Origin of the sequence: Microbacterium sp. zg.B48, assembly GCF_024623505.1 — a bacterium.
Lineage (GTDB): Bacteria > Actinomycetota > Actinomycetes > Actinomycetales > Microbacteriaceae > Microbacterium.
On record NZ_JANJFE010000006.1, the window covers coordinates 114,067 to 170,897 of the forward strand.

A 56,831-nucleotide genomic window follows, 5' to 3' on the forward strand; every position below is an offset into this window, starting at 1 on the left:
TCATCATGCCGGGCATGATGTTCATCGGAAACCTCACCTATGTCGGCATCGCCGTACTGGGTGGCCTGATGGTGGCCAACGGCCAGCTGCGCCTCGGTGACGTCCAGGCGTTCATCCAGTACTCGCAGCAGTTCACCCAGCCGCTGTCCCAGCTGGGCGGCATGGCCGCCGTCATCCAGTCCGGAACCGCATCGGCCGAACGGGTGTTCAACCTGCTGGACGCGGACGAGCAGGAGCCCGACGCCCCGGATGCGCCCGAACCGGTGCACGGAGAGGGTGTCATCGAGTTCCAGAACGTGCGCTTCGCGTACAACCCGGAGCACCCGCTCATCACGGACCTGTCCTTCCGCGTCGAACCCGGCCAGACCGTGGCGATCGTCGGTCCGACCGGTGCCGGCAAGACGACGCTGGTCAACCTCATCATGCGGTTCTACGAGCTCGACGGCGGGCGCATCCTGCTGGACGGGCAGGACATCGCACAGCTCACCCGGGACGACGTGCGCTCCCGCACCGGCATGGTGCTGCAGGATCCCTGGCTGTTCGCCGGGACGATCCGCGAGAACATCCGCTACGGCCGTGAATCGGCGACCGACGAAGAGATCGTCCAGGCGGCGACGGCGACCCGCGTGGACCGCTTCGTGCATTCGCTCCCGGACGGGTATGACACCGTCCTGGATGAGGAGGCCTCGAACGTCTCCGCCGGCGAGAAGCAGCTGATCACCATCGCGCGGGCCTTCGTCGCCCAGCCGTCGGTGCTGATCCTGGACGAGGCAACCTCCTCGGTGGACACCCGGACGGAGCTGCTGCTGCAGCACGCGATGGCGGTGCTGCGCGAGGGGCGCACGTCGTTCGTGATCGCACACCGGCTCTCCACCATCCGCGACGCCGACCTGATCCTGGTGATGGAGCACGGCGACATCGTGGAGAAGGGCACGCACGAGGAGCTCATCGCCGCCCAGGGAGCGTACTGGCGGCTCTACCAGTCGCAGTTCCAGCAGGCGGCGACCGACCTGGACGCCCAGCCGGACCAGACCGGCGGCGTGCCCGTCACCGGCGACGCCATCCGTGCGCTGCCGGTGACGACGGATGCCGCGGAGGAGGGCGCCGCGGAGATCACGTCGCCGTAGCCGGGCACCCGGTCGGCTCAGCCGAGCAGTTTGGCCCTGGCGGTCGTGAATTCCTGGTCGGTCCGCGGCTACAGCCCCTGCACCGCGAGCAGGCGGCCGGACGCGATGGCGGAGGTGAACTCGGCGAAGTCGGCCTCGTTCTGATCGGCGTAGGCCTCGGTGAAATCGGCGATCGACTCGTCGAAGACATCGGATCGGCCGAGGTAGCCGGCGATCTCGACCCGGTCGCCGGACCGGCCGTGCGCGCGGGCGAGGGTTTCCCCGCAGATTCGCGCGTACAGCAGTGTGCCCCGCGGGACGGCCTTCTCGGCATCCATCGCGCCCTTCCAATCGTGCAGCTGCCGCACGTAGAAGTCCCGCTCGATCCCGCCCTCGCCCCTCACCGTCTGCCAGCCCAGGAACATGTCGCCGGAGGCCTGCATGGTGCGCTGACCGCGCACGACCCGTTCGCCCTGGTTCTCGTACTCGCACGGCTCGAGGAACCGCTCCAGCACCGACGCCTGCGCCTCCTTGGCCTGCAGGAACAGCGGGTCGGATTCGTCCCGTCCGCGCAGCAGCACGATCCACGCGCGGGTGCCGACGCTGCCGACTCCGACCACCTTGCGGGCCATGTGCACGTAGGTGTATTCCGAGAGCGGATGCCGAGCCGCCGGGGGGAGCGTGCCCTGATACGACCGGAGGATCTCGCGCGCGGCCGCCTCCGGGTCGTCGATGTCGGTGTCCTCCAGCAGATCCTCCACCGGAACGATCAGCGGCGGATCCGCGGTGATCCGCATCCGCCCGTCCTCCGTGGTCACCAGCTTCGCGAACGCCTGCATCCGGTCCTTGCCGAGGGCCTTCGCCGCGACGGCATCGAACCTCTTCAGCTGCCGCTTCTCTGCGCGCTCCGCGCTCTGCTCCTCTCGCAGCCAGCGTTGCAACGCCTCCACGTCCAGATGGTCGTACCACGCGTCCAGGACGGTCGCCTCGGCGGCGGCCAGCATCCGCTCGCGGTATCCGCGCGCCGCCGCGAGGAGGATCGCGCGCCGTTCATCGTCCGCGAAGCCGCGGTGCCGCCCGGCGATCTCGAAGCTCGCCACGAGGCGCTTCAGGTCCCACTCGAACGGACCGGGATGGGTCTCGTCGAAGTCGTTGATGTCGAAGACGAGTCTCCGCTCGGCGGAGGCGAACAGTCCGAAGTTGGACAGGTGCGCGTCCCCGCAGAGCTGGACGATGAGCCCGCTGCTCGGAGTGCGAGCCAGGTCCGCCGCCATCAGGAGGGCCGCGCCCCGGTAGAACGTGAAGGGCGAGACGCTCATCCGCCCGTGGCGCACGGGCACGAGGTCTGCGACGCGGGAGGCGGCCTGATCTTCCAGGAGGGACACCGGGTCAGCGCGATCTTCCGGGGCACCCCAGATGCCGTGGCTGGATCGGGGGGCACGCACGCGCGCTGCCGAGCCGTACGAACGTCTTCCCTCGAAGTCGGTCGGCGGCGGCGGCGGTGTCGTCGTCGGCATGGACTGACCATCATCGGACATCCGCGTCCCCCTCGCCGTGTCCGCCCGCATGCGGGCGCTCTCGGTGTGTGGTGCCCAGTCTGGCACTCCGGTCCACCGGGCAGAACGGTGTGCGTGCGACCGGCTAGTTCAGGCCGAACAGATCGAGCGGGTGGGTGAGCCGCCACCACGCGCTCGGCGGTTCGATGTCGGCAGCCAGTTCGAGTGCCGTGCCCGTCGAATCCAGCGGGCCGCGCACCGCGAGCGTGCCCACGGCGGCGCCCTTCTCGCGTGCGTCGCCCAGCGCGAAGTCGGTGGTGACGGCGCCGACACCGCCGTTCCACAGGATCACGCTCGCGTCGTCGTCCGTCACGATGGCGACGTTCTGACCCCACTCGGTGGTGACATGGCCGACGACCGTGCCCTTGGTCACCGACGGGACCGGCTGCAGAGCCAGCTCGACCTCGGAGTACAGGGTCCGCGACACGGCCAGCCGGACCTCGCCGTCCGGCTGCCCCAGGACCGCACTGTAGACGCGCACCGTCGTCTCGCCCACGACGATGTCCTTCGCCGAGAGCAGGCTGAAGGAGTCCAGCGAGCCCGTCTTGATCCCGACCACCCCGGCATCGGCCAGCAGCGCGTTGGTGTTGGTCACCAGTCCGGCGCCGGGCAACTCGACGGCCGGCTTGGCGACGATCTCGGCGATCACCGGATGCGCCATCGCGCGCTGGGCCAGCGCGATCAGCGCGTCCGGGCTGGCCGAATTGCGCGGGTCCAGCCCGGTCGGCTCCACGACGGTGACGCCGGGGACGCCGTGCGCGGCCAGCCAGGTGTTCGCGGCGCGCGCGAACACCGCGTCGTTGGGCCACAGCGCGCCGGCCAGTCGGTCGGCGTAGTTGTTGGCCGAGCCGATGAGCATGCCTTCGAGCATCTGGTATTCGGTGAGCGAGCCGCCCACCGGCACATCCAGCGCGGACTCGCCGTTCTCGCGGTAGCCCCAGTACGCGTTGCTGTCCCGCGCTGTGAAGCGGAATTCCGGGCCCTGCTCGCCGACCGCCAGCGGCATCTGGTCGAGCACCAGCAACGCTGTCACGACCTTCGTGATGCTCGCAATCGGGGCAGTCTCGACGGTGGAGGTGGCAAGGCCCTCGATGCCGGCGACGGCGACCGACGCGCTGCCCTCGGCGGGCCAGCTCAGCGCCGCGGCGGGCGCGGCGAGGGGTTGCACGTCCATCGCCTCCACCGTCGGCGCTACGGCGTGCAGCGGCCACAACAGCGTGGTGGCGGAGTATGCGCCCAGCACGAGTGCGATGATCGCGATGGGGAGCAGTACGCCGGCCCGCCAGAGCGAGCGGCGCGGCGCGTCTGCGAGCAGATCGGGTTCGACGACGACATACGGGGATGCCGGTACCTCGAGCGTGCGAGCGGCAGGAGGCGTCAGCACGAGCGTCCGCTCGTCCACCCACTCCAGTGCGGTCGGCCTGGCCGTCCGGGACGGGGCGGTCTGGCGCAGCGCGGCCTTCGTCGTCGGCCCGATCGGCGATCCCGCCGCGACGGCGGTCGAGGCGCCGACCGCGGGCGCCGGAGTGGACGAGGACGGCGGGCCGGCCGCCGTCACCTGGGCCAGCGCGCCCGACACGGCGACGGTCGGGGGCGCGGCGGTCTCGGATGAGCCGTCGGCGTACCGGGCGTCACCGCGCTGCAGGCGCACGGAACGTCGCGTCGGTGCGGCGGCGTCGTCCGGAGTCACTCGCCTAAATTACCCCGTGTCGCGCCAGGCTATATACTCGGTGCGTCAACACGGGAGTCCGGTGTGCCGGGCTGAGAGGAAGCGAACACGCTTCGACCGTCGAACCTGATCTGGGTAATGCCAGCGCAGGAAGGAGATCTGCCTTGAGTACCACCACGTCCGCATCTCGCCCCGCACGCCGGGGTTTCTCGGGAATCGTCTGGCGGTGGCGGGTCGTCGACATCGTCGTCGCCAGCGTCATCGCCGTCGCCTGCTCCCTGGTGTTCCTGCTCTGGAACGTGGGCTACGAAGCGCCCAGCGCCCTGCTCAAGCCCCTGCTGCCCGGGCTGCAGGGACTCCTGGCCGGGCCCTGGCTGGTCGCCGGCGTGCTCGGCGCGCTGATCATCCGCAAACCCGGCGCGGCCCTGTACACCGAACTGGTCGCTTCGGTCATCTCCGCGCTCATCGGAAACCAGTGGGGGCCGCTGACGATCGCCTCCGGGCTGGTGCAGGGCCTGGGCGCCGAACTGGTGTTCCTGCTCTTCGCCTACGCGGTATGGCGGCTGCCGGTGGCGGTCCTCGCCGGCGCGGGCGCCGGACTGGCGTGCGGCATCAATGACCGCATCCTCTGGTACGCCGGTGCCGACACGACTTTCACGATCGTGTACATCGTCGCAACCACCGTTTCGGGCGCGCTCATCGCCGGTGCCGGCTCGTGGTTCATCGCCCGCGGGCTCGCGGCAACCGGTGCTCTCGGCCGATTCGCCTCGGGCCGGGACACGACGCGGCGGGTCTGACGTGGCACTGCTCACGTGACGGCGGGGGCGGACGGCGGCCTTCCCACGGCGATCGAGGCGCGCGGGTGGGGCTGGCGCTACGCGACGCGCCTGCGGTGGGCACTGCGCGATATCTCGTTCCGGATCGAGCCGGGAGAGCATGTCCTGCTGCTGGGCGCATCCGGCTCCGGCAAGTCGACGCTGCTGCACGCGCTGGCCGGGGTGCTCGGCGGCGACGATGAGGGCGAGCACACCGGGGAACTGACGGTGGCGGGTGCGCCGGCGAGCCGGGCGCGGGGTGCCGCGGGCATGGTCCTGCAGGATCCGGACACCCAGGCGATCCTCGCGCGGGTGGGGGATGATGTCGCGTTCGGCTGCGAGAACCTCGGTGTCCCGCGCTCGCAGATCTGGCCGCGGGTGCGCGCGGCCATGGACGCGGTGGGGCTGGATGTGCCGCTGGATCGGTCGACGTCGGCGCTGTCGGGCGGACAGAAGCAGCGGCTCGCGCTGGCCGGTGTCCTCGCCATGCAGCCCGGTGTCATCCTGTTGGACGAGCCGACCGCCAACCTGGATCCGGCCGGCGTCGTCGAGGTGCGCGATGCGGTCGAGCGCGCGCTGGCGGCGACCGGCGCAACTCTCGTCGTGGTCGAGCACCGGCTGGACGTGTGGCTGCCGCTCGTCGATCGGGTCCTGGTCCTGGGCGCGTCAGCGTCCGGTGAGCAGGGGATCCTCGCGGACGGCACCCCCGATGCGGTCCTGCGCGCGCGGGGCGACGAGCTCGCCGCGGGCGGGGTCTGGGTTCCCGGCATCCCCCCGGCCTTCCCGCCGCCTCCCGCGCGGCGAGCGGGATCCACGCTCCTGACGGCGGAGTCGCTGGCGGTCTCCCGGGTGCGCGGCACCAGGGTGGCCGGACCTGTCGACCTGGAGGTCAGGGCCGGTGAGGTGCTCGGAATCGTCGGCCCCAACGGCGCAGGAAAGTCCACCCTCGGGTTGACGCTCGCGGGGCTCATCCCTGCCGAGTCCGGGCGGGTGGCGGCATCCGCACGTCTGTCCGCAGGGGTGCCGGGCGACCCCATCGCGTGGCCCTCTCGCGCGCTGCTGACCCGGATCGGGACCGTCTTCCAAGACCCCGAGCACCAGCTGCTGACCACCACCGTCCGGGCCGAGCTGGAGGTCGGTCCTCGCGCGCTCGCACTGCCTGCGGCCGAGATCGCCGCGCGGGTGGACGAGCTGCTCGAACGGCTGCGCTTGGCCCCGCTCGCGGATGCGAATCCGTACACGCTGTCGGGGGGAGAGAAGCGGCGGCTCACGGTCGCCGCGATGCTGGCGACGCGTCCGCGGGTCCTGGTCCTGGATGAGCCCACTTTCGGGCAGGATGCCGCGACCTGGGCCGAGCTCGTCGACATCATCGCGCGCCTGCGCGATGGCTCGGACGGGGACGAGGGTGCCGCCGTGGTCGCGATCACGCATGATCAGACCGTGCTGGAAGCCCTGCATGCGCGGCGGTTCACGGTGGGCGGTGCCGGGTGGCGGTGACCGACCGGCCGGCCCGGTCCGGGCCGATCGCCGGCCTCAACCCCGTCGCCAAGCTCGGCGCGGCGCTGCTGATCGCGGTGCCGCTCGTGCTGACCATCGACCCGGTCTCGGCCGCGGTCGCGCTGCTGCTGGAGCTGCCGCTGCTGCTGGCGGCCGGGCTGCGTCCGCGGGAGTTCTGGCTGCGGACCATCCCGATCTGGGTCGCCGCGCCGCTGGCGGCGGTCACGATCGCCCTGTACGGCGCGTCCAGCGGCGAGGTTTACCTCGAATGGTTCGTGGTCCGCATCAGCGAAGGCTCCCTGATGCTCGCCCTGGCCACGTTCTTCCGTGTGCTGGCGATCGGTCTGCCCGCCGTCGTTCTGTTCGTCACGGTGGATCCGACGGACTTGGCGGACGGCCTCTCCCAGCTGCTGAAGCTCCCGGCGCGGTTCGTGCTGGGGGCTCTGGCCGGTATGCGCCTGCTGGGCCTGCTCACCGACGATTGGCGCGCGCTCGCCCTGGCCCGGCGTGCCCGCGGCGTCGCCGACAGCGGAAGGGTGCGCAGGGTCGTGGGAATGGCGTTCGCGCTGTTCGTCCTCTCGATCCGGCGGGGCTCGACGTTGGCCACGGCGATGGAGGCCCGCGGCTTCGGCGGGAGCGAGTCGCGCACCTGGGCGCGGGAGTCGCGATTCGGCTGGCGCGAATGGATGCTGCTGGCCGTCGGAGCCGCGATCTCGGCGACCGCGGTGGCGGTGGCAGTGCTGACCGGGTCGTGGAATTTCATCCTCGGTCCGGTGTAGCCGCCTCAGGTCGCGTCCCACAGCTCCCGGTAGTACGCGAGGCGGGCCGGATCCGGTGCGACGCCGTACGCCTCGATGAGCGCGTCCTCCCACCCGGGACCGTAGTTCCACACCGTGCTCATCGCCGCCACGGCGATGTCGGCCCAGCGGTCGCCCACCCCCAGCGCACCGAGATCCACGTGCGCCGTCCACCGCCCATCGTCTCCGACGAGTGTGTTCGGGCAGCAGGCGTCGCCGTGGCAGACGACGAGCCGGTCCACCGGCGGCGGGTGGTGGAGCGCGTCGGGCACCCGGATGCCGCGCACGGCGGCGTTCGCGATTCGCGCGGGCACATCCCACACGAAGGGGCAGAGCCGGACCGGCAGAGCGTCGTGGAACGCCCGGAGCCCCGCCCCCACCGCGGCCACGGCGGTCGCGGGATCGGCGAGCCACCGCGGCGTCACCGCCGAGAGCCCGGGCAGTGCCACCGTCACCATCCACTCCTGGGTCGCGTCGCCGCCGAGCTCGAGTACTCGCGGCACCGATGTATACGCCGACGCCCACCTCAGTCGCGCCGCTTCCTCGCGGAACGAGGTCTCCGCATTGCGGGGGCCGAACTTGATGACCCGGTCATCGTCGGTGCGGAAGGTCACTCCGCCGATCTCGTTCCGCCACAGGGGCACCAGCCCGGCGCCGCGGGCGAGGATCCGCACGCGGGCGGGCGGCGGGAGCTGCGCGCCGGTGGCCGCACCCGGATCAACGCCACGGGGATCGCCCGCCCAGAACGGTCGCTGAGGCATGCACCCATCCTGCCCCGCCGACCGCCCGGCCGGGGCGGCGTCGATGCTGATCCGCTGCACTGCGCGGCCGGGGGACCTGCGGGTAGCCTGAGACGCGCGATCGCCGTTTCCGGCGGTGACCGCGAATGGAACTCGGTTCCACCTATGCTGGGACGCAATGCCGTCCGCGGCGCGCCGCGGGTTCGAAGGAGAGCACATGGACATCACGGGCGCCTCCGCCCTCGTGACCGGCGGTGCGAGCGGGCTCGGGCTCGCGACCGCCCGCCGGTTGGCCGCAGCCGGCGCAGCGGTGACGATCCTCGACCTGCCCTCGTCCGCTGGCGCGGACGTGGCCGCAGAACTCGGCGGCGCATTCGCGCCGGCCGATGTGACCAGCCCCGAAGAGGTGGCCGCGGCCGTGAGCGTGGCCGCCGCCGGAGGTCCGCTGCGGGTTCTGGTCAACTGCGCCGGGATCGCCCCGCCCGCGAAGGTCCTCGACCGGGAGGGGACACCGACGCCACTGGACGCCTTCGAGCGCATCGTCCGCGTCAACCTGATCGGCACGTACAACGTGATCGCCCAGGCATCCGCTGTCATGTCGCGCACGGAGCCCTTCGCCGCGGGCGGCGACTCGGCGCTCGCAGCAGACCGCGGCGTCATCGTCAACACCGCGAGCGTGGCCGCCTTCGACGGCCAGATCGGGCAGCCGGCCTACTCGGCCAGCAAGGGCGGCGTGCACGCGATGACGCTGCCGATAGCTCGGGAACTCGCCCGCTACGGCATCCGCGTGGTGACGATCGCTCCGGGGATCATGGAGACCCCGATGCTCGCGTCGCTGCCGCAGGCCGCCCAGGACTCGCTCGGCGCGCAGGTGCCGTACCCGGCGCGGCTGGGACGGCCCGACGAATACGCGCGACTGGTGCTTGCGATCGTGGAGAACGACTACCTCAACGGCGAGACCATCCGCCTGGACGGTGCGATCCGCATGGCACCCAGATGATCTGCACGGCACCCAGCTAAGGAGCCCACATGTCCGAACCCATCCTGTTCTCCGTCGATGACGGTCTCGGCCGCATCACCCTCAACCGCCCGGCGCGGCTCAACGCCTTCGACGAGGCGACCGCGCGGGCGTGGGAGCGGATCACCGCAGAGGTCGTCGACCGTGACGACGTCGGGGCGATCCTGCTGGATGCCGAGGGACCCTCCTTCTGCGCGGGCGGCGACGTTCTGTCGATGGCCGCCGGCGGCTTCTCGGCGGACGGCATCGCCGAGCTGGCCGGCGTGATCAACCGCGGCATCCTGTCGCTGACCGAATCCTCCAAGCCCGTCGTCGCGGCCGCTCAGGGCACCACCGCCGGCGGCGGCCTGGGCATCCTGCTCGCCTCCGACTACGCGGTCGTCGGGGAGGACTCCCGGATCGGGAGTCTGTACGCGAACATGGGGCTCACCCCCGATCTGTCCGTCACCGCCCAGCTGGGTCGCGCGGTCGGACAGCGCCGCGCCCTGCAGCTCGTGCTGCAGGATCGGCTGCTGAGCGCCGCCGAAGCGGTGGAGTGGGGTCTGGTGGCCGAAGCCGTCGCCCCCGACCAGGTGCGGCCGCGCGCCGAGGCCGTCGCGCGCTTCTGGCTTGCCGGCGCCGGCGCGGCATACGGGCAGGCCAAGCGCCTGGTCCGCACCGCACCCGAACGCACGGTGGTCGCGCAGCTCGAGGACGAGGCCCGCACGATCGGGGCCGCCCTGGCGACGCCGGATGCCCAGGCCCGCGTCGCGGCTTTCGCCGCGGCATCCCGCACCTCCGCCCCCCGCCCCTGACCTGACCTGCGTGTCCCACTTTCTGTTGCCCGGGGGCCGGGCAGCCGACAACAAGTGGGACATGCAACCCAGACCCCGGCATCACCGGGCGTCGAGCCTCCGCCCCTGACCGAAGGACGACCGATGACAGACAAGCCCCTGGCCGGCAAGACGATCCTGATGTCCGGCGGCAGCCGCGGCATCGGTCTGGCGATCGCCCTGCGCGCCGCCGCGGACGGCGCGAACATCGCGCTGCTGGCCAAGACCGACTCCCCGCACCCGAAGCTCGAGGGCACCGTCCACACGGCGGCGGAGCAGATCCGTGCGGCCGGGGGCAACGCGCTGCCGATCGTCGGCGACGTGCGCAACGACGATGACATCACCGAGGCGGTGCTGAAGACCCAGGGGGAGTTCGGCGGGATCGACATCGTGGTGAACAACGCCAGCGTGATCGACCTGTCGCGTTCGCTCGATCTGACCGCGAAGAAGTACGACCTCATGCAGGACGTGAACGTGCGCGGCACCTTCATGCTGTCGCAGGCGGCGGTGCCGATCCTGCGCGCCGCCGAGAACCCGCACATCCTCTCGCTGTCCCCGCCGCTGAACCTGGACCCGAAGTGGCTCGGCGCGCACACCGGCTACACGCTGGCCAAGTACGGCATGACGATGGTGACCCTCGGATTCGCCGCCGAGTTCGCCACGGACGGGATCGCCGCCAACACGCTCTGGCCGCGGACGACCATCGCCACCGCCGCCGTGCAGAACCTGCTCGGCGGCGAGCAGGTCATGGCCGCGAGCCGCACGCCCCGGATCTACGCGGATGCCGCGTACGAGGTGCTCACCCGCCCGGCGCGCGAGTACACCGGACAGACCCTCATCGTCGAGGATGTGCTCACGGATGCCGGGATAACCGACTTCGCGCTGTACGCGGCCGTGCCGGGAACCCCCGACGAGCGCCTGTTCCCGGACATCTTCCTGTAGCCCCGCGCGCCCGCTGCCGCCGGCGAGACCGGATACCTGCCGCGAGACAGGGGTGAACGCGCTGGGTTTCGCGGCGCCCATCCGCTCTCGCGGAGCCGGGCCGGGCGACGTAGGGTGTCGGCATGGGAGTGCGGTCCCTGTTTCCGATCCTGAACTCGCGCGACCTGCCCCGGCTCGTGAGGTTCTACCAGGACGCCCTCGGCGCGACCGTCGAGTACCGCTTCGCCAGCGGCGCCGAGGACGACTACGTCTCGCTGCGGCTCGGCAGCGAAGCGCTGGGCATCGGGCGCGTGCCGGACGCGCCGACCTCGGGGGACCGGGTGGCGCTGTGGTTCTACGTCGACGATGTGGACGCGGTGCACGCGGAGTGGGCGCGCCACGGCGGAACGACGGTGCAGCCGCCGAGCGACATGCCCTGGGGTGAGCGGGTCGCTCAGGTGCGCGACCTCGACGGCAACCTCGTGAACCTGGGCGCGCAGCCCTCCACCCGGTAGCCGCCCGGTGCGCGTCGGCGCTCGTTGTCGGTGAGCAGGATGCCGCCGACGACCGGGGGCGTCGCCGGCGCCCGCCAGGTGTTGCGCAGGTGCGTCCCCTACCCTGGAAGGATGACCGCCACGCCCGAGACCCCCATTCGTCAGGTGCGTCCGGCGACGGCGGCCGGCGCGGCGCCGCAGGTGCGGCCCAAGACCGAAGGCTGGTCGCAGAAGAAGGACGCCACCGGACGTCCGCTCCTGCAGTTCGCCAGCCCCAAGCGCGGCAAGCCCCCGGTGCACCTGGCAGACCTGACGCCCGAGCAGCGCGTCGTCAAAGTGCAGGAGCTGGGGATGCCGGGCTTTCGCGCCAAGCAGCTAGAGACCCACTACTTCACGCACTGGACGCACGACCCGGCCGCGATGAGCGACCTGCCCGCTGCGGGTCGCGAAGAGTTCGTCCACGGGATGCTGCCCCCGCTGCTGACGGAGGTGCGACGTCTCGAGACCGACCGCGGTGACACCATCAAGTTCCTGTGGAAGCTGCACGACGGCGCCCTCGTCGAGTCGGTGCTGATGCGCTACCCCGGCCGGATCACGCTGTGCGTCTCGTCGCAGGCGGGCTGCGGCATGAACTGCCCGTTCTGCGCGACCGGACAGGCCGGCCTGACGCGCAACATGTCTGCGGCCGAGATCGTCGAGCAGATCGTCCGCGCCAACCGGCTCATCGCGGACGGGGGACTGGGCGGCAAGAAGAAGGACGACCACTCCGCCGAGCGGGTCAGCAACATCGTGTTCATGGGGATGGGCGAGCCGCTGGCCAACTACGCCCGCGTCATGCAGGCGGTGCGCGTCATGACCGACAAGAAGCACGGGCTCGGGATGAGCGCGCGGGGCATCACCGTGTCGACCGTCGGACTCGTGCCGGCGATCGACAAGCTCGCGAACGAGGACATCCCGGTGACGTTCGCGCTGTCGCTGCACGCCCCCGATGACAAGCTGCGCGACGAGCTGATTCCGGTCAATTCCCGCTGGAAGGTCGATGAGGCCCTGGACGCGGCCCGCAACTACTTCGACAAGACCGGACGTCGCGTGTCGATCGAGTACGCGCTGATCAAGGACATGAACGACCACGCCTGGCGCGCCGATCTGCTCGCGGACAAGCTGAACGCGCGCGGCCGGGGGTGGGTGCACGTGAACCCGATCCCGCTGAACCCGACGCCGGGCTCGATCTGGACCGCCTCCGAGGTCAGCGTTCAGAACGAGTTCGTCCGCCGGCTCAACGACGCCGGCATCCCGACGACGCTGCGCGACACGCGCGGCAAGGAGATCGACGGAGCGTGCGGCCAGCTGGTGGCCACCACCGAGGACGCGGCCGCCGCCGCGGCGACGCCGGCCGAGGACTGACCCGCAGCAGGGAGCGCCGCGCCGCCGCTACCGTTGAGGGATGGTCAACTATCGATATCTCGGCAACAGCGGATTCAAGATCTCGGAGATCACCTACGGCAATTGGGTGACCCACGCATCGCAGGTGGACGACACCGACGCGATCGCGACCGTCCACGCCGCACTGGATGCGGGGATCACGACGTTCGACACCGCCGACACGTATGCGAACACCGGCGCCGAGACGGTGCTGGGCAAGGCGCTCGCCGGGCAGCGCCGGGAATCGCTGGAGATCTTCACGAAGGTCTACTGGCCCACCGGGCCGAAGGGTCCCAACGACGGCGGGCTCTCCCGCAAGCACATCGTCGAGGCCATCAACGGCTCCCTGTCCCGGCTGGGCACGGACTACGTCGACCTGTATCAGGCGCACCGCTTCGACTACGAGACGCCGCTGGAGGAGACGTTCCAGGCCTTCGCCGATCTCGTCCGGCAGGGGAAGGTCCTGTACATCGGCGTCTCGGAGTGGACCGCCGAGCAGCTGCGCGCGGGTCACGCGCTGGCCAAGAGCTACGGCATCCAGCTCATCTCCAACCAGCCGCAGTACTCGATGCTGTGGCGCGTCATCGAGGGCAAGGTGGTCCCGGCCGCGGAGGAACTCGGGATCTCGCAGATCGTCTGGTCGCCGATGGCGCAGGGCGTGCTGAGCGGCAAGTACCTTCCCGGCGAACCCGCGCCGGAGGGCTCGCGCGCGACGGATCAGAACGGTTCCCGCTTCATCCAGCGCTTCCTCCAGGATGACGTGCTGACGGCCGTGCAGCGACTGCGGCCGATCGCGGACGAGGTCGGACTGACGATGCCGCAGCTGGCGATCGCGTGGGTGCTGCAGAACCCGAACGTCGCCGCCGCACTCGTCGGGGCGTCGCGACCGGAGCAGATCGCCTCGAACGTGGCCGCGTCGGGCGTGACCCTGGATGCCGACACCATGGCCGCCATCGACGCGGCCGTGGCGGGCGTGGCGGTCACCGACCCCGAGGAGACCTATTCCGTCTCGCCGAAGTCGCGCGACTGACCCGGGCGATCCGATGGCAGTGACCAGCGCCGGCATCCTCCTCTACCGGCTGGTGGAGGGGACGCCGCAGGTGCTCATCGCGCACATGGGCGGGCCCTACTGGGCATCGAAGGATGCCGGAGCGTGGTCCATCCCGAAGGGCGAATACGACGCCGACTCCGAAGCTGCGCTGGATGCCGCGTTGCGCGAGTTCGCCGAGGAGCTCGGCGTTCCCGCGCCCGACGTGCCGTACGCGGAGCTGGGCACGTTCCCGTACTCCTCGGGCAAGCGGGTGACGGTCTTCGTCGCCGACGGCGCGGGGCTCCCGCTCGAGGACCTTCGGTTCGGGGAGTTCGAGCTGGAGTGGCCTCCGCGCTCGGGGCGGAGGCAGTCCTTCCCCGAGGTGGACCGCGTCGAGTGGACAGGGTGGGATAACGCGCGGGAGCGGCTGGTCAAGGGGCAGCGCCCGGCGCTGGACGCCCTGGAGAGGCAGCTCGCCGACGCGGGCGCCTAGCGGTCCGCGGCGTCGTGTCGGCGCGCGTCGACCGGCCGGATCCCCGCCGCGGCGACGGCGTCCGCGAGCGCCTCCCCGAACAGGCGGACGTCCTCCCGGCTGGTGTAGAAGTGCGGTGACACCCGGACGAGCCCTCGCTTGTGGACCACGTCGATCCCGCGATCCTGCAGCTGCGTGACCAGTCCTTCGGCGTCGTCGACGCCGAAGCTGATGATCCCGGCCCGGGCAGCGGCATCCGTCACCGGAGTGAACGCCTGTGCGGACACCGTGGCGTCCACCATGGCCGTCAGGTCGGCGACCTTGCCGTGCACGGACTCCCAGCCGAGGGAGTCCAGATACTGCAGCGTCGAGTCCAGCACGTACAGGCCGGGGTAGTTCGGGTCGGAGTACTCGAAGCTGCGGCTCGGGGGCGCATTGCGGTAGCCGCGATAGGCGGGGGTGAGCTGGTCGCGTGCGCGATCCGCGAAGACACCGATGCTCAGTCCGAATCCGGACAGCATCCACTTGAACACGGCGGCGCCGTAGACATCCACCCAGGTGAGGTCGACATCGATCGCGCCGAGCGCCTCTATCCCGTCCACGACCAGCAGCGCGCCGACTTCCCGGCACGCCCGGCCCAGCCGCTCCAGGTCCAGCCGGGAGCCGGTCACGGCGTGCACGTGGGTCACGGCGAGGACTCGCGTGCGGGCGCCGATGCGCTCGAGCAGGCGGTCCTCGCGCAGCCGCTCATCGTCGATCTCGACCCGGTGCAGCGTGCCGCCGGCCGCTTCGGCCGTGGTCCAGGGCAGCACCACCGAGGGGAAGTCGTCGGCGGCGACGACGACCTCATCGCCCGGGCGCCACGCGACGCTGTTGGCGGCAAGGTTCATGACGTCGCTGGTGTTGCGCAGGAAGGTCACATCCTCGGACGGCACCCGCAGCAGCCGTCCGACGCGGACGCGCGCCAGCTCGGCGCGGCGGACCCATTCGGGCTGCGCCGAGGCGCCCCAGGCGGCCAGGTGCGTGTAGTACTCGGCGGCCGCGGCGGGCGCACCAGGCCACGGCAGTCCCGCCCCGGCGGAGTTGAGGTACACCCGTCCGGCGCGGTAGGGGAAGTCGGCCTTGGCGCGCACCTCCCACTCGTCGAGGGTCAGCACAGGAGGGTGTCAGCTCCTGCCCGGGATGGAGGCCACGGCTTTGATCTCCACCTTCGCGCCGGGAACGGCCAGCCCGGTCACCGACACGGTGGCGCTGGCCGGACGGGCGCTGCCGAAGAACTCGGCAGCGATCGGGGCGATCTTCGCGCGGTCGTCCATGTCGATGAGGAACGTGGTGATCGACACGACGTCCTGCGGCGTCGCGCCGGCCGCCTCGAGCACGGTGCGCATGTTGGCCAGCACCTGCCGCATCTGCTCGGCGACGTCATCGCCGCCGACGACGACCAGGTCGTTGTCGGTGGGGCCGCATCCGGAGAGGAACAGAAGATCCCCGTGCGCCACGGCATCCGTATAGTGACCGATCGGCGGGTGCAGCTTCTCGGCGCGGATCTCTTTCCTCATGGGTCTCTCCTTGACGGCTCTGGCGGTGCGACGGTTCCGGTCCGGGGTCCGGCCGACGTTACCCGAACGCCCGGATGCCGAACACGTCTCTGCCTTGGGGCGGAAGACCGGTCGATCGGCAGGCGGGGATTTCGTATCGTCGGTCGGATGTCGGCAATGAGCACGGACGAGTGGCTGCAGCGAGTGCGACGGGACTTCCCGTACCGGCCGGACTGGGTGTACCTGCAGTCGGCGGGCACCGGCCTGGCCTTTCCCGGGGCCGCCGCAGCGGCCGGCCAGTACTATCTCGACGTCGCCGGACTGGGCTGTGACGCGCAGTCGCTGTGGCAGCGTCCGGTCTCCAGCGCGCGGGAGCGCATGGCGCGGCTGCTGTCCGTTCCCGCCGACGAAGTCGGGTTCTTCCGCAACACCAGCGAGGTGATCAACATCGCCGCGCACAGCGTCGCCTGGCAGCCCGGCGACACCATCGTCGGGATGGCCGACGAGTACCCGTGCAACGTCCTCCCGTGGGAGGCGGCCCAGGCGCAGGGCGTCACCGTCGTGCGGATCCAGCCCGACCCGGAGCTGGACCGCGAGCAGCAGCTGCTGGACGCGCTCACGCCGCGCACCCGTGTGCTCAGCGTCTCGCACGTGCACCCCTGGACGGGCACCAAGGTGGACCTGACCCGGCTGGGCAGGGCCTGTCGCGAGGTTGATGCGCTGCTGATCGTGGACGGAATCCAGGCGCTCGGAGCCACGCCGGTCGACCTCTCCTACGTCGACGTGTACGGCGCCGGGATGTTCAAGTGGATGCTCTCCGGCTTCGGCACCGCGGTGGGCGTGTTCCGGGAGCGTGCCCGCAGCATGCTGACCCCGATCTTCCGCAGCTACGCCAATCCGGCCCCGAGCACGTCCTTCGCCTACGCCGCACCGAACGTGCCCGGGCTGTACGTGCTGGACGCGACGCTGGAGTATCTCGAGGACCTGGGCTGGGACCGCATCCACGAACAGGTCGAGGATCTCACCGGGCGGACCTTCGGCGCGCTGCGCGGGCTGGGCATCCGCCCGGTCACACCCGAGCACGCGCGGGCCGGGATCGTCGGATTCGATGTGCCGGACTCGACCCGCGTCGCGGCGGAGATGGCCCTGCGCAACGTCTCGGTCTCGGACAAGGAGGGGCGCGTGCTGGTGTCCCCCTACTTCTACAACACGCCCGCCCACATCGACCGGTTCGCCGAGGCGCTGGCCGACACGCTCCGGGTGATCGCCCGCGAGACAGGATGGTCGCCGCGAGACTGAGTGCGTCTGCACGGGTGTGGTGGCGATTTTCCGGTCTCGCGGGCCATGCGGCGAGCGTCGCCTGCGGGTGTGCCGCGGGACCACTGCGGTACACGTTTGTATACCGGGTGACAGGCCGGATCGCCAACCTGGCCACCTTGCGGCCTCTGTGTATACAATACGGAGGTGTCGATCGTAAAAGAGATGCGCGTGAAGGCCAGCGACCGCGCCTACGCGGCGCTCCTCGACGAGATCCAGCGCGGCGCGCTGCCGCCCGGAACGGTGATCGCCGAGGTGGAGCAGGCCGCGCGGCTCGGGGTCAGCCGCACCCCGCTACGCGAAGCGCTCGGGCGCCTGGCCGCCGCCGGACTGGTCGCCCAGCAGTCTCCGCGGGTCCTGGTCGTCACCGATCTCGGCGCCAGCGACATCCGCGAGCTCTTCCAGGTGCGCCGGGCGCTCGAAGAGACCGCGTCCCGGCTCGCCGCCGAGACGGCGTGCGAGCGGCAGGACGTCTCGGACACCTTCGCAGCGCTCGCCGCGGACTTCACCGCTGCGGCGTCGCGACTCGACGACGACGCCGCGCTGGATGCGTACTACGCGCGCATCGCGGACTACGACGCGGCGCTGGACGCGGCTGTCGGAAACGATTACCTCACCGGGGCGCTGCGCACCATCCGCACGCATCTCGTTCGGGTGCGCCGGCTCGCGCGGGACAATCCCGGCCGGCTGGAGGAATCCGTTGCCGAGCACCGGCTCATCGCGAGTGCGATCGCCGCCGGCGACGCAGAGCTGGCCGCGCACGCCACGCACGTTCACCTGCACAACGCGCTGACCAACATCCTCAGCTCCCTCCCGGACCCTGCCGCAACCACGCGCGGCGACTCGACCCGGCGGGAGCCGAATCCCCCCCGCCTCAGGAAAGGCCCATCATGACGATCGACCACCATCTCCGCGTCCACCGCAGCGACGAGGAGCTCGCCCGAGAGGGACAGCTGGCCTGGCGCATCGCGGAGGTCGCCGCCGACCCCGTCGAGGTCGAGCCCGAGGTCGTGGACATGATCATCAACCGCGTCATCGACAACGCGGCCGTCGCCGCGGCATCCCTCACGCGTGCCCCGGTCAGCGCGGCCCGTCAGCAGGCGCTCGACCATGCCGTCTCGATCAGCGGCAAGGGCGCGACCGTCTTCGGCTGCAGCATCGAACGCCGCACGAGCCCGGAGTGGGCGGCGTGGGCGAACGGGGTGGCGGTGCGCGAACTGGACTACCACGACACGTTCCTCGCCGCCGAGTACTCGCACCCGGGCGACAACATCCCGCCGATCGTGGCCGTCGCCCAGCACGTCGGGTCCGCCGGCGCGGCGCTGGTCCGTGCGATCGCGACCGGGTACGAGATCCAGGTCGACCTGGTCAAGGCGATCTCGCTGCACAAGCACAAGATCGACCACGTCGCGCACCTCGGCCCGTCCGCCGCGGCGGGCATCGGCACGCTGCTCGGACTGCCGGTGGAGACGATCTATCAGGCGGTCGGCCAAGCCCTGCACACCACCACCGCCACCCGCCAGTCCCGCAAGGGCGAGATCTCCACCTGGAAGGCGTACGCCCCGGCGTTCGCGGGCAAGATGGCCGTCGAGGCGGTCGACCGCGCGATGCGCGGCGAGACCTCGCCCAGCCCGATCTACGAGGGCGAGGACGGCGTGATCGCGTGGCTGCTGGACGGGCCGGATGCCGCGTACGAGGTACCCCTCCCGGCGGACGGCGAGCCCAAGCGCGGCATCCTGGACTCCTACACGAAGGAGCATTCGGCCGAGTATCAGGCTCAGGCGTGGATCGACCTGGCCCGCAGACTGGGCAGCGAGCACCCGTCCCTGCGCGAGGGCAAGGGCCCGGACGGCCAGGAGATCGAGTCGGTCGTGCTGCACACGAGCCACCACACGCATTACGTCATCGGTTCCGGCGCGAACGACCCGCAGAAGTACGACCCGACCGCATCCCGCGAGACGCTCGATCACTCGATCCCGTACATCTTCGCGGTCGCGCTGCAGGACGGCACCTGGCACCACGTCGATTCCTACGCGCCCGAGCGTGCCGGTCGGCCGGACACCGTCGCGCTGTGGCACAAGGTCACCACGGCCGAGGACGAGGAGTGGACGCGCCGCTACCACTCGGAGGATCCCCACGAGAAGGCCTTCGGCGGGCGAGTGGTGATCACCTTCGCGGATGGCGCGGAGCTGGTCGATGAGATCGCCGTCGCCGACGCGCACCCGCTCGGCGCGCATCCGTTCGCGCGGGCGGACTACATCCGCAAGTTCCGGATCCTGGCCGAGCCGGTGCTCGAGCCGCAGGAGATCGAGCGCTTCCTCGAGCTGGCCCAGCGCCTGCCCGAGCTGACCGCGGACGAGGTGCAGCAGCTGACCATCGTCGCCAAGGTCGGGGTCCTGGCCACCGCGCCGGCACCGAAGGGACTGTTCTGATGCGGCGATCGGTCGAAAGCGCGGGACGAAACGGCGTTGCGGCGGTCGCCGCGCCGGTTGCGATCCGATCCGTCCCCGCCGTTTCACGCGAGGGAGCCCGCTGATGCTGTATGCCACCACTCCGGCCGCCGAGAAGCGGCGCCTGTTCCGCGCGCGGCTCGCATCCGGCGAGCTGCTGCGCTTCCCGGGCGCGTTCAATCCGCTCAGCGCGCGCCTGATCGAGCAGAAGGGGTTCGAGGGCGTCTACGTCTCCGGTGCCGTCCTGGCCGCCGACCTCGGCCTGCCCGACATCGGACTGACCACCCTCACTGAGGTCGCCGGCCGCGGACAGCAGATCGCGCGGATGACCGAGTTGCCGGCGATCATCGACGCCGACACCGGCTTCGGGGAGCCGATGAACGTCGCCCGCACGATCCAGACCCTCGAAGACGCCGGACTGGCCGGCGCGCACATCGAGGACCAGATCAACCCGAAGCGCTGCGGGCACCTCGACGGCAAGGCGGTGGTGGACCAGGACACCGCCGTCAAGCGCATCCGCGCAGCCGTCGACGCCCGCCGCGACCCGAACTTCCTGATCATGGCGCGCACCGACATCCGCGCCGTGGACGGTCTGGATGCCGCGGTGGACCGGGCAAAGGCGCTGGTGGATGCCGGTGCCGATGCGATCTTCCCCGAGGCGATGCGCACGCTCGAGGAGTTCGCGGCGGTGCGGAAGGCGGTCGACGTGCCGATCCTCGCCAACATGACGGAGTTCGGCAAGAGCGATCTGTTCTCGGTGGACCAGCTGCGCGACGTCGGGGTGAACATCGTCATCTGGCCGGTGTCGCTGCTTCGCATCGCGATGGGCGCGGCCGGCCGTGCGCTGGATACGCTGATCGATGAGGGCCACCTCACTTCCGCGCTCGGGGAGATGCAGCACCGTGCGGATCTCTACGACCTGATCGATTACGAGGGCTACAACCGGTTTGACACCTCGGTGTTCGACTTCCAGATCACCCGCTGAGCGGCATCCGCGTCCCCCGCGCCGCGCGTCCCGACAACCTCCCCCAGAACGACCGCTGAGCGGACAAGAGCGGAACACGCCGCACCTCGAAGGAGAGAAATGACAGACATCGAGATCAAGAAGGGCCTGGCGGGGGTGACGGTCGACTACACCGCCGTCTCCAAGGTCAACCCGGACACCAACAGCCTGCTGTATCGCGGCTACCCGGTGCAGGAGCTCGCCGCCACGCAGTCCTTCGAGGCCGTGGCCTACCTGCTCTGGTACGGCGAACTGCCGACCGACGCGCAGCTGGCCGAGTTCGTCGCCGAGGAGCGGGCCGGCCGCGCGCTGGATGAGAACGTCAAGCAGGCGATCGACCTGGTGCCGCTGGAGGCCCACCCGATGGACGTCCTGCGCACAGCGGTATCGCTGGCCGGGGCATCGGATCCCGCCGCCTTCGACAACTCGCGCGAGTCCGACCTCGCCAAATCCAAGCGCCTGTTCGCGAAGCTGCCGGCGATGGTCGCATACGACCAGCGCCGCCGGCGTGGGCAGGAGCTGGTCGATCCGCGCGAGGACCTGGACTACTCGCAGAACTTCCTGTGGATGACCTTCGGCGAGGTGCCCGATCCCGTGGTCGCGCACGCGTTCAACGTCTCGATGATCCTGTACGCCGAGCACTCCTTCAACGCCTCGACCTTCACCGCGCGCGTGATCACCAGCACCATCGCCGACCTGTACTCGGCCGTGGTCGGTGCCATCGGCGCCCTCAAGGGACCGCTGCACGGCGGCGCGAACGAAGCCGTCATGCACATCTTCGACGAGATCGGATCGGCTGCGGAGGTCTCGACGTGGCTGGACACCGCGCTGGCCGAGAAGCGCAAGATCATGGGCTTCGGGCACCGTGTCTACAAGCACGGCGACTCACGCGTGCCGACGATGAAGGCTGCGCTGGATACGCTCGTCGCGCACTACGACGCCCCGGACCTGGCGGCGCTGTACGACGCGCTCGAGTCGGAGTTCGTCTCGCGCAAGGGCATCTACCCGAACCTCGACTACCCGTCGGGGCCGGCGTACAACCTGATGGGGTTCGACACCCCGACCTTCACGCCGCTGTTCGTCGCTGCGCGCGTCACCGGGTGGACCGCGCACATCATGGAGCAGGCGGCATCCAACGCCCTCATCCGCCCACTGTCGGCCTACAACGGTCCGGACGAGCGGCACATCGAAGGCTACGTCCCGGATGCCGAGGCCGAGGTCACGCGCGAACGGCCCGAGGAAGCCGCGGGCTGAGCACCGCCACCACACCGATCCCGAGGAGCTGACATGCCCACCGCCGTCATCGTCGATGTCGTCCGCACACCGTCCGGCCGAGGCAAGCCGGGGGGAGCGCTCTCGAGCGTCCACCCGGTCGATCTGGCCGCCGGTGTGCTGCGATCCGTCCTCGAGCGCAACGGTCTGGATTCGCGGCAGGTCGACGACGTCCTGCTCGGGTGCGTCAGCCAGGTCGGCGACCAGGCGATGAACATCGCCCGTCAGGCGGTCCTCGCGGCCGGGTTCGACGAGACCGTCCCGGCCGCCACGATCGACCGGCAGTGCGGGTCCAGTCAGCAGGCGGCGCATTTCGCCGCGCAGGGCGTGATGGCCGGCGCGTACGACATCGTGATCGCGGGCGGCGTGGAATCGATGAGCCGAGTTCCGCTCGGATCCTCGCGCGCCGGCGGATCCCGCTCGCACCTCCTGGACGAGCGCTACCCCGAGGGGCTGATCAATCAGGGTGTCTCGGCCGAGCTGATCGCGCAGAAGTGGGGGCTGTCGCGCGACGTGCTGGACGCCTACTCGGCGGAGTCGCATCGCCGGGCAGCGGATGCCGCGGCGCAGGGCCGGTTCGACTCGCAGCTGCTTCCGGTGCCTGTGGGCGATGGCGCCGTGGTGGCGAGCGACGAGACCGTGCGCGAGGGAACCACGATCGATGGGCTGCGGGGTCTGCACCCGGCGTTCCGCACGGACGAGCTCGCCGCGCGCTTCCCTGAGCTTGACTGGCGGATCACACCCGGCAACTCGTCCCCGCTGACCGACGGGGCCTCCGCGGCGCTGATCATGAGCGAGGAGAAGGCGCTCGAACTCGGGCTCACCCCGCGCGCCCGGTTCCACGCCTTCGCCGTGGTCGGCGATGACCCCCTGTATATGCTCACCGGTCCCATCCCCGCGACGCGGCGGATCCTCGAGCGCAGCGGCCTCAGCATCCATGACATCGACGCATATGAGGTCAACGAGGCGTTCGCCTCCGTCCCGCTCGCGTGGGCGAGCGAGCTGCGTGCCGACCCCGACCGGCTCAACCCATGGGGCGGTGCGATCGCGCTCGGTCACGCCCTCGGCTCGTCGGGCACGCGACTGCTCGGTACGCTGCTTGCCGAGCTCGAGGCGACCGGTGGGCGATACGGGCTGCAGACGATGTGCGAGGGCGGCGGCATGGCCAACGCCACGATCATCGAGCGGCTCTGATCCCGCACCTCGCCGGCGCCGCCGCGAGCGCGCGCCTTCTCTGTGTTCACTTGCCCTGGATGTACGCCCCCAGGCCTCTCTGACGTACATCCAGGGCAAGTGAACGGGGGGGTGGATGGGGATGCCGCGGCGGTTCTTTGTGTTCCTCGCAAATAGTCGGGACCCCCTGTAAAATAGGCAGAGTGCTCATGTGGGCACGGTGACGTTCACCAGGATGATCCGCCAACGGAGGCAGTGATGACCATGACGATGCCCACATCCCACGCCGACGAACGGGCCGCGATCGTCGCCGCGGTGCGCGACTTCGCGCAGGCCGAGATCGCGCCGCACGCGCTGGACTGGGATGAGCGCAAGCACTTCCCCCGCGATGTGCTCGCCCGCGCCGGCGAGCTGGGTCTCGGCGGCATCTACGTCCGCGAGGACGTGGGCGGCTCGGCGCTCAGCCGCGCCGACGCGGTCGCGGTCGTCGAAGAGCTGGCCAAGGCGGACCCCTCGATCGCGGCGTACATCACGATCCACAACATGGTGGCGTGGATGATCGACTCCTACGGCACCGACGCGCAACGGCGACGTTGGCTGCCCGGCCTGACCGCAATGACGGATTTCGGCAGCTACTGCCTCACCGAGCCCGGCGCCGGCTCCGACGCCGCCGCCATCACCACCAGTGCGATCCGGATAACCGATGCGGACGGCGGCGACTCCTACGCTCTGACCGGAGTCAAGCAGTTCATCTCGGGCGGCGGCGAGGCATCCGTGTATGTCGTGATGGCCCGGACCGGAGAGCCGGGTGCTCGCGGGATCACGGCGTTCCTCGTGCCCGCCGACGCACCGGGGCTGTCGTTCGGCGTGAACGAGAAGAAGATGGGCTGGAACGCACAGCCCACGCGGCAGGTGATCCTGGACGAGGTCCGAGTCGCGGCATCCGATGTGCTGGGCGCCGAGGGGCAGGGGTTCAAGATCGCGATGTCCGGACTGAACGGGGGGCGGATCAGCATCGCCGCGTGCTCGCTCGGCGGCGCACAGTGGGCGCTCGACCGGGCCGTCCAGTACGTCCACGAGCGCTTCACATTCGGCGAGCCGCTGGCCGAGAAACAGTCCGTGGTGTTCACGCTCGCCGACATGGCGACCGAGCTGCGGGCCGCCCGCGCGCTGGTGCGCGACGCCGCGACGGCGATCGACGAGCAGGCGCCGGATGCGGCGATGCAGTGCGCGATGGCCAAGCGCTTCGCGACGGACGCCGGCTCCCGCATCGCGAACGAGGCCCTGCAGCTGCACGGGGGATACGGGTACCTGCACGAGTACGGTTTCGAGAAGGTCGTCCGCGATCTGCGGGTGCACCAGATCCTGGAGGGCACCAACGAGATCATGCGCGTCATCATCGGCCGTGAGCTTCTGGGGCCGTCGCGATGACCGGCGCACTCGGAGCGGAGATGCAGCGATGAGGATCGCGTTCCTCGGTCTCGGGCACATGGGGCTGCCGATGGCCGCCAACCTCGCTGCGGCAGGTCACGACGTGGTCGGCTTCGACGTGGTTCCGGCCGCGACCGAGGCCGCGCGCGTTGCCGCGCTACCTGTGGCCGACTCGGGGCAGGATGCCGCGGCATCCGCCGAGATCGTGATCACGATGTTCCCGAGCGGCCGTCATGTGATCGACGCGTATCGGGGATCCGCCGAGGCGCCCGGGCTGCTGGCGGTGGCCCCGGCGGGGACGCTGTTCATCGACTCCTCGACCATCGCGGTGGACGAGGCGCAGGAGGCCGCGGGCCTGGCTGCCGCGGCCGGCCACCGGGCGCTGGACGCTCCCGTCTCCGGCGGCGTCGTCGGCGCCGAGAACGCCACGCTGGCGTTCATGGTCGGCGGTTCGGAGCGGGACTTCGAGGCGGCTCGGCCGATCCTGGAGGCGATGGGGCGGCGGGTGGTGCACTGCGGCGGGGCAGGACTCGGGCAGGCCGCGAAGGTGTGCAACAACATGATCCTCGCCGTCTCGCAGATCGCGGTCGCAGAGGCCTTCGTGCTCGGCGAGCGGCTCGGCCTCTCGCATCAGGCCCTGTTCGACGTCGCCTCCAACGCGTCCGGCCAGTGCTGGGCGCTGACGACGAACTGTCCGGTGCCCGGACCGGTGCCGTCGAGTCCGGCCAACCGGGACTACCGGCCCGGGTTCGCGGGCGCGCTCATGAACAAGGACCTCGGGCTGGCCGAACAGGCGATCGATCTGACCGGCGTCGACGCGCGGATGGGGCGGCTGGCGCGCGAGATCTACCGGGATTTCGCAGGCGGCGAAGGGGCGGGTCAGGATTTCTCCGGGATCATCCGCACCATCCGCGCCGAAGGCCCCCAGCCGTAGCGCCCGTGCCCCCGTGGGTTCCCCTGTCACGACACGCCGCCGGGCCGCGCGGTTTGCGACAGGGGAGCCGAGTCTGGTTGGGTTCCCCTGTCACGACACGCCCACCGGAGCCGCGCATTGCGAGAGGCGAGCAGCGATCCCGCACCGACGAGCAGCGATCCCGCACCGACGAGCAGCGATCCCGCACAGGCGAGCAGCGATCCCGCACAGGCGAGCAGCGATCCCGCACAGGCGAGCAGCGATCCCGCACCGAGCAAGGAGAGAGATGACCGAGTCCGAGAGCACGACCGCCTACGAGACGATCCTGGTGGAGACCCGCGGGCGGGTCGGCTGGATCACCCTGAACCGTCCCGAGGCGCTGAACGCGCTGAACACGCAGGTGATGCGGGACATCGTGGCCGCGGCATCCGTCTTCGATGCGGACGAGCGCGTCGGGGCGATCGTGGTGACCGGTTCGGAGCGCGCGTTCGCGGCCGGGGCGGACATCAAAGAGATGGAAGCCAAGTCCGGCCTGGACATGGTGATGAGCGACCATTTCGGCGGGTGGGCGCAGTTCGCGGCGCTCCGCACGCCGGTGATCGCCGCGGTGTCCGGGTACGCCCTGGGCGGCGGGTGCGAGCTGGCGATGATGTGCGACCTGATCATCGCGGCCGACACGGCCAAGTTCGGTCAGCCCGAGATCAACCTCGGGGTGATTCCGGGCATGGGCGGTTCGCAGCGGCTGGTGCGGGCCGTCGGGTACTACAAGGCGGCCGACCTGGTGCTGACCGGACGGATGATGGATGCCGCGGAGGCCGAACGCGCCGGGCTCGTGTCCCGCGTGGTGCCGGCGGCGGAGCTGCTGGCGGAGGCGGGGAAGGCGGCCGAGGCGATCGCGTCGAAGTCGCTGCCGTCGGTGTACGCGGCCAAGGCGGCGCTGGATGTCGCGCTGGAGTCGACCCTGACCGAGGGCATCCGCTTCGAGCGTCACGTCTTCGCGGCGCTGTTCGACACCGCCGATCAGAAGGAAGGGATGGCAGCCTTCCGTGAGAAGCGCACCCCCGACTTCACGAACCGCTGACGCGCCGATCGGAGGCCGCGAGACTGCAACGGGGCGTCGAGACTGCGGGCACACCCCACCGTCTCGCCACGCGGTTGCAGTCTCGCGGCGGCGGGCGCCAAGGCCGGGCGCGGCCGGCGACGGGTCAGAGGGGCTCGGGCAGGGGGCGCGGATCGGCGAAATCCCCGGCGTCCTTGCGGAAGCGGGCGAGGATGCGCACCAGCTCGACCGTGTCGTCGCCGGACAGACCCGGATCGGCGAACACCTCCGTGTTGAGCGCATCCGTGGCCTTCTCGACCAGGTCCCGGCCGGCCGGCGTGAGCACGAGCATCGCCGCCCGCCCGTCGCCCGGATGGGGCTCCCGCTCGACGAGTCCGTCGCGGACGAGACGATCCACCGTGTTCGTGACACTGGTCGGGTGCACCTGCAGCCGCGCGATGGCGCTGGCCATCGGCATCCGGCCCGCGCGGGTGAAACCGAGCAGGCGCAGCATCTCGTATCGCGCGAAGGAGAGGTGGAACGGCTTCAGCGCGGCGTCGATGCGCGCGAGCATCAACTGCTGCGCGCGGATGATGGAGGTGACCGCGGACATGCCCGGTGCGGCGTCCGCCCATCCGTGCGCCGTCCACTGGCGTTTGGCCTCGGCGATCGGGTCGACGGGGAGTGGTCCTGATCTCGACATGTGACGTTTCCCCTCTCCCTTACACGGTACTGACCGGGGGCCGGCACTCCGAACACGGGCGCGGCCACCACGGGAGGGATGAATGTATACATTATTGCGGGTGCCCGGCGTAAACGCCGGTGACTCATCGGCGAATGGGTACATTGCCGCCGCCACGTTAGACTCGCCGGTGGCGTGAGGAGCTGTCGATGAAGATCATTGTCCTGGTCAAGGAGGTCCCGGATACGTATGGGGATCGCAAGCTGGATCTTGAGACCGGGCTGGCCGATCGTGCGGCGAGCGAGACGGTGCTGGATGAGATCGGTGAGCGGGCGCTGGAGGTCGCGCTGAGCTACGCGGATGAGAATCCGGATACCGACGTCGTGGTGATGTCGATGGCTCCGGCCGGTTCGGCCGCGACGGTGCGGAAGGGTCTGGCGATGGGGGCGGGGTCTGCGGTGCACATCGCGGATGAGGGCCTGGTCGGTGCGGATCTGGGCTTGACGGCGGAGGTGCTGGCGGCGGCGGTGCAGCGGACCGGGTTCGATCTGGTGATCGCCGGGAACGTGTCCACCGATGGGTCCGGAGGGGTGATGGCCTCGATGGTGGCGGAGCTTCTGGATGTGCCGGCCGCGACCGCGCTGAACACGGTCGTGATCGGCGATGGTGTGGTGTCCGGCGAGCGGGCCAGCGATGCGGCGACGATGCAGGTGTCGGCTGCGCTGCCGGCGGTGATCTCGATCACGGAGCGTCTGCCGGATGCGCGGTTCCCGAATTTCAAGGGCATCATGGCGGCGAAGAAGAAACCGTTCGAGACGCTGTCGCTGGTGGATCTGGCGATCGAGCCGGAGGATGCCAGCGCGTCCCGGTCGATCGTGCTGGGTCTGTCGGAGAAGCCGCCGCGGCAGGCGGGTACGAAGATCGTGGACGAGGGTGATGCGGGCCAGAAGCTCGCGGAGTTCCTGGTCCAGAACCGGCTGGTGTAGGGGTGGCGGAGATGACTTTTGCGGACGACTCGGTTCTGGTGCTGCTGGATGTGACCCCCGGCGGCGAGCTGGCCAAGTCCGCCGCGGGCCTGCTCGGCGCTGCGGCCGGGGTGGGCACGCCGGTGGCGCTGCTGGTCTCGGATGCGGCGGGGGTGGCGGATGCCGCGGCTGCGCTGGGCGCGGCGCAGGTGCTGGTCGCTTCCCCGGGTGAGGGTCTGACCGTGCCGGTGGTGGATGCTCTGACCGCCGCGGCGGATCTGGTCCGCCCGGACGCGATCCTGATCTCCAACTCGGTCGAGGGCCGCGATGTCGCCGGTCGGTATGCGGCGCGGACCCGGTCGGGGCTGTGCGTGGACGCGGTCGGGGTGTCCCGGGATGCTGAGGGCGTGGTCGCGCATCACTCGGTCTACGGGGGCGCGTACGAGGTCGATTCGGCGGTGACCTGGGGTGCGCCGGTGATCACGATCCGGCAGGGCGCGGTCGAGGCGCGCGCGGAGGCGGTGACCTCTCCGGAGGTGGAGATGCTGGAGGTGACGGCATCCGGTCGTCGGGCTGCGACGGTGGAGTCCGTGGACGAGGCGGTCGTGGAGTCCTCGCGTCCGGAGCTGCGTGGCGCCGGGAAGGTGGTCTCGGGCGGGCGCGGGCTGGGCTCGCAGGAGAAGTTCGTCCTGGTCGAGCAGCTCGCCGACGTGCTGGGTGCCGCGGTCGGCGCCTCGCGGGCCGCGGTCGATGCCGGGTATGTGCCGCAGTCGTTCCAGGTGGGGCAGACCGGGGTGTCGGTCTCGCCGCAGCTGTACATCGCCCTGGGCATCTCCGGTGCGATCCAGCACAAGGCCGGCATGCAGACCGCCAAGACGATCGTCGCGATCAACAAGGACGGGGATGCCCCGATCTTCGAGATCGCCGACTTCGGTGTCGTGGGTGATCTGTTCACCGTGGTGCCGCAGCTGATCGCCGCACTCGAGGCCCGGAAGGCGTAGACCCGATGGCGACCTACCCGCAGACCCGGCGCCGTGGACTGCCCCGGCGTCCCGGCGGCGACCCGTGGCCCCCCGCCGGCGAGGCCGCGCCGGAGCCGGAGCCCACTGCTCCGCAGGCGGAAGCGGCGGGTTCGACGGGATCGGAGCCGCTGAGGGTGACTGCGGAGCCGGGTGTGGGCGCGGCGACGGTTGCTCCGCAGGCGGAAGCGGCGGGCGCTGCGCGGACGATCCGCCGCGGACTGCCGCGCGTGCCGAGCGGCGAGCCGTGGCCACCGGCGGGACGTGTGCCGGTCGGTGCGGCGGGCGCCGCATCCGTCACCGACACGGCCGCGGCCGGTCCCGCAACGACGGCGACCGCCGTGCACCCGCAGGAGTCCGACAGCGCGATGACCTCGTCGATTCCGGATGCCGCGGCCGCAGCATCCGGATCGGCTGCCGTTTCCGCGCCCGCTGCCGCCGTTCCCGCGCCCGCTGTGGCTGCGGTTCCGGCATCCGACGGCGCCGACAGCTCTGATCGCCCGCTGCGCCGCGGCCTGCCCCGCGTGCCCGGCGGGGAGGCGTGGCCACCGGCGGGCTTCGCGCCCGCCGCGGCTCCGGCCGCCGCCGCTCCCGCCACCGCCGCCCCGGCATCCCCAGCCGCCCCGGCGCCCGATGCGGCGACCGCGACCGTCGGCGCACCCGCCACCACCACGCCGGCGCGCGACGAGGAGCTCCGCGCCGCGGCGAGCCCGGGGTCGGCATCCGAGGACGCGGACCGGCTGCCGGACCCGGCGCCGTCGCCGGACGACGTGACCGCGGCCGTGGCAGCGCTGCCCCCGCAGACCACCGATCTGTCCGTGCCGCTGCCGTTTACGCGGACCGTGTGGGCGGGCACCGGGGGCCGCGCGAAGCCGGCGTCCGCGACCGAGCCGGAGCGGATCGGTCCGTTCACCCGGCTGCAGTGGGCCGGCGCGGTCATCGTCGGCGGCGGTGGGCTGCTGATCGCGGCGGGCATGGCGGTCGCCGCAGTGCGGTGGCTGCTCAGCCTGGAGCCGCTGCAGGAGTTCCTGACGACCTACCCGGGCGAGTACCACCTGCCCGAGGGGGCCCCGGTGGGGTTCCCGGCGTGGTTGGGCTGGCAGCACTTCTTCAACGTGTTCCTGATCGTGCTGATCATCCGCTCCGGGCTGCGGGTGCGCTCGGAGAAGCGGCCGAGCGTGTTCTGGTCGCCGCGGTGGAACAGCAAACGCAAGATCAGCCTGACGCTGTGGTTTCACCAGGCGCTGGATATCCTCTGGGTACTCAACGGCGTGATCTTCGTGGTCCTGCTGTTCGTCTCCGGTCAGTGGATGCGGATCGTGCCCACTTCGTGGGAGGTGTTCCCGAACGCTCTCAGCGCCGCGCTGCAGTACGTGTCGCTGGACTGGCCGACCGAGAACGGCTGGGTCAACTACAACAGCCTGCAGCAACTGGCCTACTTCACCACCGTCTTCATCGCCGCCCCGCTCGCGGTGATCACCGGGGTGCGGATGAGCGGCATCTGGCCGAGCAAAGCGAAGACCCTGAACCGGATCTACCCCGTCGAGTGGGCCCGTGCGGTGCATTTCCCGGTGATGCTGTACTTCGTCGCCTTCATCATCGTGCACGTCGCGCTCGTCTTCGCCACCGGGGCGCTGCGCAACCTGAACCACATGTACGCCGCGCAGGGCTCGGCCGACGGGCTCGCCTACGCCGACAACTGGGCCGGGTTCTGGATCTTCGTCGCCTCCATGGTGGTCATCGCGGCCGCCTGGGTCGCGGCCCGCCCGCTCGTCCTGGCACCCATCGCCCGCCTCTTCGGAAAGGTCAGCGGGCGTTAGCCCGACACGTATGACGAACCAGAATCACGAGCCCGCGAACGGCGGGGCAGCCGCCGGCCTGGACGAAGCGGAACGCTGGAGCGCGCTGACCACCAGGATCCTCGCGCCCAACGCCGGCCTGATGACCCTCGACGGCACGAACACGTTCGTCATCCGCGCGGAGGACGCCGGCTCCGCCGTGGTCGTCGATCCCGGCCCCGATACGGCGGCGCACCTGGATCGCCTCGAAGCATTCGGGCCGATCTCGCTCGTGCTGCTCACCCACCACCACTTCGACCACATCGAGGGGGCCGCGGAGTTCGCCGAGCGCACCGGCGCGGTCGTGCGCGCCCTCGACCCCGCCCTGTGCATCGACGCCCCGGCGCTGTACGACGGCGAGGTGATCGAGGCTGCCGGCACGCGCATCGTCGTGGTAGCGACCCCGGGGCACACCGCGGACTCGGTGTGCTTCCTGCTGCCCGACGACATCGTGGCGGGCACCGACGGGACGGGCGGCACGCTGCTGACCGGGGATACCATCCTCGGCCGCGGCACCACGATCCTCGCGCGTCCGGACGGCTCGCTCCGCGACTACCTGGGCTCTCTCGCCCGGCTGCGGGACCTGGCGGGCGTGGACCTGGTGTTGCCCGGTCACGGCCCCGCCCTGCCCAGCCTCCCGGCCGTCGTCGACTCCTACCTCGAGCACCGCCGCGAGCGCCTCGCGCAGGTGTCGGCGGCGCTGCGGACGCTCGACCTGCAGCCCAGTTCGGATCCCGAGGTGGTCACCCGGGTGACGGACTTCGTCTACCCGCACACGCATCCCGGTGTGCGCTTCGCGGCGGAGGCGTCGACCTACGCGCAGCTCGCGTTCCTCGAGACCGAGCGCTGATCGAGCTGTGATCGAACGCTGACCGAGCGCTGACCGAGCGGCTCATCGGGGTTCCCCTGTCGCGTTCTGCGGGGGCCGCCGGCGTGTCGTGACAGGCGAGCAGCAGTGAAAGCCGCGACAGGCGAGCAGCAGTGAAGCCGCGACGGCGGCGCAGGGGCCTAGGGCGACCAGCGGTTACGCGTCGGTCTGGCCGGATGCCGCGCCCGCGGCGAATCCGTCGGCGTACGCCTCATCGGCACCACGCCAGAACATGTCGCGCTCCGGATCGCGCACGATCGCGCGCGCCCCGGGCAGGTCGAGCGGCCCGACCAGGTCCGCGCGACCACGGATCACGGCCACCGGCAACCGGGCCGCCTTGCCCTTCACCAGATCGGCCGCGGCGGCCAGCTCGTCGGCCACGCACGGCAGGGTCACCACGAGCGGCCTGCCCTCGGCATCCGTCTGTCCGCGCATGTCCTCGAACACCTCCACGCCGGCGGCGCCGATCGCGCTGTCGGTCTGGCCGTCGCGCCACGCACGCCCGAGGGTGTCGGAGATGATCACTCCGACCCGGATCCGCAGCCGCTGCCGCAGTCGCGCGGCCAGAGCCCGTGCCGACCCGTCCGGATCCGCGGGAAGCAGCAGCACCGTTCCGTCCGGGGTGTTCGAGGCGTCCACGCCGGCCGCGGCCGACACGATGCCGAGCTTGTTCTCGACGATCCGCGTGGTGTGGCCGGTGGCCGAGGTGCGGGTCGCGACGACGCGCACCGTCTCGGCGGTGATGGCGTCCTCGCGGTCGTCGGCGGCGACGATGCGTCCCTCCGCCTTGGAGACGATCTTGGAGGTCACGACGAGGATGTCGCCGTCCTGGAGAGACGAGCCCGCGGCATCCAGGATGACCTCGAACAGGTTCGTGTGCGGAACGATCTCGGGGATGCCCTCGAGAGCCCAGATCTGCAGCAACTCAGTAATCGGAACGTCGGCGCCGGCGCGTCAGCGGACGAACCGAACCTCGGTCAGCGTCTCACCGAGGAACGGCTCCGTGTGGGTGGCGCCGTCGAGGGTGAAGCCGTTGCGCTGGTAGAAGCGGTGGGCGCGCGGGTTGTCCTCGGCGACCCACAGGTAGACCGACTCGGTCTTCTCCACGGCCGCGTCGAACAGCTGCTGGCCGATGCCGGTGCCGTGGTAAGCGTCGAGCAGGTAGATGAAGTACAGCTCGCGCAGGCGCGGGGCATCCCGGTCACGCGCGGGGCCGGAGCCGACGAAACCGACGATCTCGCCGCCCACCAGCGCCGCGCTCATGCGGAAGTCCGGGCCCTGTGCGGCCCAGTGCGTCCACAGCTCGGCCAGGCGTCGAGGCGATACCTGCTCCAGCGCTGCCTTGCTGATCAGGTGGTCGTAGGTCTCGTGCCAGCAGGTTGCGTGGACGCGTCCGAGCGCTTCAGCGTCGACGTCCCGCACCGGACGGACAACGATGTCGGTCTGCAGTTCGGCTCCCATGGCCAGACTCTACGCGCGCGCGGCGCGGAGAAGAAATCCACCGATTCGGGTGTTCGCGGGGCCCTTCGGGAGGAGGGGATGCCGCGGCCCGGGCTGTCGGTCGACCACAACACAATCGCTGCGCGGGCCGCCGATGGCTACGATCGCATCTCGTGAACGTGATCTGGCGAACCCTCCTGACGATCTGGCGCGCCAAGCTGCAGCTGCGCCGCAAGGGGACGCTCGAGCCCACCGCGATCGGGCGGGTGAGGGTGCGCACGCTGCCGACGGACCTCGACCTGCTCGGCCATATGAACAACGGCCGGTACGCGTCGCTTTTCGACCTGGGCCGCTTCGATCTGCTCATCCGCACCGGCATCTGGGACGTCTTCAGGGAGCGCGGCTGGTACGCGGTCGTCGCCAACGAGACGATCACGTTCCGCAAGTCGCTTCAGCTGTGGCAGCGGTTCACCGTGGAATCCCGGCTGCTCGGCCACGATGACAAGTCGGCCTACCTGATGCACCGGGCGGTGGTGGACGGGGAGGTGTACGCGGAGATGATCGTGCGAGCGAGGTTCCTGCGGCGCTCCGGCGGGCTGGTCCCCCACGAGGAGCTGTTCGGGGCCCTGCACCGACCGGACAATCTGCCGGAGCTTGCCCCGTGGGTGACGCAATGGGCTGCCGCATCCGCGTTGCCCTCGACCCGGGTGCCCGCACCGAGCCTCTGGAAGTGACCCGATAGCGTGGACGGATGATCGTCGTCCTGCGCGTCTCCGGGCTCCTCCTGTGGAGGCACTGGCCGGCGCTGCTTGCGCTGTACCTCGCCGGAACGCTCGGCCGATACGTCGCCATCGAGGTCGCGGGCTTCGTCGGCGCGTACAGCGCGGTCGCCGGCGCACTGCTGTTCCCGCTGGCGATCCTGTCGCGCCTGGTCGCGCTGGTGGCGATGCTGCTGGTGCTCCGAGACGGAATGGCCCAGCTCGGGGTGATCGCCCCGATCCCGGCGGGCCGGTCAGAGCGGCGCCGTGCGTTCATCGACGCCCTGCTGGCCGGCATCCTTCCGTTCGTCGCCTTCTATGCGGCGTGGGGCTACCTGCGAGAGGATGCCGCGGCGTACTTCAGCCGCCTCCTCGAGATCAACGCCGGTCTGATCGCCGATGAGATCTTCGGCGATGCGCAGCGCGCGGGCGACGCAGCGGTGGGCGAGCTGAGCTTCGGCCCCGTCACGATCGCGATCATCGTGGCCGCGTTCACCGGGCGGTGGCTGTGGAAGCGCTATCGGGGACGGGCGCCGAAGGCGTTCGCCGCGGTGGCCGTCTATCTCGAGGTGCTCTGGGTCTATCTGTCGGTGACGCTCATCGCGGACGCCCTGAACACGGTCGTCGCATGGGCGCAGAAGCGCCAGGCCATGGTCTGGCTCGCCGATGTCCGCGAGTGGGTCGGCGGCCAGCTCGCGCCGGTCGCGTGGACGTGGGATGCCGCGGAATGGTTCCTCAGCGAGCTCGGCGGCATCGTGCTGCTTCCGATCGCGTGGCTGGCGATCGCCGGTGTCATCTACGGGCAGGCGGTCGCCCCGCAGACGCTGCAGCTGGGAGTCCCCGTCGTGGTCCGTGCCCGCGCGCGCTTCGACACACTTCCCTCGCGGCTGCGTGCCCGGCTGCGGGACCTGTGGGCGGACCTGCTCTCGCGCTTCCAGCCCATCGGTCGGGCACTGCTGCTGATGTGGCGCGCGGGCCCCGTGCTGGTCGGGTCGTACGTCTTGCTGTTCACCGTCCTGCTGTTCCTCGACGCCGCGCTCGAGCTGGGCATCACCCGGGTGATCGGTCCGCAGGAGCTCGGCGGATTCTGGATGGTCAATGCTCCGCTGATCTTCCTGTTCGTCCCGCTCGTGATCGAGCCGCTCCGGGTGGTGCTGGTGGCCAGCGCGTACGACGCGGTGATCGGCAGGCTCGTCTCGGTTCCGGTCGCGCCGCCGGCCGAGGAACCGGCTCGACCGGCCGCAATGGCACCGGTTCCACCGGCCGCGTCGCCGGAAGCTCCGCAGCCGCTCGTGGGGGAGCCCACCGAGGAGCACGCGCCGCGATGAACGCGTCAGGGCTCGATGACGAGACGGACGAACTGCGGGATCGCGGCCGCGGACGCCAGCTCGATGAAGAACGGTCCGGCCGCGTCCTCCGGCACCAGGTAGTCCAGCGTGAGCGAATAGCGGATCGAAAGATCGGAGTCGCAGAACGTCAGGCGGTCCGGGTCGTACCCGCGATCCAGTCCGGCGGATGCTTCGTTCCACTGCCTGCCCGCGCCACCGGCTTCGCGCAGTTGCGGACTCAGGCAGCTGAGCGGCTCCGTGCCAGGGGAGACCAGCACCGTCGCGCTGACCAGACGGGTCCCTTCCGGGGCGGCCGGATCGTCCGCGAACCGCGCCCGCGCCGGACCGATGGCTGCGCCCGCGTAATCCACCGCACCGCCCGGCTCCACGGTGATCGGCTTCGTGGCATGGCCGAGATCCCAGTCGGACCACTCATTGAAGGCGACCACCCCCGCGGTGACGGGGAGCAGCACCGCGACCAGTCCCAGCGAGACGGCGTTGCGTCGCCACCAGCCGACGGTCACCGGCTGCTCCAGCCGACCGGCGCGAGCTCGGCCCGCTCCTCGACGGGGATGCCGGCCAGATCCACCTCGAGCACGATGAGCGAGTCCAGGCGCGGATCCGTGCTGACCCCGAAGGTCAGCACCGCCAACCCGCCGGTGACATCCTCGGGCAGCTCGAACGCGACGCTGCCGGAGCGTGAGGCAGCGACTGACAGCGGGTGCCCCAGAAGCGATTCGGGCCGCTCGCTGGCCCGGAAGGTGCGGCCGCCGAGGTCCAACGTCGCCAGAGCGAGGGAGTTCCCGGCCTCGGAGACCACGGCGGCGGCATCCAGATCCACCACGACCCAGTTGCCGGCCGCGCTCCACTCGTCGGTGCGGGCCGTCTCGGCCCGACGGACATCGACGACGGTCACGGCGATGTCCCGCCCGATGCCGGTCTCACCGACCTCGACCATCACGGGGAACGGCTGTTCCGGCGCCGCCTCGGAGGGAGTGATCACCGCGATCCCCCAGGCGGCGGCGATCAGGGCGGCGCCGGCGGGCCACGCCAGCCATGCCCTCACCCTCCGGCTCCGATGTCTTCCAGGATCACCGTCATCGTCGCGGCCGGTACCGGGTCGGTCCACCATTGTCCGTTAGCGACGAACGATCCGGTGTGCAGTGTCATGTCGGACAGGGTGATCCCCACCGGCTGTCCGTCCGTGAACCGCCCTGCAGTGACCGCCCACGCCAGAACGAGCTGGGCGGGAACCCCGGGCTGCAGCCACGGCGCCACCGTCCCGTCGTCGTAGCGGGCGATCGAATCGGGAGGGGTGTCGGCGAGACCCTCCAGCCGCAGCGACTCCGTCAGACTGCTCGTGGAATGCACCGCGATCGGCCGGGTCCAGGTGTTCTCGACATCGACCACGACGGCCAGGACGCGTTCCCCGTCTTCGACGTAGACGCCGGCCTCGGTCAGCTCGTCCACCAGGACGACCCGTTCGATCGTGAGAGCGAACTGATCGTTCCGATGCTCCTGCCCCGGCTCGATCGTGACCGGTGCGGGTTCGGCGGCGGTGGCCAGCCCGCCGAACGCCGCGGTGGCCACGAGGAACAGGCCGGTCGCGATCCCCGTCAACCAGCTGGTGGGAAGACGATCGGATGCCGCGCGGAGCCAATCCAGCCGCCGCCGCGGCGGCGCCGCCGAGTCTTCGCCCTCCGTGGTCACCTCTTCACCCTATGTGCGCGCGTTAGCTCACCCCATGCTCCCGCGCAAGGCGTTGTGACGCGTTGCCGCGGTGCGCTTGCCTGTCCCATGGAATCGCCCGACCCCGGGGCGGTCCGCAACGCGAAGGAGTGAACTCGTGGATACGTCGACACTCATCTGGATCATCGTCGGCATCGTCGTGGTCGTGGCGGTGGTCATCATCATTGCGGTGGTGCTCTCGCGCCGGAATTCGGCGAAGCGGCTCGAAGCGCAGCACGAGAAGGCCCAGGGTCTGCGCGAGGATGCCCGCAAGACTGAGACGGCAGCCCGGGAGCGCGAGGCGCAGGCGGCGCAGGCGCGGGCGGACACCGCGAGTGCTGCCGCCGAGGCGGAGCAGGCCAAGGCACGCGCCGCTCAGGCCAGCGTCGAGGCCGACCGCGCCGCGGCGACCATCGACGATCACGCGTCCGACGCCGCGAAGCTGCGCGCGGAGCAGGCCGAGAAGCTGCGCGAAGCCGACAAGATCGATCCGGCGGTCACCACCGCCGGGTCGCGACGCACCGCAGATGACCGCCGCGCCGTCCAGGGCCACGAAGAGCCGGTGTTCGACGACGGCACCGCCGCCCGCGACCGCCGGGATGTCGCCCGCGACCAGGACGGCGACATCCGCACCGACGACCGTCCGTCCGCTCCGGGGCGCGCCTGATCAGAGGCCCCCGTCGCCGGCGCGCCTGAGCTCCCGCGCCGATTCGTCCGGCGTCGCAGCCGGCGCCCGCGGCCAAGGCTCACCGCGGCGGGCGGCTCACCGTGCCGGAGCGGGCGGCGAACGCGTCGTGCAGGGCGCTGCGCACCGCACGGATCCCGCTGCGCGACGCCGACGACTGCCGCGCAGCAGTGAAGATCTCGCGCGCAGGATTCCCCGGCAGATCCAGCAACCGGACCGGGGGATCCAGATCGGCCCAGACCAGGTCGGGCAGCACGCCCACCGCGCGGCCGGCGGCGATCAGGCGCACCTGCGCGGTGAGATCGGCGACCTCGAAGCGGACATCCGGCTCGAAACCGGCGGCCCGGCACTGCTGGAGCGCCCAGTACCGGGCGGCGGTCCCGGCCGGCTCCATCACCCACGCGCGGTCGCGCAGCTCGGCCACCCCGCCGGCGGGATCCTCGCGCGGCACGGCGAGGCGGATGGGATCGCTGCCCAGGCTCTCGCGTTCCAAACCGGCACGGTGCGCGCGCGTGTGCCCCGGATACTGCTCTGCGATCACCAGATCGAAACCGCGAGCGGACAGCTCGAACAGTCCCTCTTCGGGGGGCACTTCGGCGATCTCCACGCGCAACCGCGGCTCGCGATCGGCGAGCAGGGTCAGCGCGCCGGGCAGGATCGCCTGGGCCGCGGTCTGCAGCACCGCGACACGCACGGGGGCGATGCCGGCCTGCAGCGACTCCAGCTCGCCGCGGATCTGCTCCTCCAGTTCCAGCGCCCGCGCCGCGTGCGCGGCGAGGGCGACGCCGTGCTCGGTGAGGCGCACGCGTCTGCCGTCCGGAATCAGCAGGGGAACCCCCGCGTCGCGCTCGAGCTGCGCGAGCTGCTGCGAAATCGTCGAGGGACTGTAGGACAGCGCCTCCGCGACTGCCGCCAGGGTGCCGCGGAGCGCGAGCTCGTGCAGCAGCCGCAGCCGGCGCAGTTCGAACACGGCGATCCTCGCTCAGGAAATACAGTCGATGGGACTGATTGGTATCGATCATAGATGGTCACTTTTCGTGAACGATCGGATACCGCATGCTTGACTCATGCACTCGACACCCGTGCCGCCCACCGCGCCCGCCGATACGCTCGCGGACCGGGCCATCGAGCTCGCCCGCCGGTGGGTCGCCGAGAGCGCGCAGGCCGACGTCGACCCCTCCGCGGCGCGGCTGGCGGGCGTGCTGAAAGACCCGAGCGGCCTGACGTTCACGATCGGCTTCGTGGACGGAGTGATGCGCCCCGAGAGCCTCGTCGCTGCGGCATCCAATCTGAGCCGCGTCGCCCCGCTGGTGCCGAAGTTCCTGCCCTGGTACCTGCGCCGTGCCGTGCAGGTCGGCGGTGTCGTCGCGCCGGTGCTGCCTGCACCGGTCGTTCCGCTGGCGCGCCGGGCCCTACGCGAGATGGTCGGGCACCTCGTCGTCGACGCGCGCCCCGACAAGCTCGGTCCGGCGATCGCGCGCATCCGCGAGAGCGGGGCCAGGCTCAACCTGAACCTCCTGGGCGAGGCCGTGCTGGGCGAGCAGGAGGCGCTTCGGCGCCTGGAGGGCATCCACGAGCTGATCAGGCGGCCGGACGTGGACTACGTCTCGGTCAAGGTCTCGGCGATCGCCAGTCACATCTCGATGTGGGCGTTCGACGAACTCGTCGACGAAGTGGTCGAACGGCTGAAGCCGCTTTACCTGACCGCGGCCTCGCCGGACGCCGCGGAGGGCCCGACGTTCATCAACCTCGACATGGAGGAGTACCGCGATCTGGATCTGACCATCGCGGTGTTCACCCGCATCCTCGAGGATCCGAGGCTGCGCGGGCTCGAGGCGGGCATCGTCCTGCAGGCGTACCTGCCGGATGCCCTCCCCGCGCTCGAGCAGCTCACGGCATGGGCGCGGATGCGGGTGGAATCTGGTGGCGCGCGCATCAAGATCCGGCTCGTCAAAGGCGCGAACCTCGCCATGGAGCGAGTGGATGCCGTGCTCCACGACTGGCCGCAGGCCACCTTCGACAGCAAGCTGGACTCCGACGCCAACTACCTGCGGTGCCTGGACGTCGCGCTGCGCCCGGAGCACACCGCGGCCGTGCGGATCGGGGTCGCCGGACACAATCTGTTCGACATCGCCTACGCGTGGCTGCTGGCCGGGCAGCGCGGAGTCCGGGAGGAGATCGACGTCGAGATGCTGCTGGGCATGGCCCAGGGCCAGGTCCAGGCGGTCGCCCGCGAGGTCGGGCAGGTGCTGCTGTACGTGCCGGTCGTCCGCCCCGACGAGTTCGACGTCGCGATCAGCTACCTCGTCCGCCGGCTCGAAGAGAACGCGTCCAGCGAGAACTTCCTCTCCGCGGCCTTCGAGCTGGCCGAGGACCCGGCGCTGTTCGACCGCGAACGCGATCGGTTCATGGCCTCCATCGCCCGCTCAGCGGATCCCTCATTGCGCACCGGACCGAACCGCAGCCAGGATCGGACCCGCCCGCCCGCCGATCACCCGGGCGCGGGCGCGACCGAGCGCCTCGTGCGAGGCCCGGCTGGTCAAGGAACGGGGACCGATGGCACCTCGAGCGACCGCAACGACGGCGCAGGTGAGGAAGGTCCCGCGCGTTTGACGCAGGCCGTGCTCGGCATCGGCCGGCCCGGCTCGGGCGACGGCGACACGGTGCCGATCGAGCCCTCGGCCGCGGCCAGCCTCTTCGGTGGCGCCGCCTTCGTCGAGACTGCGGTGTATGCGGCGCGGGAGGCTGACGGCCGCGCGGCCGGCGCCCCCGGTTTCCGCAACGCGGCGGACTCCGACCCGTCACTGGCGGCCAACCGGGAGTGGAGCCGCGGCATCCTGGACCGGATCCGGGTCTCGCGCAGCGGGGCGGCCGCGGATCCGGAGGCGATGCCCGGAAGCGCGACCATCGCGGCGGCGCGGATCACCGACTCCGACGCGCTCGAGAACACCGTCGCGCGCGTGCGCCAGGCCGCCGAGGCGTGGGGCGCTCAGCCGGCGAGCGAGCGGGCCGCAGTGCTGGAGACGGCGGCCCGGTCCCTCGAGGCGCGCCGCGGTGAGCTGATCGAGGTCGCTGGTTCCGAGACGGGCAAGGTCTTCGCCGAAGCGGACGTCGAGGTCAGTGAAGCGGTCGACTTCGCCGCGTACTACGCTGCGACGGCGCGAGAGCTGGACCGCGTCAGCGGGGCGGTGTTCGTGCCCTCCCGCCTGACCGTGGTCACGCCGCCGTGGAACTTCCCGATCGCGATCCCCGCCGGTGGGGTGCTCGCAGCGCTCGCCGCCGGCTCCGGGGTCGTGTTCAAACCCGCGCCGCAGGCTCGCCGCTGCGCGGCCGTGGTCGCCGAGGCGCTGTGGGATGCCGGGGTGCCTCGCGACGTCCTGGCCCTCGTCGACATCGACGAGGGCGCACTGGGGGAGCGGCTGGTGTCCCATCCGCACGTCGACCGCGTGATCCTCACCGGATCCTGGGAGACGGCGGCCCTGTTCCGCTCCTGGCGCACCGACCTGCCGCTGCTGGCCGAGACCAGCGGCAAGAACGCGATGATCGTGATGCCCTCCGCCGACCTCGACCTGGCGGCGGCGGACCTCGTCAAGAGCGCGTTCGGCCACGCCGGACAGAAGTGCTCCGCGGCGTCCCTGGCGATCCTCGTCGGTCCGGTCGGGCGCTCCAAGCGCTTCGCACGTCAACTCGTGGATGCCGCGACCTCGCTGCGCATCGGACCCCCCAGCGACCCGATGGCCGAGGTGGGACCGGTCATCGAGCCCCCGCAGGGCAAGCTGGCGTGGGCGCTGACCACCCTCGAGGAGGGCGAGCACTGGCTCGTCGAGCCACGCCCGCTGGATGAGGGAGGGGAGTTCGCCGGGCGCCTTTGGAGTCCCGGCATCCGCACCGGCGTGCAGCCGGGATCCCGGTTCCATCGCGAGGAGTTCTTCGGCCCGGTCCTGGGCGTGATGCATGCCCACTCGCTGGCGCACGCGCTCCGGCTGCAGAACGCGGTGGCCTACGGTCTCACCGCGGGCCTGTACACGCAGAACCCCGACGATATGGCCGCCTGGCTGAGCGAGGTCGAAGCGGGCAACCTCTACGTCAACCGGGGGATCACCGGCGCGATCGTGCAGCGCCAGCCGTTCGGCGGCTGGAAGCGCTCCTCGGTCGGCGCCGGCGCCAAGGCGGGTGGACCCAACTACCTCATCGGCCTGGGCTCCTGGCGCCCGTCGGGAGGCGCCGCGACCTCGGCGACGCTGCACCTGCGCGGGCTGGATTCGCGGATCACCACCGTGATCGAGGCGGCCCAGCCGTCGCTGGACTACGAGTCGTTCGAGTGGCTGCGCCGCAGCGCGCTCTCGGACGCGCTGGCCTGGGACCGCGAGTTCGGTCAGGTCCGCGACGTCTCGCATCTGGGCGTGGAGCGGAACCTGTTCCGCTATCGCCCGCTGCCGGTCGCCGTCCGGGCGACGGCGGATGCGTCGTGGCAGGCGCTGCTGCGGGTCATCGTGGCCGGGCTTCGCGCCGGTTCCGAGTTCACGCTGAGTGCTCCGGTCGGGCTGCCGGCCGCAGTGCGCCGGTCCCTCAGCGACCAGGGCGCGGCGGTCTTCGTCGAGACCGAGGAGCAGTGGCTGGAGCGGATGGTGGCCGAGGATGAGGCGTCCGGTCCCCGTCCGCCCCGTGCGCGCCTGGTCGGACCCGCGCCGTCGGCCTCGGCGTTGCATCGCGCGTTGGCCGACGCCGTGTCAGGCGACCCCGACCTGGCGATCTACTCGAACGAGGTGACCACGTCGGGCAGGCTCGAGTTGCTGCCGTTCCTGCACGAGCAGTCCATCACGATCACCGCGCACCGCTTCGGAAACCCCGACGCCTGGTCGGAACAGGTGATCTGACCGACCGCCTGCGCGACGGATTCCCGAGGAGAAAGAAGTTATCTTTCTAGCCGTCAGCGCGATGTGCCACCACGATGGTCTGTGGGGGGACGGACGTACTGCCGGATTTCAGGTCTCGACGGTGCGTCCTTCTGCTGGGGGATCTGCGACCCCGGCCACCGGCGTCCGCGTCGGCTGGCCGGGGGCCGCGTTCCCATCCGCGGCGGCGACCGTGAACCCCTCCACGAGCCCCAGGATCGCGATGCCGAACAGGGTCCACCGTCCGCTCGGGACCTCCGCGTCCTGCGGGATGTCGTAGCGCGGGTGGCCCAGTCCCTCGGCGGATCGGATGGCGAAGCCCTCACCCAGCGCCGCCATCGCCTCGGTGAAGTCGGTGATGGTCAGCGGCGAGCGCATCCGGCGCCCGTACCGCTCCAGGAGAGCGGCGTAGAAGTCGGCGAACGCCGCCACCGACCCGCGGTGCCGCTCCGCGCTGGCCACCCGCAGCTCGGGCCACGCCCCCGCAGCAGTGCGCAGCGCGAGCGCGGTGATGAACGCGTGCGAGTCGCGGGACTCCGGTTCGAGATGGAACTTGGAGGCATAGGTGACGTGGTCCTGTGCCGCCGCGCGCACGACCTCGTGCATCGAGCCGTCCGCGGCCAGCACGTCCTGGATCGCGCCCACTGCGCTGGCCACCGGCGGGGCGAACCGGAGCCCGACCATCTCCACCGCCAGATCGCGGTGGAACTCCGTCTGGTCCGCCCAGATCCGGTAGGCCGCTCCGGTCGTCAGACCGACCGAGCGGAGGACCTCCTGCAGCCGGATGTGCTGGACGCCCGCGGTCACGCCGCGCTCCAGCAGCATCTGGATGGCGGCCTCGAGGATCAGGCGTCGAGTCTCGTCAGCGGTGCGGCGCGGCATGCTCCCAGCCTGGCAGGCGCGCAGCAGGCCGCGCGTCACCGACGCACGGGACAGATTCCCCGGCGGCTTCTTCCGCACGGCGCAGCCCCCCGAACGCCGGAGAACAGGTGAGGACGGATGCCGCGGCCGACGCGGGCGATTCGTCGTCTGCACCGGGGATCCCGGCTGCCCGCATGCGAGAATGGGTGGCGGCGTGCCTGAGTCGTACCCTTCCACCCCACGCACCTGAGCGAAGGCAGCGGGCCGAAGGGGCGCCGGGCCCCTGGACAGCGTCCGCCGCCCCTGCCTGAGGAGCAGAATGTCCACGCAGAACACGGCGCCGGCAGCCGAAGCGCTGAGCGCCTCCGCCCGCACGCAGCATCATCGCCGCTACCTGATGTGCCGTCCGGAGCACTTCACGGTCAGCTACACGATCAACCCTTGGATGGTGCCGGCGAACCCCACGGACACGGCCGTCGCCGTGCGCCAATGGCAGACGCTGTATGACACCTACCTCGCGCTCGGACACGAGGTCGAGCTCATCGACCCGATCGAGGGGCTGCCCGACATGGTCTACACCGCCAACGGCGGGTTCGTGATCGACGGTGTGGCGTACGGGCCGAAGTTCCGCTTCCGGGAGCGCGCCGGCGAGGCGGGGCCGTTCATCGACTGGTTCCGCGCGCACGGGTTCGACACTCGCGTGCCCACGGAGGTCAACGAGGGCGAGGGGGACTTCCTGCTGGTCGGGGACACGATCCTCGCCGGCACCGGCTTCCGCTCCACCGGCGACAGCCACCGCGAGGTCGGCGAGGTGTTCGGCCGCGAGGTCGTCTCGCTCAGCCTCACCGATCCCCGCTTCTACCACCTGGACACAGCGCTCACCGTGCTCGACCCCGTAGAAGGCGTGGACAATGGCGGGCCGGAACGGGCCAACATCGCCTACCTGCCGGCCGCGTTCGACGCGCGCAGCCAGGCGATCCTGGCCGACCGCTACCCGGAGGCCATCCACGTCTCGGACGAGGACGGCTCGGTGTTCGGTCTCAACTCCGCCAGCGACGGGCGCAACGTCCTCATCTCGCCCCGCGCGAAGGGCTTCGAACGACAGCTGCGCGAGCGCGGCTACCATCCGGTGCTGATCGATCTGTCCGAACTCCTGCTCGGCGGCGGCGGCATCAAATGCTGCACGCTGGAGCTTCGCGGAGCGGCGTCATGACCGTCCCCATGGTCCTGGACGCCGCCACCTCTGCCGTCATCGCGGCCGAGGCCGCGCACGTGGCACACAACTATCACCCGCTGCCGGTCGTCATCGCGCGCGGTGAGGGAGCGTGGGTGACCGATGTCGAGGGCAAGCGCTACCTCGACCTGCTGTCGGCCTACTCCGCGCTGAACTTCGGGCACCGGCATCCGGCGATCCTCGCCGCCGCCCAGGAGCAGCTGGCCCGCCTGACGCTCACCAGCCGCGCGTACCACAACGACCAGCTCGGCGTCTTCGGCGCGGCACTGGCCGGGCTGTGTGGCAAGGACCTCGTCCTGCCGATGAACACCGGCGCGGAGGCCGTGGAGACCGGCATCAAGGTCGCGCGAGCCTGGGGCTACCGCGTGAAGGGGATCGCCCGCGACCGGGCGACGGTCGTGGTCGCAGGCGGGAACTTCCACGGCCGCACCACCACCATCGTCGGCTTCAGCGACGACCCACAGGCGCGCGATGACTTCGGCCCGTACGCGCCGGGGTTCCGCACCGTGCCGTTCGGGGATGCCGCGGCGCTGGAGGCGGCGATCGACGAGAACACCGCGGCGGTGCTGCTCGAGCCGATCCAGGGCGAGGCCGGTGTCATCCTCCCGCCGGAGGGCTACCTGCGCGCCGTGCGCGAGATCACCGAGCGGCACAACGTGCTGTTCGTCGCCGATGAGATCCAGTCCGGACTGGGCCGAGTGGGCGAGACGTTCGCATGCGACCGCGAAGGCGTCGTGCCGGACATGTACCTGCTGGGCAAAGCGCTGGGCGGTGGCATTCTGCCGCTGTCGGCGGTCGTGGCGAACGGCGACGTCCTCGGGGTGATTCGCCCCGGTGAGCACGGCTCCACGTTCGGCGGCAACCCGCTGGCCGCGGCGGTCGGCACCCGCGTCGTCGAGATGCTGACCACCGGCGAGTTCCAGCGCCGGGCGGCCGCCCTCGGCGAGCACCTCGAGGCCAAACTCGCCGAGCTCATCGGCGCGGGGGTCACCGCGGTGCGGGTGGTCGGGCTGTGGGCCGGCATCGACATCGATCCGGCAAGCGGCACCGGCCGCGAGATCGCGGAGCGACTGATCGGCCGAGGGGTTCTGGTCAAGGACACGCACGGTCAGACCATCCGCATCGCACCGCCGCTCGTGGTGCGAGCCACCGAGCTGGACTGGGCCGTCGAGCAGCTGCGCCTGGTCCTGGCCAGTTGAGCCGCCCCGCGGCACGGGCGGCGCGCGCGGCGGTCGATAATGAGACGGTGGCGTTGGAGCAGCAGGCGGAGCAGGACGAGGGCGGCCCGCCGCGCTCGGTGATCGATCGGGCGTTCGCGATTCTGGGCACGTTCCAGGGCGGACGCATCCGCCAGTCCCTGTCGGACATCAGCCGGAGGACCGGTCTGCCCATCGCGACCTGCTACCGGATCGTCCAGCGCCTCACCGACTGGGGCGCGCTGGAGCGGGACGGTGAGAGCAAGTACCGCGTCGGCCTCCGCCTGTGGGAGGTGGCCTCACTTGCTCCGCGCGCGGTCGGTCTGCAACGGCTGGCGCGACCGTACATCCAGGACCTCTACGAGACCACAGGCTACGCATCGCACCTCGCGATCCGGGAGGGTCTCGAGCTGGTCTCCATCGAACGCTTCCAGAGCCCTCGTCGTCCCACCCGACGGCCGCTCGTCGGGGGACGCTATCCGATGCACGCGACGGCCATCGGCCAGGTCCTGCTGGCACACGCTCCGGAGGACGTGCGCGAGCAGGTGCTCTCCGGCGAGCTGGAGCCGTACACGTCGCGCACCTACACGGATCGCGCCGCGCTCGAGCGGGCACTCGCCGACATCGCGCGGGCCGGCTATGCGGTCAGCGACCGGCAGATCGACAACGTGCACATCGGTGTGGCGGCTCCGGTGCGCGGCGCGGACGGAACCGTGATCGCGGCCGTCTCGCTCGCCCTGACCGAGAAGGATGTCGACGGCAAGAACATGATCCACCTCGTGCGCCTCACCGCCGCGTCCATCTCGCGGGCACTGGAGGCGGCCGGCTTCGACGGGTCGAGCGGCTGAGCTCCGGCATCCGGGAATATACCTATGGGTATAGCCATGAATGCTAGGCTCTCGCCCATGACGTCAATGGCGGTGTCGCGGGATCGAATCTTTGCCGGGGGCGAGTGGATCAGCCCGTCCACGAGCGCACAAGTGGTCGTGGAAAGTCCGGTGGACTACACCGAAGTCGGCCGTGCGCCGGACGGGTCGGCCGAGGACGTGGATCGCGCGGTCCGCGCAGCCCGCGAGGCGTTCGACCACGGGCCCTGGCCGCACCTGAGCTCCGCGGAACGCGCCGACTGGATCGATCGCCTCGCCGACGAGCTGGAGCGGCGCGGGGCGGACACCTCCGCGCTCATCACCGCTGAGATCGGGCAGCCCGTGGCGCTGTCACGTCCGTGGGGCGGCATCCGTCCGGTCAGTCACCTGCGCTACTACGCGAAGGTCGCGCGCGAGGCGGACGCCGAAGAGATCCGCGCGAACGTGAGTCGGCCCGGCACATCCATCGTCCGCCGCGAGCCGCTCGGCGTCGCCGCGCTCATCGTCCCCTGGAACCACCCCCAGGCCTCCACCACGCTCAAGCTCGCACCGGCGCTGGCCGCAGGGTGCACGGTCGTCATCAAGCCGGCCGCCGAGACGCCGCTGGACATCTTCAACCTCGCCGATGCCAGCCTCGCCATCGGAATGCCGCCCGGCGTGATCAACATCGTCCCCGGAGGCCGCGAGACCGGCCAGGCGCTGGTCGCGCACCCCGGCGTGGACAAGGTGGCCTTCACCGGTTCATCCGAGGCCGGCCGTCACATCGCCTCGGTCGCGGGGCGCCGGCTCGTGCCGGTCACGCTCGAGCTGGGCGGCAAATCCGCCGCCATCGTGCTCGAATCGGCCGATCTCGATGCGACCTTCCAGAGCCTGCGCAACGCCGCGTTCGACAACACGGGGCAGACGTGTGCCCTCATGGCGCGCGTGCTCGCGCCGCGCAGCCTCTATGACACCGTCCGGGACCGACTGGTGGATCTGGCCCGCGACCTCCGCGTCGGCGACCCGCTGGATGAGTCCACCGAGCTCGGGCCGCTGGTCTCACGCCGCATCTACGACCGCGTCACGGGCATGGTGGACGCTGCGCGGGCAGCGGGAGCCACCATCCTGGCCGGCGACACCGCATTGCCCGAGCAGGGCTACTACGTGGCGCCGACGATCGTCACCGGCGCCGCCTCGGACAGCCAGATCGCGCAGGAGGAGGTCTTCGGACCGGTGATCACCCTGCTGCCCTACGAGGATGTCGATGACGCGGTCCGAATCGCCAACGACTCGCGGTACGGACTGGCCGGCGCGGTCTACGGCGACCCCGATGCGGTGCTGGACGTGGCGCGGCGCGTGCGCACCGGATCGATCGGACTGAACGGCTACCGCCCCGACCTGAACCAGCCGTACGGCGGCTACAAGGACTCCGGTCTCGGGCGCGAGTTCGGCGCCGAGGCGGTCGGCAACTTCCAGGAGATCAAGTCCATCTGGCGCTGACCGGACGAACCGTGGGCGGTGCAGCCTCCGGGGTCTGATCGAGCGCGGACGGAGCTGCTCAGAAGCCTTCGGGCCGGCGAGACCGATAGGGCGCCTCGAGCCGGGCCACCTCGTCGGCGGTGAGCTCGATCTCCAGCGCGCCGATCGCATCGTGCAGGTGCCCGAGCTTCGTGGCGCCGATGATGGGCGCCGAGACCGCGGGCTCGGCGAAGTGCCACGCCAGGGCGATCTGCGCCCGGGACGCGCCGCGCTCGACCGCGATCTCGCCGACCGCCTCCGCGATCGCACGGTCGGACTCCTCGTCCTGCAGGTACAGTCGCGCGCCCGTCGCATCCAGGTCCAGGCGCGGGCTGTGGGCGCCGTAGTCGCGCGTGAGCCGGCCGCGCGCGAGCGGACTCCACGGGATCACTCCCACGCCCTGATCGAGGCAGAACGGGTGCATCTCCCGCTCCTCCTCGCGCATGAGCAGGTTGTACTGGTCCTGCATGGATACGAACCGGGTCCAGCCGTGCACGTCGGCGGTGTACTGCATCTTCGCGAATTGCCAGGCGTGCATCGACGACGCGCCGATGGCGCGGACCTTGCCCGAGACGACGAGCTCGTGCAGCGACTCCATCGTCTCCTCGATCGGAGTGCGGTGGTCGAGACGGTGGATCTGGTACAGGTCGATGTAGTCGGTGCGCAGCCGCCGCAGCGACGCCTCCACCTGCGTCCGGATCGCACTGCGGGAAAGCCCCGCGTCGTCCGGCCCCGGGCCCATCGGCATCCCCAGCTTGGTCGCGATGATCACCCGATCGCGCGAGGTGAACTCCCGCAGCAGCTGCCCGGTGATCTCCTCGCTCGATCCCAGCGAGTAGACGTTCGCCGTATCGAAGACGGTGATGCCGGCTTCGACGGCGTCGCGGAAGAACGGTCGGGAATCCTCCAGGCCCAGTGACCAGCCGTGCGCTCCCTGTCCCGGTTCGCCGTAGCTCATGCAGCCGAGGATGACGCGGGAGATGGGCAGGTCGCTCGCGCCGAGCGTCGTGTACTTCATGGCGAGGAGGAGTTCCGTTCGGCTTCAGGGTTCGGGTCGGCAGGTCGGGTGACGCGGCGCCGGCTTCAGACGCCGGGCGATGCCCTGAGCGTGCGGATGCCCTCGGTGTCGCCGGTGTAGGTCTTGGCGAGCTGGATCTGCTCGTAGACGTGATGGCGCAATTCCACGAAGCGGGGGTCCGAGCGGGTCTCCAGCTGGTCGCGCTCCAGCGGCAGGTCGACGGTGAGATCCTCCAGGATGACCGTCGGCGAGGACGAGAGCATGATGACGCGCTCGCCGAGATAGACGGACTCATCGATGTCGTGGGTGACGAACAGCACCGTCAGGCCGAGCTTCTTCCACACCGAGCGGATCAGGTCCTCCAGATCGGCGCGGGTCTGCGCGTCGACCGCGGCGAACGGCTCGTCCATGAGGAGCACCTCCGGCCGGTATGCCACGGCCCGCGCGATCGCGACGCGCTGCTGCATCCCGCCGGACAGCTGCCACGGGTAGGACTTCGGCACGTGCGAGAGCCCGACCGCCTCCAGGGCTTCGCGCACGCGCTCCTGACGCTCCGCCTTCGGCACGCCGGCTGCCTTCAACGGCAGCTCCACGTTCTCGGCCACGCGCATCCACGGGTACAGCGACCGCCCGTACTCCTGGAACACGAGTGCCATGTTCCGCGGCGGGCCGTCGACGATCTTGCCGTCCAGCGTGACGGTTCCCGCCGTCGGCGCCATGAGCCCCGAGATGCACTTCAGCAGCGTCGTCTTGCCCGACCCGGAGGGCCCCACCAGGCAGACGAACTCCCCCTTGCGCAGATCGAAGGTCAGGTCGCGCACGGCTTCGACCGCGCCGCCCTGCGTCGGATAGATCTTCTGCAGGCCGCGGACGGACAGCAGCGCCTCACCCGTCACGGGCGTCGGTGATTCACGACTCACGGGATTCCACCTCTCGTTGTCCGTAGTACCAGGCCAGCACCCGGCGGTCGATCACGCGGAACAGCACGGCGATCAGGATGCCGATCAGTCCGATGATCACGATGCCCGCCCACATGGGGCCCATCTGGAAGGTCTGCTTGAACAGCATGATGCGATACCCCAGGCCATCCAGGGCGGCATACATCTCCGAGACGACCATCAGGATGATCGCGATCGGCAGGGCCAGCCGGATGCCGGTCATGATGCGCGGCGTCGCCGCAGGCAGCACGAAATAGCGCAGCCGCGACCAGCCGTGCATCCCGTACGTGCGCGTCGTGTCCGCCAGGACCGCATCCACGGACCGGACGCCGTCGATCGTGTTCAGCAGGATCGGCCAGAGGCATCCCAGGAAGATCAGGAAGATCTTCGAACGGTCGTCGATGCCGAGGATGAGCAGCAGCACCGGCAGCAGGACCGGGGGCGGCACGGCGCGGATGAACTCGAAGATCGGGCCGGTGAGCTTGCGCGCGAACCGGTTGGACCCGATCAGCAGTCCCAGCAGGATGCCGACCACGATGGCACCGCAGAGACCCACGGCGAGGCGGTAGATCGAGGGCAGCACTTCTTCGACCAGCAGGGGTCCCGCCCACACGGTGAACAGATCGCTGACCAGCTGTCCGGGCTTGGGTACGAACGGGTTGGTCTCGTTCAGCGTGGCCAGCCACCACACCAGCACGATGGCGATCGGCAGGGCGAGGGCGGCCGAGACGGCCTTCAGCGTCCTCATGCCACCACCTCGGAACGCATCGACGGGTGCCATGCGAGCACCGCGTTCTCGAGGGTCCGCAGCAGCAGATTGATCACGAGGCCGAGCACGCCGGCCAGCAGCGCGAGCGCGTACACGACGGTGACGTTGCCGGCGGACTGGTAGGTGGCGATCATCTGGCCGATGCCGGGCGCACCGACGACGATCTCGATCGTGATCGCGACCACCAGTGCGATGGTGCCGGACAGGCGCACACCCGTCATCAGGTACGGCAGCACCGTGGGCCACACGACGTAGCGCGCGCGATCGAGAGGCCCGAGGCCGTAGCTGCGCGCAGTCGCCTCGGCCACGGGATCCACGTCGGTGACACCGGCGATCACATGGATCAGGATCACCCAGAAGCACGCCCAGACGACGACGAAGATCGTCGCCGACGGACGCACCCCGAAGATGACGATCGCGATCGGGATGAGCCCCACCGAGGGGATCGGGCGCAGGAACTCGATGGTCGAGTGGGTGTACTCGCGAATCCAGCGGTTGGAGCCGAGGATCACGCCCAGCACCACACCCAGGACGAGGGAGAGCGCGAGCCCCACCGCCCACCCGAACATCGTCATCCCCAGCGCTTCCCAGAACTCGCCCCGCAGCTGCTCTCCGCCGACGACCTGGAAGACCTCGGCGAAGACCTGCGAGAACGGTGGGAGGTAGTCGGGATTGACGATGCTCAGGCGGGACGCGACCTCCCAGATGGCGATGAAGGCGAGCACGCCCGCAGCGCCGAGAACCGGGGTCGACCAGCGGGTCCGGCTGAACGTCAAGCGGGGGCGCTCCTGTACCGCGGTCACGGCTCCCAGATGAGGTTGTCGAAGTCGACCGGCTTCTTGATGTACCCGAGTTCGAGCGACCAGTCCGCGATCGGCTGCAGGTTCTCCACGGTCAGGGGCAGCTTGCCGTAGGACCCGAGGCGGATCCGCGCAGCCAGTGCCGGATCGATCTTCGTGAAGGTTGCGATGCTCTCGCGGAGCTCCTCGTCGTTCTCCAGTGCGTACGTGTTGGCTGCGTCGATCGTCTCGGCGACCTTGGCGTAGTACTCGGGGTTCTTCTCGACCTCCGAGCGGATCGCGTACCAGACGCCCGCGACGACGGCGTGGTCCGAGAGCTCCACGAACGGGTTCGCGAGGGTCTTGAAGCCCTTGTCCTCCCGGCCCAGCGTGCCGAACGGCTCGCCGGCGACGAAGGAGTCGATGGCGCCGCTCTCGAGGGCCGCCGGCTGGTCCGGAACGCCCATCTGCACGTACTCGACCTTGGTCGGGTCGCCGCCGTCGGCCTTGATCGCGATGTCGGCGAGGAGCTGCGTGTAACCGCCGGGGGCGTTGACGGCGACCTTCTTGCCCTCGAGGTCCTTGGCCGACTTCAGCGGGCTGTCGGCGACCACCAGGAGGTCGTTGATGCCGTTCTCCGGGTCATCGGGGGTGGCACTGGCCGCGGCGATGACGACCAGGTCGATGCCGTTCTCGACTGCTTGGAAGACACCGGTGGTGCCGCCGTATCCGATCTGGACCTGACCGGACTGCATGGCCTGGATGATCTCGCTCGACGAGCCGGCCGACTGAAGAGTCAGGTCGAAGCCGTTCTCCTCGAAGACGCCGTTCTGCTGGGCCATGTAGACCGGGCCGATGTCGGTGACCGGGATGACGCCGGCGACGAGCGGCTGGATCTCGACGGGCGCGTCGGCGGCCGCCGTCTCGGTGGGTGCCGGCGCTGCCGAACTGCACGCGGTCAATGCGACCGCCGCGATCAGTCCGATTGCGCCGAGCAGGGGTCGGGTGAATTTTGCCATGACTGCCTCCGTTGCCAGTTTCACTTGGATCGTGACATATGGACCGACCGTTGTCCAGCAATTCACGCCACAATGCGTACCGGCGTACGCTATGCGGTACAAATGCCTTGCCTTTCCGGCGACGGCATACATAGGCTTACCCGCGCACCGCCGGTCGTTCTGCTCGCCAGAGCGCTGTGGCCGGCACGCCGTTTCGAAGGAGAGACCATGCCTACCAAGACTCGAGCCGCGATCATCCGCGAGCAGCCCGGCCCGTTCGAGGTGGTCGATGTCGAGCTCGATGATCCGCGCCAGGGAGAGATCCTGGTCAAGATGGTCGTCAGCGGCCTCTGCCACTCCGACTATCACCTGGTCACCGGTGACAGCACCGCCGGCACGCTGCCGATGGTGGGCGGGCACGAGGGGACCGGCATCGTCCAGGAGGTCGGTCCGAACACACCCGGCTGGGAAGTGGGCGACAAGGTGGTGTTCTCGTTCATCGCCAGCTGCGGCAAATGCCGCTGGTGCAACGAGGGCATGACCAACCTCTGCGATCTCGGCGCGTTCCTGATGCGCGGCAGCCGCTTCACCGACATCGACAGCTACCGCGTGTCGCTGCCGGACGGCACACCGGTCAGCCAGATGTGCGGACTCGGCACGTTCGCCGGCCACACCGTCGTGGATGTCAACTCCGCGGTGAAGCTGCCCGCCGACGCGCCGCTGGAGAAGCTCTGGCTTCTGGGCTGCGGCGTCGGCACGGGCTGGGGATCGGCGGTCTACTCCGCAGAGACGCGCCCCGGCGACGCGATCATCATCATGGGTGTCGGCGGTGTCGGAATCAACGCGGTCCAGGGCGCGAAGCACGCCGGAGCCACCGCGATCATCGCCGTCGACCCGGTCGAGTTCAAGCGGCAGAAGGCGCTCGAAGTGGGCGCGACGCACGCGTTCGCCACCATCGCTGAGGCGACCGAGTTCGTCAAGAGCATCACCAACGGGCAGGGCGCCGACCGCGCGATCGTCACTGTGGGCGTCGTGTCCGGCCAGGACGTCGCGGACGCGTTCTACGCGATCCGCAAGGCCGGAACGGTCGTCGTGACCGGGATCGCTCCGGCCTCGGAGACCAGCATCCCCGTGCCGGTGCTGGATATCACCCGCTACCAGAAGCGCATCCAGGGGGCCATCTACGGCTCCAGCAACCCGAGGGCGGACATCCCGCGCCAGTACGCCATGTATCAGGCCGGCCAGCTCAAGCTGGACGAGCTCATCTCGGGCTTCTACTCCCTCGACGACGTCGAGCAGGGCTATGTCGACCTTCTCGAGGGTCGCAACATCCGCGGCGGCATCCGTCACGACTGACCGCCGCGGCACAGGGCTGAGCGTCAGCGCGTGAAGGCGCTCAGCCCTGTGATGGCCTTGCCGACGATGAGCGAGTTGACCTCGTGCGTGCCCTCGAACGTGTACAGGGCTTCGGCGTCGGCGAAGAAGCGTGCCACGTCGTTCTCGACGCGGATGCCCTCCGCGCCGCAGATCTCCCGGGCCAGGGCGACCGTCTCTCGCGCGCGGTCGGCAGCCCATGTCTTGGTGAGAGCGGCGTGCTCATCGGCCATGGCCCCCCGCCGATGCAGCTCGGTCAAGCGCACCGTCATCGCGAGCGTGGCGGTGGCGTTGCCCAGCATCCGGGTCAGCTTCTCCTGGATCAGCTGGAAGCCGGCGATCGGACGCCCGAACTGCTCGCGGCGCAGCGCGTACGCGAGTGCGGCCTCGTAGGCGCCGGCCTGGAGACCCGCGGCGTTCCAGCCGACCGCGTAGCGCAGCTTGGCGAGGATGGCGGACAGATCGCGGAACGAGTCGATCCGCTGCAGCCGCTGCGATTCGTCCACGCGCACGTCTTCCAGGAGGATGTCCGCGTTGCGGACCATGCGCAGGCTGATCTTGCCGGTGATGTCCGCAAGGCTCAGCCCGGGAGAGTCGCGGGGGACCAGGAACGCCTTGGTGCGGCCATCGGCGGCATCCCGCGCCACGACGACGATGATGTCCGACTGCGCCGCGTTGCCGATCCAGCGCTTCCTGCCGCTGATCCGCCAGGTGTCGCCCTCGCGAGTCGCGGTGGTCTCCATGCCTCCGGCCACATCCGACCCGTGCAGCGGCTCGGTCAGCGCGAAGCAGCCGGTCACTGCGAACGACGGGATGAGGGGATCCAGGCGTGCGACCTGCTCGGGTGATCCGCCCTCGCGCACGACGGTGCGGAACATGCTGACCTGGCCGCCGTAGAGGGTGCCGATCGACATGTCGAAGCGGGCCAGCTCGAAATGCCGGAAGCCGACGTAGAAGGGGCTCAGCCGGCCGTCCTGGTCGAGCAGACCGGGGTCGTCCTCCAGGTGCAGTTCGGCCAGCAGCGCCCGCAGATGCACGGGCGACTCCGCCCGCTCCCACCAATCGGACAGGTGCGGCCGGGCGTGCTCCTGAAGCAGATCCCGCAGTGACTGCAGCTTGGCCAGCTCGAGATCGGTCAGCAGCTCGTGGTAGCCGAACAGGTCGGTCGGCGCAGCCGCGGTCACTTCGCCACGTCCGCGGTCTCGGCCAGCCTCGCCAGCTCGCGCGCGGCGTCCGCTTTGACGCGCGCCAGTTCCACCTTGCCGGTGGAGGAGCGCTCCAGTGAGTCGCGGACGAAGACGTGGCGCGGCTTCTTGTAGCCGGCCAGTCGCTGATCCAGGAACGCCAGCAGTTCGGGAACGTCGATGCGGGAACCGGGCATCGGGGCGACCATGGCGCTGACGACTTCGCCGAACCGGCGATCGGGCATCCCGAACACGATGACGTCATCGACGCCCTCGTGCTCCAGCAGCACGTCCTCGACCTCGGCCGGGAACACCTTCTCGCCGCCGGTGTTCACGACGGCGGCGAGTCGGCCGAGCAGGTCGACGGACCCGTCTCCGCGCGCGCGTGCCCAGTCACCCGGCATGACGTAGCGGTTCCCGCGGATCGTGGGGAAGGTCTTCTCGGTCTTCTCCGGGTCGCGGTAATAGCCCTTGGGCAGGATGCCGCGGAAGGCGAGGATGCCCAGCGCACCGGCATCCGCCTGGATCTCGTTCAGGTCCTCATCCAGCAGCACCGTGCCGGGGGTGATCATCAGCTTGGCGGGCAGGTCCTGGGCGCTGTGGGTGATTCCGAACGCGTACGGACCGCCTTCGCTCGAGGCGAGCATGTCGACGATCGCGATGTCGCCGAGCGCGTGCAGGCGCCGTTTGACGTCGTCGCTGAAGCGCATGCCCGAGCTGACGATGGAGTTCACGCCGGACAGGGCCACCTCGAGCCGTTCCGCCGCCTCGACGAACGGGAGCGCCAGCGCGTCGCCGGCGACGATGAGCCGCGTCACGTCGTAGTAGATGGTCAGACGCAGCGCCTCTTCGATGTCCATCCGAGGTGCGGCGTGCAGCACCACGGTACCGCCCAGCGCCAACGTGCCCATGGTGGTGGACTGCGCCGTGCCGTGCAGAAGCGGAGTGAGCGGGAGGGTGACGATACGCGGTGTCGCCGGGTCCACGGCGATCCGGATCGCTCCGTCCAGGTCCGTGGGCGGCGTGACGCCGATCAGGCCCCACGTCGACTGCTGGCGTGCCACCAGAAGCGTGTCCAGATCCCACACCACCGCTTTCGGCATGCCCGTGGTGCCACCGGTGTACAGCCGCAGCTCGGCGCCGCGCGGCGCCTGCGGAGGAAGGACGCCGCCGGCCGCGACGACGACTTCGTAGCGGGTCGCCCCGTCGATCGCGTCACCGCCGTGCGCAGCGCTGTCGTCCACGACGATGAGCTCCACCGCCGGTTCCATCCCGGCCACCGCCTCGCGGGCCAGCTCCGCCAGCGAGGCCGGGACCAGCAGCACGCGCAGATCGGAGTCCAGGATCAGGTCCCGCACCTCGCCGGCGCGATAGCGGTAGTTGATCGCGACCGGAGCGACGCCGATCGCGAGGCACGCCCAGGTGA

53 protein-coding genes and 1 riboswitch (2 of these 54 only partly in view) are annotated in these 56,831 nt (G+C 70.5%); of the genes, 33 read left to right on the top strand and 20 right to left on the bottom strand.

Annotated features, from left to right (window positions below):
- Positions 1–1,127: the 3' portion of an ABC transporter ATP-binding protein gene (locus NQ152_RS05715; RefSeq protein WP_257523313.1), read on the top strand. 976 nt of this gene lie to the left of the window's left edge; only the last 1,127 of its 2,103 coding nucleotides appear in the window; its start codon lies beyond the left edge, outside the window; the stop codon is at positions 1,125–1,127.
- Positions 1,128–1,195: 68 nt separating this feature from the next.
- On the opposite strand, the gene NQ152_RS05720 is transcribed toward NQ152_RS05715, so the two are convergent.
- Both NQ152_RS05720 and NQ152_RS05725 read right to left on the bottom strand, forming a co-directional pair.
- Positions 1,196–2,623 (bottom strand): DUF2252 domain-containing protein, encoded by a 1,428-nt coding sequence (locus NQ152_RS05720; RefSeq protein ID WP_257523314.1) that lies wholly within the window; start codon positions 2,621–2,623, stop codon positions 1,196–1,198.
- A gap of 124 nt (positions 2,624–2,747) precedes the next feature.
- Positions 2,748–4,352, bottom strand: a complete 1,605-nt coding sequence (locus tag NQ152_RS05725; protein ID WP_257523315.1) for a D-alanyl-D-alanine carboxypeptidase — start codon at positions 4,350–4,352, stop codon at positions 2,748–2,750.
- Between the two features lie 40 nt (positions 4,353–4,392).
- A riboswitch (TPP riboswitch) is annotated at positions 4,393–4,501 on the top strand.
- Between NQ152_RS05725 and NQ152_RS05730 the strand changes: the two genes are divergently transcribed.
- From NQ152_RS05730 to NQ152_RS05740, 3 genes are all read left to right on the top strand, one after another.
- Complete coding sequence (locus tag NQ152_RS05730; RefSeq protein WP_257501338.1) at positions 4,496–5,128, top strand: ECF transporter S component; 633 nt, start codon at positions 4,496–4,498, stop codon at positions 5,126–5,128. (Overlaps the previous riboswitch by 6 nt.)
- A gap of 15 nt (positions 5,129–5,143) precedes the next feature.
- On the top strand, positions 5,144–6,643 hold the full coding sequence (locus NQ152_RS05735; RefSeq protein WP_257523316.1) for an ATP-binding cassette domain-containing protein: 1,500 nt from the start codon (positions 5,144–5,146) through the stop codon (positions 6,641–6,643).
- Positions 6,634–7,422 carry an energy-coupling factor transporter transmembrane component T gene (locus NQ152_RS05740; RefSeq protein WP_257523317.1) on the top strand — a complete coding sequence of 263 codons (789 nt, stop codon included), beginning with the start codon at positions 6,634–6,636 and terminating at the stop codon, positions 7,420–7,422. Before NQ152_RS05735 ends, NQ152_RS05740 begins: the two co-directional genes overlap by 10 nt.
- Positions 7,423–7,427: 5 nt before the next feature.
- Here NQ152_RS05740 and NQ152_RS05745 read toward each other — a convergent pair whose 3' ends face one another.
- A complete protein-coding gene (locus NQ152_RS05745) occupies positions 7,428–8,201 on the bottom strand; it encodes an aminoglycoside 3'-phosphotransferase (protein ID WP_257523318.1) in 774 nt (257 codons plus the stop codon).
- A 196-nt stretch (positions 8,202–8,397) separates the two neighbouring features.
- Between NQ152_RS05745 and NQ152_RS05750 the strand changes: the two genes are divergently transcribed.
- The 7 genes from NQ152_RS05750 (at position 8,398) to NQ152_RS05780 (ending at position 14,370) form a co-directional block, all read left to right on the top strand.
- Complete coding sequence (locus NQ152_RS05750; RefSeq protein WP_257523319.1) at positions 8,398–9,180, top strand: SDR family NAD(P)-dependent oxidoreductase; 783 nt, start codon at positions 8,398–8,400, stop codon at positions 9,178–9,180.
- A 29-nt stretch (positions 9,181–9,209) separates the two neighbouring features.
- On the top strand, positions 9,210–9,992 hold the full coding sequence (locus NQ152_RS05755) for an enoyl-CoA hydratase/isomerase family protein (protein WP_257501333.1): 783 nt from the start codon (positions 9,210–9,212) through the stop codon (positions 9,990–9,992).
- A gap of 123 nt (positions 9,993–10,115) precedes the next feature.
- Positions 10,116–10,952, top strand: coding sequence for an NAD(P)-dependent oxidoreductase (locus NQ152_RS05760; protein WP_257501332.1), 837 nt, complete (start codon positions 10,116–10,118; stop codon positions 10,950–10,952).
- A 122-nt stretch (positions 10,953–11,074) separates the two neighbouring features.
- Complete coding sequence (locus NQ152_RS05765; protein WP_257501331.1) at positions 11,075–11,446, top strand: glyoxalase/bleomycin resistance/extradiol dioxygenase family protein; 372 nt, start codon at positions 11,075–11,077, stop codon at positions 11,444–11,446.
- A gap of 111 nt (positions 11,447–11,557) precedes the next feature.
- The gene (rlmN, locus tag NQ152_RS05770) at positions 11,558–12,829 is read left to right on the top strand and encodes a 23S rRNA (adenine(2503)-C(2))-methyltransferase RlmN (RefSeq protein WP_257523320.1); all 1,272 of its coding nucleotides are present in this window, start codon (positions 11,558–11,560) and stop codon (positions 12,827–12,829) included.
- A gap of 40 nt (positions 12,830–12,869) precedes the next feature.
- Positions 12,870–13,877, top strand: coding sequence for an aldo/keto reductase family protein (locus NQ152_RS05775; RefSeq protein ID WP_257523321.1), 1,008 nt, complete (start codon positions 12,870–12,872; stop codon positions 13,875–13,877).
- A 13-nt stretch (positions 13,878–13,890) separates the two neighbouring features.
- Entirely contained in the window at positions 13,891–14,370 is a 480-nt protein-coding gene (locus NQ152_RS05780; protein WP_257523322.1) for an NUDIX domain-containing protein, read from the top strand.
- Here the strand turns inward: NQ152_RS05780 and NQ152_RS05785 are convergent.
- On the bottom strand, positions 14,367–15,506 hold the full coding sequence (locus NQ152_RS05785) for an aminotransferase class V-fold PLP-dependent enzyme (protein WP_257523323.1): 1,140 nt from the start codon (positions 15,504–15,506) through the stop codon (positions 14,367–14,369). The genes NQ152_RS05780 and NQ152_RS05785 overlap by 4 nt on opposite strands.
- 9 nt (positions 15,507–15,515) lie before the next feature.
- Positions 15,516–15,908 (bottom strand): RidA family protein, encoded by a 393-nt coding sequence (locus NQ152_RS05790; RefSeq protein ID WP_257523324.1) that lies wholly within the window; start codon positions 15,906–15,908, stop codon positions 15,516–15,518.
- A 156-nt stretch (positions 15,909–16,064) separates the two neighbouring features.
- Between NQ152_RS05790 and NQ152_RS05795 the strand changes: the two genes are divergently transcribed.
- From NQ152_RS05795 to NQ152_RS05835, 9 genes are all read left to right on the top strand, one after another.
- Complete coding sequence (locus NQ152_RS05795) at positions 16,065–17,186, top strand: aminotransferase class V-fold PLP-dependent enzyme (RefSeq protein ID WP_257523325.1); 1,122 nt, start codon at positions 16,065–16,067, stop codon at positions 17,184–17,186.
- Between the two features lie 189 nt (positions 17,187–17,375).
- Complete coding sequence (locus NQ152_RS05800) at positions 17,376–18,098, top strand: GntR family transcriptional regulator (RefSeq protein WP_257501470.1); 723 nt, start codon at positions 17,376–17,378, stop codon at positions 18,096–18,098.
- Positions 18,095–19,636, top strand: a complete 1,542-nt coding sequence (locus NQ152_RS05805; RefSeq protein WP_257523326.1) for an MmgE/PrpD family protein — start codon at positions 18,095–18,097, stop codon at positions 19,634–19,636. The genes NQ152_RS05800 and NQ152_RS05805 overlap by 4 nt, the downstream gene beginning before the upstream one ends.
- 103 nt (positions 19,637–19,739) lie before the next feature.
- Entirely contained in the window at positions 19,740–20,639 is a 900-nt protein-coding gene (gene prpB, locus NQ152_RS05810; RefSeq protein WP_257523327.1) for a methylisocitrate lyase, read from the top strand.
- A gap of 99 nt (positions 20,640–20,738) precedes the next feature.
- A complete protein-coding gene (locus tag NQ152_RS05815; RefSeq protein ID WP_257523329.1) occupies positions 20,739–21,911 on the top strand; it encodes a bifunctional 2-methylcitrate synthase/citrate synthase in 1,173 nt (390 codons plus the stop codon).
- 33 nt (positions 21,912–21,944) lie between these two features.
- A complete protein-coding gene (locus NQ152_RS05820; RefSeq protein ID WP_257523330.1) occupies positions 21,945–23,123 on the top strand; it encodes a thiolase family protein in 1,179 nt (392 codons plus the stop codon).
- Positions 23,124–23,360: 237 nt separating this feature from the next.
- The gene (locus tag NQ152_RS05825) at positions 23,361–24,533 is read left to right on the top strand and encodes an acyl-CoA dehydrogenase family protein (protein ID WP_257501320.1); all 1,173 of its coding nucleotides are present in this window, start codon (positions 23,361–23,363) and stop codon (positions 24,531–24,533) included.
- A gap of 28 nt (positions 24,534–24,561) precedes the next feature.
- On the top strand, positions 24,562–25,467 hold the full coding sequence (gene mmsB / locus NQ152_RS05830; protein ID WP_257523331.1) for a 3-hydroxyisobutyrate dehydrogenase: 906 nt from the start codon (positions 24,562–24,564) through the stop codon (positions 25,465–25,467).
- Positions 25,468–25,732: 265 nt separating this feature from the next.
- Positions 25,733–26,527: an enoyl-CoA hydratase gene (locus NQ152_RS05835; protein WP_257523332.1), complete on the top strand. Its 795-nt coding sequence runs from the start codon at positions 25,733–25,735 to the stop codon at positions 26,525–26,527.
- Positions 26,528–26,651: 124 nt separating this feature from the next.
- Here the strand turns inward: NQ152_RS05835 and NQ152_RS05840 are convergent, their stop codons facing one another.
- On the bottom strand, positions 26,652–27,188 hold the full coding sequence (locus tag NQ152_RS05840) for a MarR family winged helix-turn-helix transcriptional regulator (RefSeq protein ID WP_257501317.1): 537 nt from the start codon (positions 27,186–27,188) through the stop codon (positions 26,652–26,654).
- Positions 27,189–27,376: 188 nt separating this feature from the next.
- Here NQ152_RS05840 and NQ152_RS05845 point away from each other — a divergent pair, with 188 nt between their 5' ends.
- Genes NQ152_RS05845 through NQ152_RS05860 form a run of 4 tightly spaced genes read left to right on the top strand, consistent with a single transcriptional unit; the run spans position 27,377 to position 31,839 of the window.
- A complete protein-coding gene (locus NQ152_RS05845; protein WP_257523333.1) occupies positions 27,377–28,153 on the top strand; it encodes an electron transfer flavoprotein subunit beta/FixA family protein in 777 nt (258 codons plus the stop codon).
- 11 nt (positions 28,154–28,164) lie between these two features.
- Positions 28,165–29,133 (top strand): electron transfer flavoprotein subunit alpha/FixB family protein, encoded by a 969-nt coding sequence (locus NQ152_RS05850; RefSeq protein WP_257523334.1) that lies wholly within the window; start codon positions 28,165–28,167, stop codon positions 29,131–29,133.
- Between the two features lie 5 nt (positions 29,134–29,138).
- Positions 29,139–30,971 (top strand): cytochrome b/b6 domain-containing protein, encoded by a 1,833-nt coding sequence (locus NQ152_RS05855; protein WP_257523335.1) that lies wholly within the window; start codon positions 29,139–29,141, stop codon positions 30,969–30,971.
- Positions 30,972–30,981: 10 nt separating this feature from the next.
- Positions 30,982–31,839 carry an MBL fold metallo-hydrolase gene (locus NQ152_RS05860; RefSeq protein WP_257523336.1) on the top strand — a complete coding sequence of 286 codons (858 nt, stop codon included), beginning with the start codon at positions 30,982–30,984 and terminating at the stop codon, positions 31,837–31,839.
- A 174-nt stretch (positions 31,840–32,013) separates the two neighbouring features.
- Here NQ152_RS05860 and cofE read toward each other — a convergent pair whose 3' ends face one another.
- Together cofE and NQ152_RS05870 are read right to left on the bottom strand one after the other, a co-directional pair.
- Entirely contained in the window at positions 32,014–32,781 is a 768-nt protein-coding gene (gene cofE / locus NQ152_RS05865; protein ID WP_257501312.1) for a coenzyme F420-0:L-glutamate ligase, read from the bottom strand.
- A gap of 30 nt (positions 32,782–32,811) precedes the next feature.
- Positions 32,812–33,318 (bottom strand): GNAT family N-acetyltransferase, encoded by a 507-nt coding sequence (locus NQ152_RS05870; RefSeq protein WP_257501311.1) that lies wholly within the window; start codon positions 33,316–33,318, stop codon positions 32,812–32,814.
- Positions 33,319–33,470: 152 nt separating this feature from the next.
- Here NQ152_RS05870 and NQ152_RS05875 point away from each other — a divergent pair, with 152 nt between their 5' ends.
- The gene (locus NQ152_RS05875) at positions 33,471–34,031 is read left to right on the top strand and encodes an acyl-CoA thioesterase (RefSeq protein ID WP_257523337.1); all 561 of its coding nucleotides are present in this window, start codon (positions 33,471–33,473) and stop codon (positions 34,029–34,031) included.
- Between the two features lie 17 nt (positions 34,032–34,048).
- Positions 34,049–35,383 (top strand): hypothetical protein, encoded by a 1,335-nt coding sequence (locus tag NQ152_RS05880; protein WP_257523338.1) that lies wholly within the window; start codon positions 34,049–34,051, stop codon positions 35,381–35,383.
- A gap of 5 nt (positions 35,384–35,388) precedes the next feature.
- Here the strand turns inward: NQ152_RS05880 and NQ152_RS05885 are convergent, their stop codons facing one another.
- Genes NQ152_RS05885 through NQ152_RS05895 form a run of 3 tightly spaced genes read right to left on the bottom strand, consistent with a single transcriptional unit; the run spans position 35,389 to position 37,093 of the window.
- The gene (locus NQ152_RS05885) at positions 35,389–35,907 is read right to left on the bottom strand and encodes a hypothetical protein (RefSeq protein WP_257523339.1); all 519 of its coding nucleotides are present in this window, start codon (positions 35,905–35,907) and stop codon (positions 35,389–35,391) included.
- Positions 35,904–36,449, bottom strand: a complete 546-nt coding sequence (locus tag NQ152_RS05890; RefSeq protein WP_257501307.1) for a hypothetical protein — start codon at positions 36,447–36,449, stop codon at positions 35,904–35,906. Before NQ152_RS05890 ends, NQ152_RS05885 begins: the two co-directional genes overlap by 4 nt.
- Positions 36,446–37,093: a hypothetical protein gene (locus tag NQ152_RS05895; RefSeq protein WP_257523340.1), complete on the bottom strand. Its 648-nt coding sequence runs from the start codon at positions 37,091–37,093 to the stop codon at positions 36,446–36,448. The genes NQ152_RS05890 and NQ152_RS05895 overlap by 4 nt, the downstream gene beginning before the upstream one ends.
- A 136-nt stretch (positions 37,094–37,229) precedes the next feature.
- Between NQ152_RS05895 and NQ152_RS05900 the strand changes: the two genes are divergently transcribed.
- Positions 37,230–37,778, top strand: a complete 549-nt coding sequence (locus tag NQ152_RS05900; RefSeq protein WP_257523341.1) for a hypothetical protein — start codon at positions 37,230–37,232, stop codon at positions 37,776–37,778.
- 79 nt (positions 37,779–37,857) lie between these two features.
- Here the strand turns inward: NQ152_RS05900 and NQ152_RS05905 are convergent, their stop codons facing one another.
- Positions 37,858–38,766: a LysR family transcriptional regulator gene (locus NQ152_RS05905; RefSeq protein ID WP_257523342.1), complete on the bottom strand. Its 909-nt coding sequence runs from the start codon at positions 38,764–38,766 to the stop codon at positions 37,858–37,860.
- Positions 38,767–38,863: 97 nt separating this feature from the next.
- On the opposite strand from NQ152_RS05905, the gene NQ152_RS05910 reads away from it, so the two are divergent.
- Entirely contained in the window at positions 38,864–42,673 is a 3,810-nt protein-coding gene (locus NQ152_RS05910) for a bifunctional proline dehydrogenase/L-glutamate gamma-semialdehyde dehydrogenase (RefSeq protein WP_257523343.1), read from the top strand.
- Positions 42,674–42,781: 108 nt separating this feature from the next.
- Here NQ152_RS05910 and NQ152_RS05915 read toward each other — a convergent pair whose 3' ends face one another.
- Positions 42,782–43,573 carry a hypothetical protein gene (locus NQ152_RS05915; RefSeq protein ID WP_257523344.1) on the bottom strand — a complete coding sequence of 264 codons (792 nt, stop codon included), beginning with the start codon at positions 43,571–43,573 and terminating at the stop codon, positions 42,782–42,784.
- A gap of 298 nt (positions 43,574–43,871) precedes the next feature.
- Here NQ152_RS05915 and ddaH point away from each other — a divergent pair, with 298 nt between their 5' ends.
- The 4 genes from ddaH (at position 43,872) to NQ152_RS05935 (ending at position 48,327) form a co-directional block, all read left to right on the top strand.
- A complete protein-coding gene (gene ddaH, locus NQ152_RS05920; protein WP_257523345.1) occupies positions 43,872–44,765 on the top strand; it encodes a dimethylargininase in 894 nt (297 codons plus the stop codon).
- Positions 44,762–45,985: an ornithine--oxo-acid transaminase gene (gene rocD / locus NQ152_RS05925; protein WP_257523346.1), complete on the top strand. Its 1,224-nt coding sequence runs from the start codon at positions 44,762–44,764 to the stop codon at positions 45,983–45,985. Before ddaH ends, rocD begins: the two co-directional genes overlap by 4 nt.
- 47 nt (positions 45,986–46,032) lie before the next feature.
- A complete protein-coding gene (locus NQ152_RS05930; protein WP_257501299.1) occupies positions 46,033–46,830 on the top strand; it encodes an IclR family transcriptional regulator in 798 nt (265 codons plus the stop codon).
- A gap of 66 nt (positions 46,831–46,896) precedes the next feature.
- Complete coding sequence (locus tag NQ152_RS05935; protein ID WP_257501469.1) at positions 46,897–48,327, top strand: aldehyde dehydrogenase; 1,431 nt, start codon at positions 46,897–46,899, stop codon at positions 48,325–48,327.
- 58 nt (positions 48,328–48,385) lie between these two features.
- On the opposite strand, the gene NQ152_RS05940 is transcribed toward NQ152_RS05935, so the two are convergent.
- The 5 genes from NQ152_RS05940 to NQ152_RS05960 all read right to left on the bottom strand — a co-directional run bounded on the left by NQ152_RS05940 (position 48,386) and on the right by NQ152_RS05960 (position 52,868).
- Positions 48,386–49,363: an aldo/keto reductase gene (locus tag NQ152_RS05940; protein ID WP_257523347.1), complete on the bottom strand. Its 978-nt coding sequence runs from the start codon at positions 49,361–49,363 to the stop codon at positions 48,386–48,388.
- Between the two features lie 65 nt (positions 49,364–49,428).
- Complete coding sequence (locus NQ152_RS05945) at positions 49,429–50,283, bottom strand: ABC transporter ATP-binding protein (protein WP_257523348.1); 855 nt, start codon at positions 50,281–50,283, stop codon at positions 49,429–49,431.
- Entirely contained in the window at positions 50,273–51,049 is a 777-nt protein-coding gene (locus NQ152_RS05950; protein ID WP_257523349.1) for an ABC transporter permease, read from the bottom strand. The genes NQ152_RS05945 and NQ152_RS05950 overlap by 11 nt, the downstream gene beginning before the upstream one ends.
- Positions 51,046–51,873, bottom strand: coding sequence for an ABC transporter permease (locus tag NQ152_RS05955; RefSeq protein ID WP_257523350.1), 828 nt, complete (start codon positions 51,871–51,873; stop codon positions 51,046–51,048). Before NQ152_RS05955 ends, NQ152_RS05950 begins: the two co-directional genes overlap by 4 nt.
- Entirely contained in the window at positions 51,870–52,868 is a 999-nt protein-coding gene (locus NQ152_RS05960; RefSeq protein ID WP_257523351.1) for an ABC transporter substrate-binding protein, read from the bottom strand. The genes NQ152_RS05955 and NQ152_RS05960 overlap by 4 nt, the downstream gene beginning before the upstream one ends.
- Positions 52,869–53,075: 207 nt before the next feature.
- Here NQ152_RS05960 and NQ152_RS05965 point away from each other — a divergent pair, with 207 nt between their 5' ends.
- Positions 53,076–54,203 (top strand): NDMA-dependent alcohol dehydrogenase, encoded by a 1,128-nt coding sequence (locus NQ152_RS05965; RefSeq protein ID WP_257501293.1) that lies wholly within the window; start codon positions 53,076–53,078, stop codon positions 54,201–54,203.
- 23 nt (positions 54,204–54,226) lie between these two features.
- Here NQ152_RS05965 and NQ152_RS05970 read toward each other — a convergent pair whose 3' ends face one another.
- Entirely contained in the window at positions 54,227–55,405 is a 1,179-nt protein-coding gene (locus NQ152_RS05970; RefSeq protein WP_257501292.1) for an acyl-CoA dehydrogenase family protein, read from the bottom strand.
- Positions 55,402–56,831: the 3' portion of an AMP-binding protein gene (locus NQ152_RS05975; RefSeq protein WP_257523352.1), read on the bottom strand. The gene runs 208 nt beyond the window's last position; 1,430 of the gene's 1,638 nt are visible here — the last part of the coding sequence; the start codon falls outside the window, past its right edge; its stop codon occupies positions 55,402–55,404. The genes NQ152_RS05970 and NQ152_RS05975 overlap by 4 nt, the downstream gene beginning before the upstream one ends.

Bases quoted from the DNA above. Each gene is read 5' to 3' on its own strand.
- NQ152_RS05720 (WP_257523314.1), bottom strand. From the start codon at position 2,623: ATGCCGACGACGACACCGCCGCCGCCGCCGACCGACTTCGAGGGAAGA.
- NQ152_RS05745 (WP_257523318.1), bottom strand. From the start codon at position 8,201: ATGCCTCAGCGACCGTTCTGGGCGGGCGATCCCCGTGGCGTTGATCCG.
- NQ152_RS05750 (WP_257523319.1), top strand. From the start codon at position 8,398: ATGGACATCACGGGCGCCTCCGCCCTCGTGACCGGCGGTGCGAGCGGG.
- NQ152_RS05755 (WP_257501333.1), top strand. From the start codon at position 9,210: ATGTCCGAACCCATCCTGTTCTCCGTCGATGACGGTCTCGGCCGCATC.
- NQ152_RS05760 (WP_257501332.1), top strand. From the start codon at position 10,116: ATGACAGACAAGCCCCTGGCCGGCAAGACGATCCTGATGTCCGGCGGC.
- NQ152_RS05765 (WP_257501331.1), top strand. From the start codon at position 11,075: ATGGGAGTGCGGTCCCTGTTTCCGATCCTGAACTCGCGCGACCTGCCC.
- rlmN (WP_257523320.1), top strand. From the start codon at position 11,558: ATGACCGCCACGCCCGAGACCCCCATTCGTCAGGTGCGTCCGGCGACG.
- NQ152_RS05775 (WP_257523321.1), top strand. From the start codon at position 12,870: ATGGTCAACTATCGATATCTCGGCAACAGCGGATTCAAGATCTCGGAG.
- NQ152_RS05780 (WP_257523322.1), top strand. From the start codon at position 13,891: ATGGCAGTGACCAGCGCCGGCATCCTCCTCTACCGGCTGGTGGAGGGG.
- NQ152_RS05790 (WP_257523324.1), bottom strand. From the start codon at position 15,908: ATGAGGAAAGAGATCCGCGCCGAGAAGCTGCACCCGCCGATCGGTCAC.
- NQ152_RS05795 (WP_257523325.1), top strand. From the start codon at position 16,065: ATGAGCACGGACGAGTGGCTGCAGCGAGTGCGACGGGACTTCCCGTAC.
- NQ152_RS05805 (WP_257523326.1), top strand. From the start codon at position 18,095: ATGACGATCGACCACCATCTCCGCGTCCACCGCAGCGACGAGGAGCTC.
- prpB (WP_257523327.1), top strand. From the start codon at position 19,740: ATGCTGTATGCCACCACTCCGGCCGCCGAGAAGCGGCGCCTGTTCCGC.
- NQ152_RS05815 (WP_257523329.1), top strand. From the start codon at position 20,739: ATGACAGACATCGAGATCAAGAAGGGCCTGGCGGGGGTGACGGTCGAC.
- NQ152_RS05820 (WP_257523330.1), top strand. From the start codon at position 21,945: ATGCCCACCGCCGTCATCGTCGATGTCGTCCGCACACCGTCCGGCCGA.
- NQ152_RS05825 (WP_257501320.1), top strand. From the start codon at position 23,361: ATGACCATGACGATGCCCACATCCCACGCCGACGAACGGGCCGCGATC.
- mmsB (WP_257523331.1), top strand. From the start codon at position 24,562: ATGAGGATCGCGTTCCTCGGTCTCGGGCACATGGGGCTGCCGATGGCC.
- NQ152_RS05835 (WP_257523332.1), top strand. From the start codon at position 25,733: ATGACCGAGTCCGAGAGCACGACCGCCTACGAGACGATCCTGGTGGAG.
- NQ152_RS05840 (WP_257501317.1), bottom strand. From the start codon at position 27,188: ATGTCGAGATCAGGACCACTCCCCGTCGACCCGATCGCCGAGGCCAAA.
- NQ152_RS05845 (WP_257523333.1), top strand. From the start codon at position 27,377: ATGAAGATCATTGTCCTGGTCAAGGAGGTCCCGGATACGTATGGGGAT.
- NQ152_RS05850 (WP_257523334.1), top strand. From the start codon at position 28,165: ATGACTTTTGCGGACGACTCGGTTCTGGTGCTGCTGGATGTGACCCCC.
- NQ152_RS05855 (WP_257523335.1), top strand. From the start codon at position 29,139: ATGGCGACCTACCCGCAGACCCGGCGCCGTGGACTGCCCCGGCGTCCC.
- NQ152_RS05860 (WP_257523336.1), top strand. From the start codon at position 30,982: ATGACGAACCAGAATCACGAGCCCGCGAACGGCGGGGCAGCCGCCGGC.
- NQ152_RS05870 (WP_257501311.1), bottom strand. From the start codon at position 33,318: ATGGGAGCCGAACTGCAGACCGACATCGTTGTCCGTCCGGTGCGGGAC.
- NQ152_RS05880 (WP_257523338.1), top strand. From the start codon at position 34,049: ATGATCGTCGTCCTGCGCGTCTCCGGGCTCCTCCTGTGGAGGCACTGG.
- NQ152_RS05910 (WP_257523343.1), top strand. From the start codon at position 38,864: ATGCACTCGACACCCGTGCCGCCCACCGCGCCCGCCGATACGCTCGCG.
- NQ152_RS05915 (WP_257523344.1), bottom strand. From the start codon at position 43,573: ATGCCGCGCCGCACCGCTGACGAGACTCGACGCCTGATCCTCGAGGCC.
- ddaH (WP_257523345.1), top strand. From the start codon at position 43,872: ATGTCCACGCAGAACACGGCGCCGGCAGCCGAAGCGCTGAGCGCCTCC.
- rocD (WP_257523346.1), top strand. From the start codon at position 44,762: ATGACCGTCCCCATGGTCCTGGACGCCGCCACCTCTGCCGTCATCGCG.
- NQ152_RS05935 (WP_257501469.1), top strand. From the start codon at position 46,897: ATGGCGGTGTCGCGGGATCGAATCTTTGCCGGGGGCGAGTGGATCAGC.
- NQ152_RS05940 (WP_257523347.1), bottom strand. From the start codon at position 49,363: ATGAAGTACACGACGCTCGGCGCGAGCGACCTGCCCATCTCCCGCGTC.
- NQ152_RS05950 (WP_257523349.1), bottom strand. From the start codon at position 51,049: ATGAGGACGCTGAAGGCCGTCTCGGCCGCCCTCGCCCTGCCGATCGCC.
- NQ152_RS05960 (WP_257523351.1), bottom strand. From the start codon at position 52,868: ATGGCAAAATTCACCCGACCCCTGCTCGGCGCAATCGGACTGATCGCG.
- NQ152_RS05965 (WP_257501293.1), top strand. From the start codon at position 53,076: ATGCCTACCAAGACTCGAGCCGCGATCATCCGCGAGCAGCCCGGCCCG.